This window comes from Pseudomonas sp. LM13 (genome assembly GCF_041381355.1).
Taxonomy (GTDB): Bacteria; Pseudomonadota; Gammaproteobacteria; order Pseudomonadales; family Pseudomonadaceae; genus Stutzerimonas; species Stutzerimonas frequens.
The window spans coordinates 1-57,018 of the sequence record NZ_JACBXH010000015.1 but is presented as its reverse complement, the minus strand read 5'-3'; the positions used below and the strand labels follow the sequence as shown (position 1 = coordinate 57,018).

Here is a 57,018-nt window from a genome sequence, read left to right as displayed (position 1 = left end):
AGGAGTGCGCGCTGGCGATCGCCTATAACGGGCTCAATCAGGCCGTGATGATGATTTCCCCGGCGGACCTCGAGGATTTCGTCGTCGGCTTCAGCCTGGCGAACGGCATCGTCGAGTCGCCGAACGACATCTACGACATTCATCTGCACGGCCAGGGCAGTGCCCGGCGGGCGGAAGTCGAGATATCCAGCCGCAGCTTCTGGCAACTCAAGCGGCAGCGCCGCCAGCTCCCCGGCAACAGCAGTTGCGGCCTGTGTGGCGTCGAAGCGCTGGAACAGGCCCTGCCGCAGCTGCCGATCATGCCTCCAGCAGCGCTGCCGCCGGCACACTGGCTGCACGACCTGCGCGAGCGCATCTCCGCTTATCAGCCGCTGGGACGCGACTGCGGCGCGGTACATGCTGCCCTGTTCATGGACAACCAGGGGACGATACGTCTGGGGCGTGAAGATATCGGTCGGCACAACGCGCTGGACAAGCTGATCGGTGCCATGGCGCGCGACGGATTGGAGGTTGCCGGCGGCCTGGCTATCGTCACCAGTCGCTGCAGCCTGGAGCTGGTGCACAAGGTTCAGCGCGCAGGCATCCCGACCCTGGTCAGCCTGTCCTCCCCCACCGGTCTCGCGACACGCTGGGCGCAGCGACACAACCTGAACCTGATTCATCTGCCGCATCGCAGCCGGCCGCGCGTCTACAGCCCGGTGGCAAGCGCCGCCCGCGACTGAGTTGCGGACGCCGCACAAGCGGCTTAAGACCTCCGCCCGCAAAGCAAGTTCCGACCGAAAATCAAAGAGTTAGCAAACAGGAACTGCTTCACGCATTTCATCGGGAAGCCCTTGCCGGAAGCGAAGCGGCACGTGAGGATCACGCCGCAATTCCTCATACGGGATCACACCATGAAGTACGCCTCGATTTTCCTGTTGTCCACCAGCCTGCTCAGCGCAGCCGCCTTTGCCGGCAGCAACACCGAAGCCGCCGTTGGCGGTGCCCTCGGTGGCGCGCTCGGTTCCGTGGTGGGTGAGCATCTGGGTGGCTCGACTGGCGCGACCATCGGCGCCGGCGTCGGCGGTGCGGCAGGTGGCATGGTCGGTGCCGACAAGCGCAGCCGCACCGAAGCGGCCATCGGCGGTGGCCTTGGTGCGGCCGGCGGCAACGTCATCGGCCAGCAGGTCGGCGGCAGCACCGGCGGTCTGATCGGTGCAGCCGTCGGCGGCGGTGCCGGTGGCGCAATCGGCAACGCCTATGGCGACGATGATGACGACCGCTACCGAGATGATCGCCGTTACCGCGACCGTCACTACTATGGCCCGCCCGGCAAGGCCAAGGGGCATTACAAGCATCGTCACAAACACCATTGATGCCTGAGCAGGTCGCCGGCCTGCTGCAGCATCCCTCGAGAACGCCCGGATTCGCCCTGCCGCGTCCGGGCGCTCTCGTTTCTCTGGCTCGATGAATCCAGCCGCTACGCCAGAGCCTCCAGCGCCGCGCGCAGGCACGGCGGGATCGCCGTCGGCCGGTTGCTCGCCCGCGCGACGAAGACATGCACGAAGCGGCCCGCCGCGCAGGCCTCCTGCTCGCCCTCGCGGAAGATCGCCAGCTCGTACCGCACCGACGAGTTGCCCAGTTTGGCCACCCGCAGGCCGACCTCGATCAGGTCCGGATAGGCGATCGAGGCGAAGTAGTCGCAAGCCGAACTGACCACGAAGCCGACGATGTCGCCATCCTGGATATCCAGCCCGCCCTGCTGGATCAGATAGTTGTTCACCGCCGTGTCGAAAAACCCGTAATAGACGACGTTGTTCACATGACCGTAGATGTCATTGTCGTGCCAGCGCGTGGTGATGGGCTGAAAGTGCTTGTAGTCGCGGCGCAGGTGTTTGGGTTGCTCGGGCATGGTCGTTCTCGCGGTACGAAATGAAGAGGAACTGGCTCAGTAGGCAGCCTGATAGATCGCCAGCGCATCGGCCTCGCTGACCTCGCGCGGATTGTTGACCAGCAGCCGCTGCTGCAGCATCGCCTCCTTCGCCAGCTGCGGCAGCATCTCTTCCGGCACGCCGGCGTCGCGCAGGCGGGTCGGCAGGCCGACGCGGGCGCTCATCTGCTCGAACTCCTCAATCAGCTGCTCGGCGTAGGTGGACGGATCACCCGTGCGCAGGCGCTCGCCGAGAATGATCGGTGCCAGTTCGCCGTAGTGCGTGGCCGCCGCGCTGACGTTGAAACGCAGCACCTGCGGCAGCACCAGGGCGTTGGACAGGCCGTGGGGAATGTGGAAATTGCCACCCAGCGGATAGGCCAGCGCGTGCACGGCGGCGACCGGCGCATTGGCGAACGCCTGGCCGGCCAGGCAGGCGCCCAGCAGCATGGCCTGGCGTGCCTCGCGGTTGCTGCCGTTGTGCACAGCCTCGTCCAGATTGGCCGCCAAGAGGCGCAGCGCCTCGCGGGCCAGCAGGTCGGACATGGGGTTCTTCTTCAGCGCGCTGGTGTAGGCCTCGATGGCATGCACCATGGCGTCGATGCCGGTGGCCGCGGTCACCGCCGGTGGCAGGCCGAGGGTGAGATCGGCGTCGAGCAACGCCAGGTCCGGCAGCAACAGGGGCGAGACCACGCCCATCTTGGTCGTCTCACCGGTGGTGATGATGGCGATCTGCGTGACTTCCGAGCCGGTGCCGGCGGTGGTCGGCACCTGGATCAGCGGCAGGCGCAGGCCGCGGGCGTTGCCGACACCATAGATATCCTGCAGCGACTGCGCGCAATCAGGATGTGCCAGCAGCGCAACCAGCTTGGCCACGTCCATGGAGCTGCCGCCGCCGAAGCCGATGATCAGATCGACCCGGGACGCCTTGGCCTGCGCCACCGCCGCCAGGACGATGTGCTCGGGCGGGTCGGCAACGACCTGATCGTAAACGGCGACCTTCAACCCTTCCGTCTCGAACCCCGGCAGGACCTCGTTGAGCAGGCCAAAACGGGTGATGCCCGGGTCGGTCACCACCAGCACCGAGCGCGCCCCACGCTCCTTGCAGAGGCTGGCCAGCCGGCGCGACGAGCCGGGCTCGCAGATCAATTGAGCGGTTGTGGCAAAGCTGAACGGATGCATCGGTGCCTCCTGTGATCGATTAGCTCAAAACGCGAAGTCGCTTTCCGGCAACGCCATCAGACAATCCGCGCCACCCTGAATCGCTTCTCGATGCGCACTCGCCCGCGGTAACACACGGCGCAGATAGAAATCCGCACTGGCCAGCTTGGCCTGATAGAAAGCCTCCTCGCCGGCGCCCTGCTCCAGCGCATCCTGCGAACGCGCCGCGGCCTGCAGCCAGAGGCCGGCCAACAAGACATAGGCCGAGTACTGCAGGAAATCCACCGACACCGCGCCGATCTCCTGGGGATCGCGACCGGTGGCGGCGATGATCTCGGCCGTCAGCTCGCGCCATTCGCCGAGACGCATCTGCACCTTGCTGGCCAGAGCGTGCAGCGCCGGGCGATCGATCTGCCGGTCGCAAATCTCGCTGAATTCCGCCTGCAGCGCCGACAGTTCCGCGCCGCCGTCGCCGAGCAGCTTGCGACGGATGTAATCCAGCGCCTGAATGCCGTTGGTGCCTTCGTAGAGCTGGGTGATGCGGCTGTCGCGCATCAGCTGTTCCATGCCCCATTCGCGGATATAGCCGTGGCCGCCGTAGACCTGCACGCCGAGGCTCGCCACCTCCTGACCCATGTCGGTGAAGAATGCCTTGACGATGGGGATCAGCAACGCAGCGCGCTTGCTTGCGGCCTTGCGATAGCTCGGCTCGGGGTGGCCGTGCTCGAGGTCCAACTGACGGGCGCAGTAGGCCGCCAGCATACGGCTGCCTTCGACCAGCGTCTTTTGCGTCAGCAGCATGCGGCGCACGTCGGGGTGCACGATGATCGGGTCGGCTGGCTTGTCCGGATGCTGCGCGCCGGCCAACCCACGAGACTGCAAGCGCTCACGGGCATAGGCCAGCGAGCCCTGATAAGCCTGTTCGGCAATGCCAAGTCCCTGCAAGCCGACTTGGAAGCGCGCGTCGTTCATCATGGTGAACATGCACGCCAGGCCCTGGTTGGGCTCGCCGACGATCCAGCCGGTGGCGCCATCGAAGTTCATCACGCAGGTCGCCGCGCCCTTGATGCCCATCTTGTGCTCGATGGCACCGCAGGACAGTGCGTTGTGCGCCCCCGGCGTGCCGTCGGCATTGGCGATGAACTTGGGCACCAGCAGCAGGCTGATGCCCTTCACGCCGGCCGGGGCATCCGGCAGCCGCGCCAGCACCAGGTGCACGATGTTCTCGCTCATGTCGTGCTCGCCGCCGGAGATGAAGATCTTGCTGCCGCTGACCTTGTAGCTGCCGTCCGCCTGCGGCTCGGCCTTGGTGCGCAGCAGGGCGAGGTCGGTGCCGGCCTGCGGCTCGGTGAGGCACATGGTGCCGCTCCAACTGCCGCTGACCAGCTTCTCCAGATAGGCATTTTTCAGTTCATCGCTGCCGTGCTTGTACAGCGCCAGCACCGCGCCTTCGGTGAGGCCGGAATAGATGCGAAAGGACAGCGACGCGCCCATCAGCATCTCGTGGAAGTTGCAGGCCACCAGCTGCGGGAAGCCCTGGCCGCCGTACTCGGTCGGCCCGGTCATGCTCGCCCAGCCGTTGTCGACGTACTGCTTGTAGGCCTCGACGAAGCCCTGCGGCGTGCGCACTTCGCCGTTTTCCAGGGTCACGCCTTCTTCGTCGCTGTTGCGATTGAGCGGCGCGATCTCGCCGCCGGTGTAGCGCGCAGCTTCTTCCAGCACGCCGTCGATCAGCTCGCGGTCCAGGCCGTTGCCGAGCAGTTCGCAATGGCCGGTGGCATCGAACAGCTCGTGCAGCACGAAGCGCATGTCACGCAGGGGGGCCTTGTATTCCATGCTCAAGCCTCCTTCTTGTAGTCGGCGAAGCGCCCGCCGAGTGTGGCCAGGCTGTCGATCAGCTCGGCCGGCTGCCAGTGCTCGCCGTGCTGCTCGGCCAGAGCGTTGAGGCGGTCACGAATGGCCGGCAGACCCTGACGGTCGGCCCAGGTCATCGGCCCGCCGACTTCCGCCGGGAAGCCGTAACCGTAGAGGTAGACGGTGTCGATATCGGCGCTGGACTCGGCCATGCCTTCCTCGAGAATCTTGGCGCCCTCATTGACCAGCGCCAGCAGGCAGCGCTCGAGAATCTCCTCCGGGCCGATCTCGCGGCGCTCATAGCCGAGGCGCTCGGACTCGCGCTGCACCAGGGCGTCCACTTCCGGATCGTGCTCGGCCTGGCGGCTGCCTTCGGCGTAGCGGTAGTAGCCCATGCGCGACTTCTGGCCGAAGCGGCCCAGTTCGCAGAGACGGTTATCCACCTGCACCTCGGGCTCGTCCTGGCCCTTGCCGGCCAGCTCGCGGGCGCGCCATTCCAGGTCGATACCGACCACGTCATACATGCGGAACGGGCCCATGGCGAAGCCGAAGCCTTGCAGCGCGGCGTCCACCTGATGGGGATAGGCACCTTCGAGCAGCATTATCCGCGCCTCGCGCACGTAGGTGGCGAGCATGCGATTGCCGATGAACCCCGGGCAGTTGCCGGCGACCACGCTGACCTTGCCCATGCGCTTGCCGAGGGCCGTGGCAGCCTCGAGCACTGCTGGCGCCGTCTTCGCTCCGCGGACGATTTCCAGCAGCTTCATGATGTGCGCCGGGCTGAAGAAGTGCAGGCCTACCACCTGCTCCGGGCGCTTGGTGACAGCGGCGATGGCATCGATATCCAGCGCCGAGGTGTTGCTGGCCAGGATGCCGGCCGCCTTCACGATGCCGTCCAGCTCGCGGAAGATCTTCTGCTTGAGTTCGAGGTTTTCGTAGACCGCCTCGATCACCAGGTCCACGTCGGCCAGCGCCGGGTAATCCGCCGCCTTGGCGATGCGGGCCCGGCGCGCCGCCGCTTCGGCCTCGTCGATCCGCCCCTGACGCACGTTGTGCGCGTAGGTGTCGGCCACCACGCCCAGCGCCTGCTCGAGCATCTCGGGATTGTTGTCCAGCCACAGCACCTGCACACCGGCATTGGCCAGGCTCATGACGATGCCGCGGCCCATGGTGCCCGCGCCGATCACGGCGGCGGTCTGGATATCGAAGCGGGGTTGGCTCATGTGAACGGTCCTCGTCGCAGGCTGGAAAAAGTGGAGACCAACCATAGACGAAGACGCTACTATTTTTGAAATTTAGTCTTGTGATGTTTCGGATTCACCAAGTGAATATCTACAACTTCGACCTCAACCTGCTCCGCGTGCTCGACGCCCTGCTGCGTGAGCGCAACGTCTCGCGTGCCGCCGAGCGCCTGTCGCTCAGCCAGCCGGCGGTGAGCAATGCCCTGGGTCGCCTGCGCGAGCTGCTCGATGACCCGCTGCTGGTGCGCGTCGGCCGGGCCATGCAACCGACGCCGCGAGCCCTGGCGCTGGAGGCTCCTATCCGTCATGCGCTGCAGCAGATCGAACACAGCCTGATCGCCGGCGAGGCCTTCGATCCGGCGCGCAGCCATCAGCGTTTTCGCATCGCCGTGACCGATTATGTGGAGCTGATCTGCATGCCGGCGCTGATGCGGCGCCTGGCCGAGCGGGCGCCGGGCATTCGGCTGGCGATCCAGCACCTGACACCCAGCCTGCCCACCGAGGCGCTGGACAATGGCGAAGTCGACTTGGTGCTGGGACGCTTCCTCGACGTGCCATCGCGCTTCCATGTGCGCCACTGGGCCAGCGAAACGCTGCAGGTGGCGGTGCGCCGGGATCATCCACTGGTGACGGACGGCCTCGACCTGCAAGCCTTCCTGCGCCTGCGCCATCTCTGGGTGCACGGCGGTCAGACCCGCGGCATGGTCGACCAGTGGCTGGAGGGCCAGGGGCTGGAGCGCGAGGTTGTCTACACCACGCCAAACTATCTGCAGGCCGCGCACATCGTCGCCAGCAGCGACCTCGCCGCGGTATTGCCGACGCAGCTGGCGCGCCATTTCGCCGACCTGCTGCCGCTGCGACTGTTCGACCTGCCGTTCGAACTCGGCCCCTTCGAGCTGGATATCGTCAGCGTGGCGCAACGGCAGAATGATGCGGCGCTGCAATGGCTGATCGAACAGATCATGGCTTCACGCCGAATCTAGCCAGGCCGCTCAGGTATAGCGGCACTTCAATATGTTCACAGGCGAATAATCTTTTAAAGCGCAGCGAACTAATATCAAGCTGCATCACCGTTCGTCTCAAGTCTTACCAAAGCTTGAACTACACCTTCCCGACAACCCTCAGAGTTAATGAGGCGTCACTGGCTGTTCTTAAGGTAAGCCAAGCGCTATTAAACCGAAACCAAACAACTCCGCGGAGGCAATTATGGCTGACAATAAAGACAGCATGAGCGTGAACGAAGCCGGGCGAAAAGGCGGCGAAGCAACCGCAGCAAGCCACGACAAGGAGTTCTATCAGGATATCGGCAGCAAGGGTGGCCAGAACAGCGGTGGCAACTTCAAGAACGACCGAGAGAAGGCATCCGAAGCAGGCCGTAAGGGTGGCCAGAATAGCCACGGCGGCGGCCGCAACAGCTGATAGTCAGCGCAATGAAAAACGAGGCGGGAAGTTCATACTTTCCGCCTCGTTTTTCTTAAGGGATAACTACAAATACGAAACTCGATAATTAAATCATCAGCACACAGCACTTACGATTGTTATTCCCCATACTAAGCTCGCAACAAAGCGCTCACCCGATCTGTCGAAGCAAGAGCAGGGTTAGTCTACGCGCGTCCGCAATATGCAATCAGTCGGGGCATTCCGAATCGTATATGCAATTGACAAGTTTCCACGCAGCAGGCAGATGCTCTCATGACCACTCATATCATCCATTTCACTGCGCCAATCAACGCCGTGAATACGGCTCAGCTGATCAGCCACTGTACCCAGGCCGTGCAACAGGGCGCGTCCGAGCTGGTGGTCAAGATCGCCACCATGGGCGGAGAATGCAGCTATGGCTTCTCGCTTTACAATTTCCTGCGCACTCTACCGGTTCCCGTCCACACCCATAACCTTGGAACGGTCGAGTCGATGGGCAACATCGTGTTCCTTGCCGGGCAGCGCCGAACGGCCTGCCAACATAGCAAGTTCCTGTTTCATCCGTTCCACTGGACACTGAACGGCTCGGTGGATCACGCGCGGATATCGGAATACGCGATGAGCCTGGACCGGGATCTGGAGCTATACGCCCGTATTGTCGCCGAACGCACTCGCGGCGCCGACGAGCAGCTGGACATTCGTGCCTATCTTTGCGGCGCACCCAGGATCCTCGAACCCGACGACGCGCTGCGCTGCGGTCTCATCGATGCGGTGGACGAGCTGGCCCAGCCGATCGACGCTCGATGCTGGTGCGTTCCCTGCTGAGCAGTTAGAACGGAGTCAGCGGCGTGTGCTTGTTTCATCGTCTGACAGGCAACAAAAAACCCGCCGTAGCGGGTTTTTTCTGACCATTCCGAATCCTTCCGGTTGCCGTCCTGGCGATGGTCGATCCTCCTTGATCCTGAGCGCGTCCTGCACTTCAGAGACGGGCAAAGATTAAGCTGCGCGGTGGCGCAGACAAAGCGCCAATGGCTGAGCTGCGTGTAAGCCTTTCGCTATGGCGAGCGCTGCAGTCGATGCAGCGCGGAAAAGCAAAAACCCGCCGAGGCGGGTTTTTTCTGACCGTTCCGAATTCCCTTCGAGTGCCGTCCTGGCGGTGGTCGATCATCCTGATCCTGAGCGCTTCCTGCGCTTCAGAGTGGGTGTAGATTAATTACACGCCGTGGACGGCAAAAGGGTCGAACGCCGCCGCCTCTTGTAAGCCTTTTGCTATAGCGGCAGAAAGCGGAAACTTTCAGACCCCAGCCGCGCCTCGCAGTCGCCCTGCAAGGCCCGATATAGAGCCTTCCAGCGCAGATGATGCAGCGTATCGAGGGCGCATCGTGGCGACGAGCTGCAGCACTCGCAACACGTCGCCAGCAAGCCGTACTTAGTCCCTGGCCAGGTCAACCAGCGGCTCGTCACGAATTTCAGTCTCGCGACCGGCCTGTACCGCTTCGATCCGTTTGCGCGCGGCGTCGACCGCGGCGCTATCGGCCAGCAGCTCATAACTCACGCGAAAGTGCTTCTGCTCGCCCGGCTCGATCTTCGGCACCAGCCCCAACGGCCGTTGATAGCGGCGGTTGTAGGAGAAGCTGGTACCCGGCTCGAGGCCGGTCACGTAGCCCTGCTTCTCGGTATCGGTGTTCTTCCACAGCGAGAACACCGGCAGCTCGGCGGTATTGAAGCCGACACTGACGCCAAGATTGCCGGCGCGGTTGTGCAGCATGGTCAGGGTCCGGCCCTGTTCGTCCGCATAGGGCACCACGTTGAACACCGTCTCGTCGTAGCCCCTGGTCGGACCACGGTAGCGCTGCCAATCGCCCAGCTCCTTCGCCGCGCGGGGGTTGAACGGTGAGACCTGCTTGACCGGCGCCACGAAGCGCGCGCCCTCCTCCAGCAGCGGCGTGCCGAAATTGGTGTGGTACAGCACCTGGTATTCCTTGGCATAGTCGCCCTGATTGGTCAGCGTGTCGTGCAACGAGAATCCGCTGCGACCGGGCTCGGTGCTGAGCTCGGTGAGGATCGCGAAGTCGAGTTTCTTGAAGGCCTTTTCCTGTAGCTCGCCACGCAGGCGAATGACATAGGGCGGCTTCTCGTCGATCTGCAGCACCACCTGCGAGGCCGGAATGTTCGCCGCACGGCCATGCAGCGTGAGCAGTTCGCCGTTGTCTTCGCCGGGGTGGCCGACCCACTCGAAGCCGCAACGGGTGACCAGTTCGTTGAAACCTTCGAGCCACCCTAGACCGCCGCGCCCGTTGAGCTCGATAAAGGCCGGGTTGACTACTTCATCCACCGGCGAATCCCAGCCCAGGCGGACCTCGCCGGCCACCGCTTCCAGCACGTTCATGCCGCGTGTGGGTACAACGGTCATGCGCATATTGCCGTTGTCGATCTCGATCAGGCTGACGCCTTCCTGCCGGTCGCCATGCAAGGTACGCATGCTGACCGTGAATGGCTTCGGCGCGTCGATGCCTAGCTCTTCGCTGGTGATGCGCCAGTTCTTCGCCGGTTTGTCGGGTCGATCAGCACCTGTTCCCAGGCCATGGCAGGGGTGGCCAGGCAGATGCCCAGGCCGAGGAGAAGCTGCAAACGGGTCATGGGGGTTCCCTTTGTTGTTATGACTCCCGCTCAAGGTAGCTGAAACGTTTCATCTAGCAAACCAAAGCGGTTGCCGAATGACCGAAGGCAGGTGGAACACGTGTGCGGTAAGGTGTGATCGGAGCAGGCTTTAGCCTTTGCTGTAGCGACTCGGCTGCCAGTAGCCGCTGAGCAGCGGCAGCGCGGGACCACGCCAGCCGCGCTGACGAAGTTGACGGGCGATCAGCGTATTCATGATCTTGTGCCCCATCAGGAGCACGCTTTCATTGGCCTCGGCCAGTTCGATCAAACGCTCTGCCGCTGCGCTGGCACGCCTGGTGGACTCGCGGATGTGCTCGGTATGGCTGGCAAAGCCGAGAACCAGGCGGTGCGAAACACCAGGCGCCAGAAGCGCGACGGCAACAGCGGCAGGCCCCAGTCCGGATAAGGCAGGTGCGCCTCGGCGAACAGCGGATCGGGCCGTTCACAGCAGTCGCATCCCAGATGCGAGCGCGATTCGATGCAACGATGCAGGGAGCTGCAGACCACGATGCCAACCGAGCCTGCCAGCGCGACCAGACTGTCCGGGCGCTCGGCAGCGACGACCTCAGCCGCGTTGTAGCGCTCGACCCAGGTCTTCATGCCGACCGGCGTGCTCCAGCGCGCTGCACCGTGATCGGGTCTACCGTGCCGCACGAGGATGATCTGCATCTGACTACCGGATACACGGGGCCGGCCGCCAAGGCGCAGGCCTGGCAGCAGAGAAACAGGAAGAGAATGCAGCTTGTGGAAGCGCCCCGGCGCGCAGCCGGGGCGACAGGATCACTTGTCGAGTTCGTCCTGCTTTTCCAGGAATTCCTCTTCGAGCATCGCATCCTTGACGGCCTGTGGCGACTCGTCACGCAGGGGGTCATTCAGTTCACCGCCAGACAGGACCCGGCTGTCCAGCTTGCCCATCAGATGCTCGAGGGCGTGGTGCATCTTCTCGGCGGCACCATCAACGGCCAGCTGCATCGACTCGGCTTTGTGCGTGACGGAAACCGCCTGATGGCCTTTCGGCCGCGCCTCGATCTGGCAGCGCTTGTCGTCGGCGCCGGCCTTCTGCGCGTTCTCGTCGCTGATATGCACCTCGATGCGGGTGAGGAAATCGTCAAACCGTTCCAGGCGATCCTCCACGGTCGTGCCGACCCACTCGTGCAGCTCTACGCTGCCGGGAATGTGGTTGCTATTGACCTGAACATGCATACGACTGCTCCTGATAATTGACGGGTCTACGAAGATTCGAGGGGCCGGCCTCTTCGAAGGTTCAGGTGCTTCGTCCGGTTACCCGGCGCAATCGCGCCGGCGAACCGGTTTGCCGATCGCCGCCGTCTCTATCGGCACGCCCACCGAGCAGCCAACCCAGCACACCCCAGACAGCCGCACACATGGCGCCCACCAGCCCCACCAGCCAGACGCCCTGACCGACACTGTCGAGCAGGCTCTTGGCCCAGCCGCTCAAGGCATCACCGCCGCGATAGACCACGGTGTCGATGAAGTTCTTCGCCTTGTATTTGCTCTCGGCATCCAGCGGCGCGAAGAGCATCTCGCGGCCCGGGCGGACGAAGGCGTATTCGCCGACGCGGCGGACGATCATCACGGCAGCCAGCACGGCAAAGGTCGGAGCCAGCGTCAGGCCGATGAACCCGAGGCAGACGAGCGCCGGCACCGCGGCCAGCAGAATCCGCACGCCGAGCCGCTGCGCGATGCGCCCGGTGATGAACAGCTGCGACAGCAAGGCACCCGCCTGCACCACGAAATCGATCGCACCGAACACCCGCACCTGCTCGGCACGATCCGGAAACAGCTCGGCGACCAACCTTGCCTGTTCGAAGTAGAGAAAGGTGCTGGCGGTCGTCAGCAGCAGCACGAACGCCGCGATGCCGAGCAGATAGCCCGAGCCCAGCACCCGCGTCAGGCCACTGAATGGATTGCCCGCTACCGGTCGCCGTGGACTTTCGGCGTGTTCGGCTCCGGGGCGGCCGGCACCACGCAGTTCACGCCAAGCCATCAGGTAATGCTTGATGGCCACCGCGGCGGCCAGCAGCAGCGCTGCCAACAGCATCAAACCAAACTGTCCTAACACGCCCACCAGCAATGCACTGAGCGCCGGTCCGACCAGCCCGCCCACGCTGGCCCCGGCAGCGATGAAGGCGAACAGCCGGCGCGCCTGCGGCGCATCGAACACATCGGCCATCAGGCTCCAGGCGACCGAGACCACGAACAGGTTGTAGACCGAGATCCATACGTAGAACACCCGCGCCAGCCAGACGCTGTCACGCAGCGCGAAGAACAGCGCGGCAAACAGCAGCAGGTTGACGCAGAAGAAGCCGTACACCCAATCGATGTAATGGACGCGCGCCACCCGCGAGTTGAGCCAGGCGAACAGTGGCACCGCCACCAGCATGGCGATGAAGGTCGCGGTGAACAGCCACTGCAGGTTCTCGACGCCGCCCTGGATGCCCATGGACTCGCGGATCGGGCGCAGCATGAAATAGCCGGCGAACAGGCAAAAGAACAGGCCGAAGCCGGCCAGCGCCGCGCGGAGTTCGCCGGGGCGGGCATTGATCAGCGCGGCGAGGCGCGCAGCCGGAGCGACGGGCATTTGGCCCGGCTCAGCGGAAGGCGTCGACGATCATCTGCCGCTGTCGCGCATCGGGCAGACGGCCCTGGCCGGCAAGCAGGTTGTCGGCCATGTAGCGCGGGTTAGAAGTCGCCGGTATGACCGCGGTCACCGCCGGCTCGGCGAGGATGAACTTGAGCAGCAGCTGCGCCCAGGAGCTGGCGTCGATCTCCGCGGCCCAGTCCGGCAGCGGCTTGCCCTTGACCCTGGACAGCAGGTTGCCACGGGTAAACGGCCGGTTGATCAGCGTGGCGATGCCGTGGTCGGCGCAGTACGGCAGCAGCTGCTTCTCGGCGTTGCGCTCGCCCACCGAATAGTTGAATTGGACGAAGTCCACCTGCTCCTGCTTCAGGGTGTCCAGCAGGCGATCGTGGGCCGATTCCAGATAGTGCGTCACGCCGATGTAGCGCACCCGCCCCTCCTGCTTGAGTTCACGCAGCAGGCCGAGCTGGGTGCGGGTGTCCTGCAGGTTGTGCACCTGGATCAGGTCGATGACCTCGGTCTGCAGGGCCTCGAAGCTCGCCTCGATCTGCGCCAGGCCGCGCTCGCGACCGGTCGAAGACACCTTGCTGGCGAGAAACACCTGGCCGCGCTGGCCCAGGCGCTCGACCAGCTCACCGACGACGCGCTCGGCATTGCCATAGCTCGGCGCGGTGTCGATCAGCGAGCCACCGCCCGCGACCAGCACCCGCAGCACCTCGAGCAGGCGGTCCATGCGCGGATCGTCGAGGCTGACATTGTGCGTGATCGAGGTGCCGAGGCCGATGACGGGCAGCATCTCGCCGGTGGAAGGAATCTCGCGTCGACGCAGCCCCGCGGCTGCCCGCACCAGCGACGGTAGCAGCGGACCGAGCGCCAGCAGCGCTGCGGCCACTGCTGAACGTTGGATGATCTGGCGGCGCGTCGGCATGGGCGGAGTCTCCGATCAGTTGCGGTATCGACCTCTGAGTATGGTCGAGCCATCCCGCGATACCGGTCCAGCGACGTACGGAGCTTTTCCTGATGTTTCAGAGCGACGCGAAGCGTACGGAAGCGATGCCACAGTAGTGGCGATACGCCTCCATTTGCGCTTTACTGCGCCGCTTCCGATGCCTGCTGCGTTGACGGCGGGCTGATAACTGTCGAGACGAGCATGTCCTGCAACATACCCCAGTCGCGCCAGCCGAGCCCAGACGGCAAGCCACCTGCCGCGTCGCGCCCGCCCCGCGCACGCTCCCGGCTGAGCAGCCTCTGCTATGCCGCCGGACTGCTGCTGGTGTTCATTCTCAGCCTGCTTTTGCTGCCGAACGACAGCGGTCTGGGTCGGCTGCTTTGGGGCTCGCTGTAACGGCAGCGCGCCCGGCCTCAGGTGCGGAAACGGCCAACCAGTTCCGCCAGCGTCTTCGACAGCCCGGACAGCTTTTGACTGGCGAGCATGCTCTGCGAGGAGTAAGTGGCCGCCTCGTTGGACAGGTCACGGATATCTGTGATGTTGCGAGCGATTTCCTCGGTGACGCAGCTCTGCTCCTCGCACGCGGTGGCGATCTGGGCGGCCATATCGTTGATGCGCTGCACCGACACGGAGGTTTCCGCCAGCACCTGATCGACACCGGATGCCCGCTCGACACTGTCTCGCGCCTTGTCACTGCCGGTCTGCATGGCCTGTACGGCCTTGCCGACGCCACTCTGCAGGCGCTCGATGCGCGACTGGATATCCTTGGTCGAATCCTGCGTGCGCGCGGCCAGTGCCCTTACCTCGTCGGCCACCACGGCGAAGCCACGGCCCTGCTCACCGGCGCGCGCCGCCTCGATGGCGGCGTTGAGCGCGAGGAGATTGGTCTGCTCGGCGATGCCGCGAATCACTTCGAGCACCGCGCCGATGCTGGCGGTTTCCTCGGCCAGCGCACCGATGGTCTGCGATGCGCCTTCGACCTCCCCGGCCAGCTGACGGATCGACTGGATGGTGCTGCTGACGACCGACGCGCCCTGGCGTGACTGGGTTTCCGCCGCACGCGCGGCGTCCGATGCATTCTGCGCATTGAGCGCAACTTCGTGCACCGCCGCGCTCATCTCGGTCGCCGCGGTGGTCACCTGATCGACCGCGGCGTGTTCGCTGCTGATCAACTGATCGTTGGTTTCAGCCATCGCCGCCATGCCACGCGCGGCTGTCTCAACCTCAGCGGTAACCCGTCCGACCTCGGCGATCAGCGGCTGCAGCTTGTCGAGAAAACGGTTGAAGGCATTGCCGAGCTGGCCCAGCTCGTCAGCCGAATGCACCTCCAGGCGAGCACGCAGGTCGCCATCGCCATCGGCGATCTGCTTCAGCCGATCGAGCAAACGGCGCATCGGGCGCAACACCACCAGCGGCAGACCGAGGATGAGCAGTGCGCAGCCCAGCAGGCCGATGATCAGCACCACGGTCTGCTGACTGGATGTGGCGGCGCCCTCGGCGATCGCCGCCGCGCCCTCGGCCTCGGCGGCTGCGCCTTCGAGTTCACCGAGTTTGTCGATGGCATCGCGCATGGCATCGAAGCGCGCCTCACTGTCACCGAAGCTCAGCGCGCTGGCGGCCTGAGGATCGAGATCGACCTGCTCGATGACCCGCTGCGATACCGCGGACCATTGCTGAAAGCCGCCATTGAATTGCTCGACCAGCGCCAGTGCCTCGGCGCCCGGTTGCATGGCTGCGTACTTCTGCACACGGTCGTAGGCCTGCCTGAGGTTTTCCGCATGGCTGGCCTTGAGTGCCTGCACATGCTCGCCAGCATCGCTGTCGAGCAGGCTACGCTCGGCGACGAAGGCCTGATACAGGTCGCGATCGGCATTGAGCAGCAGACCGATGGCCGGCAGATGGCGTGTGGCCAAGACCTCGCTGGAGTCGCTGACGCGCTCGATGCCGCGCATCCCGAAAACGCCCATCAGCACCAGCAACAGGGCCAGCGCCGCAATGGGCAAGGTGATCTTCCAGCGGAATCCGAGATCGGTGAACAGGCGGGGCATGGCGTCGCTCCTCGAGAGGCTTTCCTTGATATCGGCTACAACAACTGCGGCAACAGGCCACCGGTCGACAATTGCACAGCCGCACGCGACTTCCGTTGCGCCACATCAAGAGCAATCGCCACGTCACCCACTACTTCCGGATGAAGACCATGGTTGCATGGCGATCTTCGACTCGGCGGTCGATAACGTGGCTGACGGTGACGGCGCCGAACGGGCGTACAGCTCGCGGCCTGAGCGCCGATAACAAAAAAGTAGCCTCTGATCGACGGCTGATCAGTGCGGGAGCGGCCGAGTTTCCCGCTTCCTATCCTCAAGCGCGAGTAACGCCCATGATTTCGCTCTCCCGATTCAAGCCAGGCCATACGCAATCCACCGGCACGACGAGCCTGCTCTGCTCGGCTCAGCAGCTCTCACAACAGCTAGCCACCCTGCGCTTCAACCCGACCTACATCGCCGGCTTCGTCTCGCCGCATGTGGATCTGGACGCAGTCGCCAGGCAGATAGCGCAGCGCTTTCCGCAGGCGACGATTAGCCTGTGCACCACTGCGGGTGAGCTGTCCAGCGAGGGCCAGCGGCTTTACTGTGCGACCGGCGCGCAGTGGGATCGGGTGGTGTTGCAGCTGTTCGACGCCAGCGTCATCGCCGCCGCTGAGATCGTCCGCGTGCCGCTGGAGTGCGAAGACATCCGCAGCGGCGGCCAGCGCCTGCCGATGGCCGAACGTATCGCCCGCCTGACTGCCTCGATCAAGCGTTTGCAGGTGACGATGAAGATCGACTACCGCGACACCCTGGCCAACATCTTCTTCGACGGCCTGTCCGCCTCGGAGTCGTTCTTCATGGAGGCCCTGTACGAGTCCGGGCGCTTTCCCTGCCTGTTCGTCGGTGGCTCGGCGGGCGGCAAGCTGGATTTCCAGCGCACCCAACTCCACGACGGCCAGCGCAGCTACCAGAACCATGCGCTGATCGTCTTCCTCAAGTGCGCCCGCGACGTCCGCTTCGGCGTCTTCAAGAGCCAGAACTTCGAGCCGACGCCGCTCAGCCTGAGCGTACTCAGCGCCTCCCTGGAGGATCGCTACATCAGCCAGGTGGTCGACGCTCGCGGCAACATCCGCACGATGGTCCAGGCGCTCTGTGAGGCGCTCAAATGCGCGCCGCAGGAGTTGGAGCAACGGCTCTCGGACTACTCCTTCGCCATCCGCGTCGGCGAGGAAGTGTTTGTCCGCTCGATCTCGCAGATCGACTTCGCCAACGAGCGCGTGCATCTGTTCTGCGACGTAGCGCCCGGCGAAGAGCTGATCATGGTCAAGCGCACGCCGCTGGCCGAAACCACCCGCCGCGATTATCAGCAATTCATGCGCAACAAACCCGGCAAGCCGATCGTGGGCATCCTCAACGACTGCATCCTGCGCCGGCTGAACAACGAACGAGCGCTCGGCAGCATGGACCCGGTGTTCGATGACGTGCCGGTGGCCGGTTATTCGACCTTCGGCGAGATCCTCGGCCTCAATCTCAACCAGACACTGACGGCGGTGTTCTTCTTCCGCACCAACGGCAAGGACGAGTTCCACGATGAGTACACCGACAACTTCATCGCCTACCACGGTGAATTCAAGGCGTTCTTCCTGCGCCGGCAGATCAAGAAACTCACCGGCCTGAGCCAGGTGGTGGTCAAGCAGATCGAGCAGTTCAAGCGCCAGGACTACAGTAGCGCGGTGGACATCAACGGGCTCGACGAGCATATCCGGCCGGTGTTCCGCGGCCTCGCCGACCTCGGTCAGGTGCTCTCGCAGGCCGACGAGGAACGCCGCTCGATGTCCGAACAGCTGAGTCAGTGCGCCACTGAACTGCACGGGTCGATGGACGACCTGACCCTGAACATCAACCAGCAGGGTACCGTCATCGAACAGGCCGGCAGCTCGGTCAAGCAGATGGTTCACCAGGCCGACGAGGTGGTCAGCAGCGCCCGCGACCTGGCGCAGTCGAGCCAGCGAATCCAATCGGTGGTGCAGACCATCCAGCAGATCGCCGGGCAGACCAACCTGCTAGCGCTCAATGCGGCGATCGAGGCAGCGCGTGCCGGCGACATGGGCCGCGGTTTCGCAGTGGTGGCCGACGAGGTGCGCAAGCTGGCCGAGATCACCGGCAAGAACGCGGAGGAGATCGGCACCGACATCGACCGCCTGGCCAGCGAGATTCGCGCAGTGGCACAGCACATCGAAACCCAGTCGGCTGGCGTCGGCTCGCTGACCGGACTGCTCGATGCGCTGGAAAATTCGAGCAACCTCACCGCCGGCACCTCACGCCAGACCAAGGGCGTCGCCGACCGGCTGATCGGCCTGACCGCGCGCTAACCAGCCAGGCGCGCGCGAACCTCGGCGTAGGGATAGGCCTCCAGCGAGGCGAAGCCGGGGAGCTGGCGCGCCTTGAGCTTGGCGAACACCGGTACGCTGATACCGCAGAGAAAGCGCGTCAGGCACTCGGCGCTCGGCACACCGCCCTTGAGCTGCGTGTAACGCTGACTGAATTCGGCGCAGCGGGCGGCCAGGTCGATCTGCTCCAGCGGCGCCAGTGTCGGCGGTTCCGGCAGCTTCGCGACCTGCCCGTTGCAAACCGAACAATGCCCGCAGCGCTGCGGCGCCTGGCGATCACCGAAGTAGGCGGCCAGCCGTTGACTCAGGCATTCGCGGGACTCGAACAAGGCCAGCATGTTGTCGATGCGAGCGATCTCGCTGGCTTCGTGCTCCTTGAAGTAGGCGTGCAGCTCGCCGCTCAGAGCCTCGGCATCGAAGTGCGGATCGAGCAGCGCGTAGACCTCGGTCATCTGCTTGCTCTCCAGCTCGATCCAGCCCTTTTCCTGGAAATACTCCAGCGCCTTGACCACCCGCGCGCGGTCGGCGCCGTGCTGCCCATAAAGCGCGTCGAAATCCAGCGTGCACCAGGTCCGCGCCCGCGCCGAGGTGTGCACGATGGCTTCGACGAACAGTCGCCGCTCGCCTTCGAACTTCGCCACCAGCGCCTCGGGCTCGAGCAGGTACTTGAAGCGGTATTCGGCGAAATAGGCAAAACGCGGGGCGATGATGCCGCGTAGCTCCAGCTGCACCAGCAGGGTTTTCAGCGGCAGCTGGCGGATGTTGCTCTGCTCGGACAGCTGGTTGAGCATCAACTCCCATTGCCCGCCGGCGCCAGCCTGCAGCAGCTCGTCGAGCACGCAGCGGATGCCCTCGCGTTCCGGCGTATCGCCGTAGACGAAGTTCTGTAGCACGCTGAGGCTGTCGCGATTGGCCAGCACCAGGCAATCGGACGGCCGCCCGTCGCGCCCGGCCCGGCCGATCTCCTGGCTGTAGTTCTCCACCGACTTGGGCAGGTCGTAGTGCACCACGTTGCGGATGTCCGCCTTGTCGACGCCCATGCCGAACGCGATGGTGGCGACGATGCAGTTCAGCTCGCCGGCCATGAAGCGGCGCTGGATCGACTCACGCACCTCGTGCGCCATGCCGGCGTGATAAGCGCTGGCAGGAAAACCGCGCTGCGCCAGGTGCTCGGCAACCTGCTCGGCGGTCTTCTGCTGGGTGACGTAGACGATGGTGGGCTGCCCGGCCCTGTCCGACAGCCATTCCACCAGCCGGCGCTGCTTGTGCAAGCCGCTGACCGGCTCCACCAGCAGATTGAGATTGGGCCGGTAGAAGCCGGTGGTCACCACGTAGTCCGTGGCGATCGAGAACTTGGCCTGCATGTCGGCGATCACCGGCGGCGTCGCCGTGGCAGTCAGCAGCAGTACCTGGGGAATGTTGAACTGGCGCTGGTAGTCGGGGAGCTTGAGGTAATCCGGGCGGAAGTTGTGCCCCCACTCGGAGATGCAGTGCGCCTCGTCCACTACCAGCAGTGAGATCGGCACCTGACTGATGAAGTGGCGAAAGCGCTCGTTCTTCAGTCGCTCCACCGAGATCATCAGGATCTTCAGTTCGCAGGACTTGGCCCGCGCCATGGTTTCGCTGGCCTGCTCGCGGCTCTGCGCCGAGTCGATGCTGCCGGCAGCGATGCCATGCCGCTGCAGAAAGGCCAGCTGATCCTGCATCAACGCCAGCAACGGCGAGACCACCAGGGTGAGATGCGGCAGCAGCAACGCCGGTAGCTGATAGCACAGCGACTTGCCCGACCCCGTGGGAAAGATCGCCGCCGCCGAGCGGCCGGCCACCACGGCGCGAACGGCCCGTTCCTGGCCGGGACGAAAGCCGTTGTAGCCGAATGTCTGTTCGAGCGTCTGTTCGATCATGCTGAGTCACTCCCTTGACTGGAGGCCGGAGGGTAGCAAAAGGAGGGAGACGGTACTGCAAAGCGGCTGATATGTGCGTCCGGTCGTCGGAGCGCGTGGCCATCAGCCCAGCGATGGCCCTGGGCGGGCCGGATGAGGCTTTGAGGAGGGCAAAGCGGGCCCAGCGGAAGGACGCATTGCGCGCCCTTCGCCAGAAGACTCAGAAGCGATCGCGGATGACCACCTCATCGAACGGCAACTTGCCGACGCGCGGCTTCGGCTCGGCGGCGCGCTTGCCCACCGCGACCATCAGCGCGATGACATGGTTGTCCGGCAGGTTGATCAGCTTGCCGACCGCGTCGTAATCGAAGCCATCCATGGGGCAGGAATCCAGGCCCTTGGCGCGAGCGGCGAGCATTAGCGTCTGCGCCATCAGACCGCAGCTGCGCATGGCCTCGTCACGCTGCACCTGCGGCTTGCCACGGTAATAGGCATCGATGGCGCCGGCCATGTAGTCCTGCACCTCGCTCGGTGCGCCGTCCCAGACGCGGCGGACATTCTTTTCCCAGCTGTCGACCTGGGCGCAGATCACCACCAGCATCGAGGCGTCGGTCATCTGTGCCTGATTCCAACCCACCTCGCGGATCTGCGCGCGCAGCGCTGGGTCGCTGACCTCGACGAAGCGCACATGCTGCAGATTGAAGGCAGAGGGCGCCAGCAGCGCCAGCTGCAGCAGCTCGTCCTTTTCTTCACGGCTCAGCTGAAAGCTCGGGTCGTACGCCTTGACGGCGCGACGGGTGCGGATGGCTTCTTCGGTATTCATGGCGCGCGGTTCCTCGTAATGAACAGTCGCGCCATGCTAAGGGCGCCGACCAATCGAATCCATGCGTCTTGACCGATAAGAATCATCGACACCTTTGATCTAACTCACCGCCCGGCGCAAACGAAAAAGCCGCCCGAAGGCGGCTTTCGATCACGCGGCAGGCAGCTTAGAGCTGCGGGCCGGCGTTGCGGATGGCATCGGAGACGTCGAACTTCTTGAAGTTTTCGATGAACTTGCCAGCCAGCTCCTTCGCAGCCTGGTCGTAGGCGCCCTTGTCGGCCCAGGTATTGCGCGGGTTGAGCAGCTGGGTGTCGACACCGGCGACCGCCTTCGGCACGTCCAGGTTGATGATCGGCAGGTGCTCGGTCTCGGCACCTACCAGCGCACCGCTCTGGATCGCAGCGATCACCGCACGGGTGGTCGGGATATTGAAGCGCTTGCCAACGCCGTAGCCGCCGCCGGTCCAGCCGGTGTTGACCAGGTAGACCTTGGAGCCGAAGCCGTTGATGCGCTTGATCAGCAGTTCGGCGTACTCGCCGGCCGGGCGCGGGAAGAACGGCGCACCGAAGCAGGTGGAGAAGGTCGACTTGATGCCGCTGCCCGAACCCATCTCGGTGGAACCGACCAGCGCGGTGTAGCCGGACAGGAAGTGGTAGGCAGCCTGCTCGTTGTTCAGGATCGACACGGGCGGCAGTACGCCGGTCAGGTCGCAGGTCAGGAAGATCACCGCGTTCGGCTCGCCACCAAGATTCTTCTCGGAACGCTTCTCGACATGCTGCAGCGGGTAGGCGGCGCGGCTGTTCTGGGTCAGGCTGGCGTCGGCGTAGTCAGGCAGGCGGGTACGTTCGTCGAGGACCACGTTCTCCAGCACGGCGCCGAACTTGATGGCCTTCCAGATTACCGGCTCGTTCTTCTCGGACAGGTCGATGCACTTGGCGTAGCAGCCACCCTCGATGTTGAACACGCGACCAACGCCCCAGCCGTGCTCGTCGTCACCGATCAGGTAGCGGCTCTCGTCGGCCGACAGGGTGGTCTTGCCGGTGCCGGACAGACCGAAGAACAGGGTGGTGTCGCCGTCTTCGCCAATGTTGGCGGCGCAGTGCATCGGCAGCACGTCGACGTCCGGCAGCAGGAAGTTCTGCACGGAGAACATGGCCTTCTTCATCTCACCGGCGTACTGCATGCCAGCGATCAGGACCTTTTTCTCGGCGAAGTTGATGATCACGCAGCCGTCGGAATTGGTGCCATCACGCTCGGGTACGCACTGGAAGAAAGGTGCGTTGAGGATGCGCCATTCGCTCAGACCGGCCTGGTTGAACTGCTCGGGAGTGATGAACAGGCAACGGCCGAACAGGTTGTGCCAGGCGGTTTCGGTGGTCATCTTGACCGGCAGGTAGTGCTCGGGATCGGCACCAACATGGACATGGGAAACGAAGCTGTCACGCTCGCCGAGGTAGGCTTCGACGCGGTTCCACAACGCCTCGAAGTTGCCGGCCGGGAACGGACGGTTGATCGGGCCCCAGGCGATCTTCTGCTGGGTGCTAGGCTCTTCGACGATGAAGCGGTCAGCCGGAGAACGACCCGTGCGGTGCCCGGTCTTCACCACCAGAGAGCCATTGGCGGACAGTTCGCCCTCTCCGCGCTTGACGGCTTCTTCAATCAGTTGAGCGGTGCTGATGTCGGTGTACACGGCGTTGGTGGCTTGCGTCATGAGTGTTCCCGTCGGCCCTGGGCCGATTCCTCCATGCTGTTGTAGCCCGCCGAACAGCGAACTACATCGAAAAAAGTGCGCGCGATTATGCCAGATAATGCGCCGCGCTGGGTATGAGGCCGTGATGGCCAAATAGTTCACTGTCGGCGCGAGGCCGCCGGCATCACCGGGCAGCCCCGCGGAACCTTGATGCAGACGCGTTGCGCGTCAGGCTGATTCAGTGGCGGGTATCAGACGGCGCCTCGCTGCCGCCGCCGGCGAACAGCTGGGCCACGTCCGCGGCGTCGTAGGTGTATTTCTCGTTGCAGAACTGACAATCGATGCTGACCGTTCCGCCCTGCTCAGCCACCAGCTGCAGGGCGTCTTCCTCACCCAAGCTGACCAGAGCACGGGCGGAGCGCTCGCGCGAGCAGCTGCAGCGAAAGCGGATCGGCAGCGCATCGAACAGGCGCAGCTGCTCCTGGTGGTAAAGCCGATGCAGCAGCGTCTCGCTGTCCAGGCCCAGTAGCTCCTCGGCGGTCAGCGTGTCGGCCAGAGTGCGCAGGTGCTCCCAGCTGGCGTCACGCTCCTCCGGATCCTTGAGTCGATCGGCCGGCAATTGCTGCAGCAGCAGACCGCAGGCGCGACGACTGTCGGCATTGAGCCAGAAACGCGTCGGCAGCTGCTCGGAAGCGGCGAAGTAGTCGGTCAGGCAGGCTGCCAGGTTGACCCCCTCCAGCCCGACGATGCCTTGATAACGCTGGCCGTTGGCCGGGTCGATGGTGATCGCCAGCATGCCTTCGGGCATCAGCTCGCCCAGCGTTGCACCTGGCTGAATCTGCTCGGCGTGATAGCGGGCGATGCCACGCACTTCGCGCGCGCTGGAACACTCGACCATCAACAGCGGCACGGCACCGCTGGAGCGGGCCTGGAGGATCAGCAGCCCGTCAAACTTGAGCGTGCCGACCAGCAGCGCGGCCGCGGCCAGCAGCTCGCCGAGCAATTGGGCCACAGGTTCTGGATAGGCGTGCTTGGCGAGCACGTGCTGGTAGCTTTCCTCGAGCGTGGCGATCTCGCCGCGAACATCGGAATCATCGAAGAGAAAACGCTGGGTTTGATCGGGCATAGCCGGAAAGCTCGCAGGTACGGCGGAGGAGGCGGGCAATTTTAGGCGCAAAGCCGGCCCGGACCAAGGGCAAGCGCCGGACGGCCTCGCACGTGATGCGGTCCGCCGGCGTTGCGCAGCCTAATCCGGCTTGAAGTCACGCAGCAGCTGAATCTGCCGCCGCTGCTTTTTGCTCGGCCGGCCGTCGGTCTGCATGCCGAGAGCACCTACCTTGCGCTGGGCTGCCGCTTCCTCGCGAGCGGCCAGACTCTGCGGCGTCTCTTCATAGAGCGTCTGCGCCTCGGGTGCGCCGCGGCGCACCGCCGACAGCGCGCGGATAACCACCGTTCGCGCGTCGAAGCCAACGCGAATCACCAGTTCATCGCCGATCTTCGGTTCCTTGCTCGGCTTGCAACGCTCGCCGCGACAGTGCACCTTGCCACCTTCGATGGCCGCCTTGGCCAACGCGCGGGTCTTGAAGAAGCGCGCGGCCCACAGCCACTTGTCCAGGCGCACCTTGTCGTCGTCTTTTTCAGCCATCGTCCAGCTCTAACTCCTACACATCGTTCTAGGGTGTTACAGACGGATGCAGTTGTCATGCACCCCAACTAGAATGCCGCCAAATTCTTCGGACACGCCCATTGAAGAGACTCGACCCCCACACCGTGATCGGACTGCGTGAATGGATCGCCCTGCCGGATCTCGGCGTGGTGGGCCTGCGTGCCAAGGTCGATACCGGGGCCAGCACCTCGGCGCTGCACGCCACCGACATCAGCGAATTCGAACGCGATGGGCAGCGCTGGGTTCGCTTCACCGCGCACCTGGGCACGCTGGTGCAGCGTCGCCATCGCTGCGAGGCGCCGCTGGTCACCCGCAAGCTGATCAAGAGCTCCAACGGCCAGGTGCAGACGCGTTACGTGGTGCGCACCCTGCTCGCGCTGGGCAGCCACGTCTGGCCGGTGGAGTTCACCCTGACCTGCCGCAAGACCATGCGCTACCGCCTGCTGCTCGGCTCTAAGGCACTGGTCGACGGTCAATGGCTGATCGATCCGTCGCGAACCTATATCCAGGACAAACCCCAGATCCTCACTTCTTCCGGTGCGCAATGAAAATCGCCGTGCTGTCGCGCAATCCGCGTCTTTATTCCACCCGTCGTCTGGTCGAAGCCGGCGAGCAGCGTGGCCATGAAGTGGTGGTGATCGATACGCTGCGCGCGTACATGAACATCGCCAGCCACAAGCCGCAGATCCACTACCGCGGCAAGCCGCTGGAGGGCTTCGACGCGGTGATCCCGCGCATCGGCGCCTCGGTGACCTTTTATGGCTGCGCCGTGCTGCGCCAGTTCGAGATGCAGGGGGTGTTCCCGCTCAACGAGTCGGTGGCCATCGCCCGCTCGCGCGACAAGCTGCGCGCCCTGCAGCTGCTCTCACGTCGCGGCGTCGGTCTGCCGGTAACAGGCTTCGCCCACTCGCCGGACGACATTCCCGATCTGATCCAGATGGTCAATGGCGCCCCGCTGGTGATCAAGGTGCTGGAAGGCACCCAGGGCATCGGCGTGGTGCTCTGCGAAACCGAGAAGGCGGCCGAATCGGTGATCGAGGCCTTCATGGGGCTCAAGCAGGACATCATGGTGCAGGAGTACATCAAGGAAGCCGGCGGCGCCGATATCCGCTGCTTCGTGGTCGGCGACAAGGTCATCGCCGCGATGAAGCGTCAGGCCAAGCCAGGGGAATTCCGCTCCAACCTGCACCGCGGCGGCTCCGCCAGCCTGATCAAGATCACCCCGGAAGAGCGCATGACCGCCATCCGCGCCGCCAAGGTGATGGGCCTCAACGTCGCCGGCGTCGACATCCTGCGTTCCAACCATGGTCCGCTGGTGATGGAGGTCAACTCCTCGCCGGGCCTGGCCGGGATCGAGGAAACCACCGGCAAGGACGTCGCCGGGCTGATCATTCAGTACCTGGAAAAGAACGGCGGCCCGCACCTGACCCGCACCAAGGGCAAGGGCTGATCCCACCGAGCTGCGAGCCGGCTTATTCGGCCGGCTTGCCCTGCACCGCATCGCGCGGCAGCAGCAGCCCCAGCGGCAGGCTGACCCGCGCTTCCAGACCACCGCCCTCGCGATTGCGCAGCTCGACGATGCCACCGTGCTGCGAGGCGATACGCTTGACGATGGCCAGGCCCAGTCCGGCGCCCTGTCCACCACGGGCGCGATCGCCGCGGATGAAGGGGTTGAACAGGCCTTCCAGCTCGGCCGGATCGATTCCCGGCCCGCGGTCGAGCACGCTGAGCACCACATAGGGCGCATGCTGGTCGCCGGAGACATAGGCCGCCACCTCGACCCCGTCACCGCCATAACGCAGCGCATTCTCGATCAGGTTGACCAAGAGCCGCTTGACCGACACGCGGCGCAGGGCAAACGGCGGCATCGGTTCGACGCACAGACGCACGATCTCCTGCTGCTGGTTGTAGGGCGCCACCACTTCGCGGATCAGCTCGCCGAGGTCGGTGGTCTCCACCGGCTCGTCGCTGCCGTCGCGGACGAAGGCGAGGAACTGATCGAGGATCGCATTCATGTCCTCGACATCACGAATCATGTCGTCGGTCAGCTCGTCATCGCTGCTCATCAGCTCCAGCGACAGACGCAGGCGCGTCAATGGCGTGCGCAGATCGTGGGAAACCCCGGCCAGCATCAGTTCGCGCTCACGGCCAGCCTGCTCGACGTCCTCGGCCATCTGGTTGAAAGCGCGATACACCTCGGTCATCTCGCTCGGTGTGTCGCCGATCGGCAGGCGCACGCGCCGGCCCTTGCCGATCTGCCGCGCGGCGAAGACCAGCCGCTTGAGCGGCAGGTTGAGCTGACTGACGAAGATCCACGCCGCACCGGTGGACAACAGGCCGATACCGAGGAACCAGCCGAGCACGCTCCAGATGCGCTGACCACGCAGCGGATAGGCATACAGCGGCACCTGCACCCAGTCCGGCCCCAACGCAGGCGCGCGCACCCAGATCGCCGTGGACGGCTGGATACGCACGCGCACCTCGGTATCGTCGCCCAGCTCGTCGCGCATCTGCCGCTGGAAGATCTCGGTGTAGGGCCAGTGGTATTCGCTGCGCGGCACGTTCTGCTCGGCCACCAGTTGCAGACCGGCGGCTCGGCCGATGCGGTCGCGGTCCTCCAGGTCGGCAGCCCAGTAGGCGCGCAGGGTCAGCGCCGCGCCGTGGCTGTACTGGCGGTCCACCAGCACGTCCTCGTTGGTCATCAGATAGACCAGGGTGAGGACCTTGGAGAACAGCACTACGATCAGCACCATCCATAGGGTGCGGGCGAAGAAGCTTTGCGGGAACCAGAGCGGGGTCTTCATGAAAAAGCGGCGGCACGCCTCGGGCTGCGGGTAACGAGGCTATCGCGCCCGCAGCCGGTGGCACGCCGTGGTCGACTCACTTGTTGCCGTCCGGCACGAATACGTAACCCACACCCCAGACGGTCTGGATGTAGCGCGGCTTGGACGGGTCCGGCTCGATCAGCCGGCGCAGGCGGGAAATCTGCACGTCGATGGAGCGCTCCAGCGCATCCCACTCGCGGCCGCGGGCGAGGTTCATCAGCTTGTCCCGGGTCAGCGGCTCGCGGGCGTGCTGCACCAGCGCCTTGAGCACGGCGAACTCACCGGTGGTGAGCATGTGCACTTCGTTGCCTTTCTTCAGCTCACGCGTGGCCAGCGACAGCTCGTACTCGCCGAAGGTGACGGTCTCGTCCTCACTGGCCGGAGCGCCCGGCACCTGTGGCGCCTGCCGGCGCAGCACCGCACGGATGCGCGCGAGCAGCTCGCGAGGGTTGAACGGCTTGGCCAGGTAGTCGTCGGCGCCCTGCTCCAGGCCCTGGATGCGGCTGGCCTCGTCGCCCTTGGCGGTGAGCATGATGATCGGGATCTGGTTGTTCGCCTCACGCAGCCGGCGGCAGGCGGACAGCCCGTCCTCGCCCGGCATCATCAGATCGAGCACCACCAGCTGAAACAGCTCGCGACTGAGCAGGCGGTCCATCTGCTCGGTGTTTTCCACGGTACGGACGCGGTAGCCCTGCTCGTCGAGAAAGCGCTCGAGCAGACGCCGCAGACGGGCATCGTCATCGACGATAAGGATCTTTTCGCCTTCGTTGGCTTGCGCAGTGCTGCTCATGGAAACTCCCAGATGGTCGACGGCGCATTATTGCGCAGTGTGGATCGGCCCTACTGACAGCCATTGTTAGCAGATTTTTCGCCCAGCGGCAGTCACCACGCGCAAACCGTCATGCCGCACGCCATGTGCCGGGATTAGCTTGAGGCCAATCGCCGCACTTCCCCTATAATCGCCGGCTTTCGCGCAGGCCCGGCCTGCATGCCTTGACTGACCCAGGTAGGTTCATGGACAGCATCAATTCCCGTATCGCCAACGAGCTGGGCGTACGCCCGCAACAGGTCGCCGCCGCCGTGGCGCTGCTCGACGAAGGCTCCACCGTTCCCTTCATCGCCCGCTATCGCAAGGAAGTCACCGGCAGCCTCGACGATACCCAGCTGCGTAACCTGGAAGAGCGCCTGCGCTACCTGCGCGAGCTGGACGAGCGCCGCATCTCGATCCTTGCCAGCATCGAGGAACAGGGCAAGCTGACCCCCGAGCTCAAGCGCGAGATCGACCTCGCCGACACCAAGACCCGTCTCGAAGACCTCTACCTGCCCTACAAGCAGAAGCGCCGCACCAAGGGCCAGATCGCCCTGGAAGCCGGCCTCGGCGAACTGGCCGATGCACTGTTCGGCAATCCGGACCTTACGCCAGAACAGGAAGCCGAGCGCTTCATCGACGCCGAGAAGGGCTTCGCCGATGTGAAAGCCGTGCTCGAAGGCGCCAAGTACATCCTCATGGAGCGCTTCGCCGAAGACGCCGACCTGCTGGCCAAGCTGCGCGAGTTCCTCAAGCACAACGCCACCCTCAGTGCCCGCGTCGTGCCGGGCAAGGAAACCGAAGGCGCCAAGTTCAGCGACTACTTCGAACACGACGAAGTGCTGAAGAACACCCCCTCGCACCGCGCGCTGGCGATCTTCCGCGGCCGCAACGAGGGCATCCTCAGCGTCAGCCTCAAGGTCGGTGACGAAACGCCCGGCAACATGCACCCGGGCGAAGGCATGATCGCCGAGCGCTTCGGCATCGCCAACCGCGGCCGTGCTGCCGACAAGTGGCTGGCCGAGGTGGTGCGCTGGACCTGGAAGGTCAAGCTCTACACCAGCCTGGAAACCGACCTGCTCGGTGAGCTGCGCGACAAGGCCGAGGACGAGGCCATCTCGGTGTTCGCCCGCAACCTGCACGACCTGCTGCTGGCCGCCCCGGCCGGTCCGCGCGCGACCCTGGCGCTGGACCCGGGCCTGCGCACCGGCTGCAAGGTCGCGGTGGTCGACGCCACCGGCAAGCTGCTGGAAACCGCCACCGTCTACCCGCACGCACCGCGCAACGACTGGGACGGCACCCTGGCGATCCTCGCCAAGCTGTGCGCCAAGCATGCAGTGGACCTGATCGCCATCGGCAACGGCACCGCCAGCCGCGAGTCGGACAAGCTGGCCGGCGAGCTGATCAAGAAAGTGCCCGGTCTCAAGCTCACCAAGATCATGGTCAGCGAAGCCGGCGCCTCTGTGTATTCGGCCTCGGAACTGGCGGCCAAGGAATTCCCGGACCTGGACGTCTCCCTGCGCGGCGCCGTGTCCATCGCGCGCCGCCTGCAGGATCCGCTGGCCGAGCTGGTGAAGATCGACCCGAAATCCATCGGCGTCGGCCAGTATCAGCACGACGTGTCCCAGCTCAAACTGGCGCGCTCGCTGGATGCCGTGGTCGAGGACTGCGTGAACGCCGTCGGCGTCGACGTCAACACCGCTTCCGCCGCGCTGCTGGCACGCATCTCCGGCCTCAACGCGACGCTGGCGCAGAACATCGTGCAGTTCCGCGATGCCAACGGTGCGTTCAAGTCCCGCAGCGAGCTGAAAAAGGTCCCGCGCCTGGGCGAGAAGACCTTCGAACAGGCCGCCGGCTTCCTCCGCGTGATGAACGGCGACAACCCGCTGGACGCCTCCGCCGTACACCCGGAAACCTATCCGCTGGTCAAGCGCATCGCTGCCGACACCGGTCGCGACATCCGCTCGCTGATCGGCGACTCGGCGTTTCTCAAGCGCCTGGACCCCAAGCAGTTCACCGACGAGACCTTCGGCCTGCCGACCGTCACCGACATCCTCAGCGAACTGGACAAGCCGGGTCGCGACCCGCGCCCCGAGTTCAAGACCGCCGAATTCCAGGACGGCGTGGAGAAGCTCAGCGATCTGGAGCCGGGCATGGTGCTCGAAGGCGTTGTGACCAACGTCACCAACTTCGGTGCCTTCGTCGACATCGGCGTGCACCAGGACGGTCTGGTGCACATCAGCGCGCTGTCGGAGAAGTTCGTCAAGGACCCGTACGAGGTGGTCAAGGCCGGCGACATCGTCAAGGTCAAGGTCATGGAAGTGGACATCCCGCGCAACCGTGTCGGCCTGTCCATGCGCATGAGCGACACGCCCGGCGAGAAGACCGACGGCCCGCGCGGCGGCAAGCCACGCGGCAACGCGCCGCGTAGCGAGCGTCATGCCAGGGAAGACAAGCCGGCACCGGCCAATGCCGCCATGGCCGCGCTGTTCGCCAACGCCAAGCAGCTGAGGAAGTAGGCATGAGCATTCAAGTCGAGGCGGTGGGTAACTCCAGCGCCTTCGGCCGCCTGCTCGGCCTGGAGATTCACCAGGTCGGCAATGGCGAGGCCGTGCTCAGCCTGTCCATGCACGACGGCCTGCGCAATCTGCACGGCAAGCTGCACGGCGGCGCGCTGTTTTCGCTGATCGACACCGCCATGGGCCAGGCCAGCCACAGCCTGGGCGATGGCTCGCCGAACAGCGTCACGCTCGAATGCAAGGTCAACTACATCCGCCCGGTGACCGATGGTGAGCTGCGTTGTCGCGCCTGGGTGGTGCACGGTGGCCGGCGGACCCAGGTGCTGGAAGCCGAAGTGCATCAGGGCGACAAGCTGATCGCCAAGGCCCAGGCGACCTTCGCCTGCCTCTAACGGCCTGTGCCGCCAGCCGCTCGCGGAGTCGGCACGCCTGGCCTGTGGTCGAAGCAACGCTGCCTCTTGTGAAGCGGCGTTTCCATCCCCATATTGGGGCGACTGTCGCGTGAAGGAATCCACAAGTTGAGCGCTCTTCTCACCCACCGCCTGGCATTGCTGGCCAAGGCTCCACACCTGCCGCTGCTCAACCAATGCCTGCACGGAATCGAGCGCGAATGCCTGCGCGTCGATGCCCACGGCCATCTGGCCATGACGCCGCACCCCATTGCGCTGGGCTCGGCGCTGACCCACCCGCAGATCACCACCGATTATTCCGAGGCGCTGCTGGAGTTCATCACCGGCACCGACCAGGACCCTCGCAATACCCTGGCCGAGCTTGAAGCGATCCATCGCTTCACCTACGCCAAGCTGGGTGATGAATACCTGTGGAGCCCGTCGATGCCCTGTCCGCTGCCGAGCGAAGCGGACATCCCCATCGCCGAATACGGCAGCTCCAACATCGGGCGGCTCAAGCATGTCTATCGCCAGGGCCTGGCGCTGCGCTACGGCAAGACCATGCAGTGCATCGCCGGCATCCACTACAACTTCTCGCTGCCGGAGGCGCTGTGGCCGGTGCTGCAGGCCGATGATGGCGATACCCGCACCGAGCGGGACTACCGCTCCGCGCGCTACATCGGGCTGATCCGCAACTTCCGCCGCTACAGCTGGCTGCTGATGTACCTGTTCGGCGCCTCGCCGGCACTGGACGCCGGCTTCCTGCGCGGGCGCCCGCATCAGCTCGAAGCGCTCGACGCCGACACCCTGTACCTGCCCTACGCCACCAGCCTGCGCATGAGCGACCTGGGCTACCAGAACAATGCCCAGGCCGGCCTCACGCCCTGCTACGACGACCTGTCGAGCTACACCGAAAGCCTGTTCCGCGCAGTTTCCACGCCGTATGCCCCCTACGAGGCGATGGGCATCAAGGACGCCGCCGGCAACTGGCAGCAGCTCAACACCAACGCGCTGCAGATCGAGAACGAGTACTACTCGAACATCCGCCCCAAGCGCGTCACCGCCACCGGCGAGCGCCCCCTGCAGGCTCTGCGCGCCCGCGGCATTCAGTACATCGAAGTGCGCTGCCTGGACATCAACCCGTTCCTGCCGCTGGGAATCGACCTCGCCGAATCACGCTTCCTCGACGCCTTCCTGCTGTTCTGCGCACTGGCCGACAGCCCTTGCCTGGCCGATGGCGAGTGCGGCGCGGCCACCGACAACTTCCTCAAGGTGGTCAAGGAAGGCCGGCGTCCGGGACTTGAGCTGCAGCGTTGTGGCGAGCATGTCCTGCTCAGTGACTGGGCCAACCAATTGCTCGACGAGATCGCCGAAGTGGCCGCCCTGCTCGACCGCAGCCATGACGACAGCCGGCATGCCGAGGCACTGGCCGAACAGCGCGCCAAGGTCGCCGACAGCAGCCTGACGCCCTCAGCGCGCGTGCTCGAGCAGTTGCGCATGAACGGCGAGAGTTTCAGCCAGTTCGCCATGCGCCAGACGCTTGCCCATGCCGACTACTTCCGCAGCCAGGTGCCGAGCGCCGATGAACTGCAGCAGTTCGAAACGGCGGCGCGGCAGTCGCTGGAGCGCCAGGCGGCGATGGAAGCCGCCGACACGCTGGACTTCGACAGCTTCGTCGCCGATTACCAGCGCAGCCTAAGCCTCTAAGCAACCTGGCGGGTGCTGCGCCCGCCAGCGGGCTTCAGAGCGGCTTTTCGAAAATCTTCGAATTCCGCTGGAAGTTGTACAGCGAGGCCCGCGCGGCCGGCAGACGATCGACGCTGATGGGCTCGAAGCCGCGCTCCTGGAACCAGTGCGCGGTACGCGTGGTGAGCACGATCAGCTTCTTCAGCCCCAGCGCCCGGGCACGTTCTTCGATGCGTTCGAGCAACTCGTCGCCGCGCCCGCCATGACGGTACTCCGGATTGACCGCCAGGCAGGCCAGCTCGCCGGCATCCGAGTCGGCGATCGGATAGAGCGCTGCGCAGGCGATGATCAACCCGTCGCGCTCGACGATGCTGAACTGCTCGACCTCGCGTTCCAGCACCTCGCGTGAGCGCCGCACCAGAATGCCCTGCTCTTCCAACGGGGTGATCAGGTCGATCAGCCCGCCGACATCCTCGATGGTCGCCTCGCGCAGTTGCTCGAACTGCTCCTGGGTCACCAGCGTGCCCGCACCGTCGCGGGTGAACAGTTCGTTGAGCAGCGCACCGTCGTCGACATAGCTGACCACGTGGCTACGCCGCACGCCGCCGCGGCAGGCCTGTGCCGCGGCATCCAGCAGCTCGGCCTGGTACTGGCTGCCGAGGCGCTCGACGTAGGCCGGGATCTGCTGCGGACGCAGCTCACGCACCAGCTTGCCGCTTTCGTCGAGCAGGCCGGTCTCGGCGCCGTAGAGCACCAGTTTGTCGGCCTGCAGATCGATGGCGGCGCGGGTGGCGACGTCCTCGCAGGCCAGGTTGAAGATTTCCCCGGTGGGCGAATAGCCCAGCGGCGAGAGCAACACGATGGTGCGCTCGTCCAGCAGCCGGCCGATGCCCTTGCGATCGATGCGCCGCACCTCGCCGGTGTGGTGCAGGTCGACGCCGTCGAGCACGCCGATCGGTCGCGCGGTGACGAAGTTGCCGCTGGCCACCCGCAGGCGTGCGCCCTGCATCGGCGAAGCGGCCTTGTCCATGGACAGCCGCGCCTCCATGGCGATGCGCAGCTGGCCGACCGCATCGATCACGCACTCCATGGTCGGACCATCGGTGACGCGCAGGTCGCGATGGAAACGCGGCGTGATACCGCGCGCCGCCAGCCGCGCCTCGATCTGCGGACGCGAACCGAACACCAGCACCAGGCGCACGCCAAGGCTGTGCAGCAGCACCAGGTCGTGGACGATATTGGCGAAGTTGGCATGCTCCACGCCGTCGCCCGGCAGCATGACGACGAAGGTGCGGTCACGGTGCGAGTTGATGTAGGGCGAGGAATCGCGGAGCCAGGTGACGTAGTCGTGCATGGATGAGCCTTTGTGGCAGGTCTTGTTCGTCTGGTGGGCGGCCGGTCAGGCCTGGGGTTGCAGGCAGTAGTGCTCGATCATCCGACGCAGCAGCTGCACGGTTGGTTCGATGCGCTCGAGCTGCAGGTACTCGTCGGGCTGGTGCGCGCAGGAGATGTCGCCGGGCCCCAGCACCAGCGTTTCGCAGCCGAGCTGCTGAAGATAAGGCGCTTCGGTGGCAAACGCCACCGCCTCGGCCTGGTGCCCGGTGAGGCGCTCGGCCAGGCGCACCAGCTCGCTTTCGGCCGGCTGTTCGAAGGGTGGCACCGCCGGAAACAGCGGCGCCAGGTCGATCTTCACCTGGTGCTGCTCGGCCAGCGGCTGCAGGCGCTGGCGAATGATCCCGCGCAGCTGCTGCGGGTCCATGCCCGGCAGCGGGCGCAGGTCGAACTCCAGCGCGCATTGCCCGCAGATGCGGTTGGGGTTGTCGCCGCCGTGGATGCAGCCGAAGTTGAGGGTCGGCTTGGGCACGTCGAACAGCGGATTGTCGTACTCGGCCTGCCACTGCCGACGCAGCGTCATCATCTCGCCGATCACGCCGTGCATAGCTTCCAGCGCGCTGTGGCCGTAGGCGGGGTTGGAAGAATGTCCGCTCTGCCCGAGGATGTCGATGCGCTCCATCATGATGCCCTTGTGCAGACGCACCGGCCGCAGCCCCGTGGGCTCGCCGATCAGCGCCGCGCGGCCGAGCGGCTGGCCGGCTGCAGCCAGGGCGCGGGCACCGGACATCGAGCTTTCTTCGTCGCAGGTGGCGAGGATCAGCAGCGGACGACGGAACGGCTGCTCCAGCAAAGGCTGCACCGCCTCGATGATCAGCGCGAAGAAGCCCTTCATGTCGCAACTGCCGAGCCCGTACCAGCGGTCATCAGCCTCGCGAAGGCGCAGCGGATCGGCCGTCCACAGTTCACCATCGAACGGCACGGTGTCGCTGTGTCCGGCCAGCACCAGGCCACCGGGACCGCTGCCGTAGCTGGCCAGCAGGTTGAACTTGCCGGGCGCAACCTCCGGCATCTGGCAGGCAAAGCCCAGCTCGCAGAGCCAGGCGGCCAGCAGCTCGATCACCGGACGGTTGCTCTGATCCCAGCCAGGCTGCGTGCAACTGACGGAGGGCGCGGCAATGAGCGCGGCGAACTGCTCCTTGAGCGAAGGAATGGGCACCGGTGACCTCCCGTGATGCGATCGGAACGAAGGTGCAGTGAAGCACGAAACGCGCGACGGCGGGACCCGCAAACGAAAACGCCCCGCCGAGGCGGGGCGTCGATCGCGTCGGCTCGACTCAGGTAAAGATGAACTTGAGCACGGTGAAGAAGACGATCGCGAGGAAGGCGCCGGCCGGCAGGGTGATCAGCCAGGACATGAAGATCGAACCGACCACGCCCAGGTTCAGCGCACCGATACCGCGGGCGATACCAATGCCAAGCACGGCACCCACCAGCGTATGGGTGGTGGAAACCGGCAGGCCGATGGCCGAGGCGCCGACCACGGTGGTCGCGGTGGCCAGTTCGGCGGCGAAGCCACGGCTCGGGGTCAGCTCGGTGATTTCCTTGCCGATGGTGGCGATCACCTTGTAGCCGTAGGTGGCCAGACCGATGACGATACCGAGCGCGCCCAGCAGCAGCACCCAGCCCGGCACTGCGGACTTGGCGGCGATGTCGGCAGCACCACCGGATTCGATCACACCGACGATGGCGGCCAGCGGGCCGACGGCGTTGGCGACGTCGTTGGCACCATGGGCGAAGGCCATCGAACAGGCGGTGAAGATCATCAGCACGGCGAAGACCTTCTCTACGCTGGCGAAGTGGAAGGTCTTGTCCGCCTCCACGTCCAGCTTGATACGGCTGAGCAGTGCCACGCCGAGCAGTGCTACCAGCAGGCCGATGCCGAAGGCGATGACCACGCCCTGCTGGCTGCTCAGGTGCAGGCCGACATGCTTGAGACCTTTGGTCACCGTCATCAGGGCGACCATGAAACCGGTGAGAAACATGTACAGCGGGACGAAGCGTTTGGCGTTCTCGAAGGGATGATCGGTGTTGATGATCAGTTTCTGCACGCTCATGAACAGGCCGAAGGCGACGACCCCCGAAAGCATTGGCGTGACCACCCAGCTGGCGACGATCGGCCCGATGGCCTCCCAGTGCACCGCATCGGTGGATACGCCGACGGCAGCGAAGCCGATGACGGCGCCGATGATCGAATGCGTCGTGGAAACCGGCCAGCCCTTCATCGTCGCGATCATCAGCCAGGTACCAGCCGCCAGCAGCGCCGACATCATGCCCAGCACCATCAGATCGGGCGAGATGACCTCTGCATCGACGATGCCGTTCTTGATCGTCTCGGTAACCTCGCCACCGGCCAGGTAGGCGCCGCAGAACTCGAAGATCATCGCCACGATGATCGCCTGCTTGATGGTCAACGCACGGGAACCGACCGAAGTGCCCATGGCGTTGGCGACATCGTTGGCACCGACACCCCAGGCCATGAAGAAACCGAATGCGCAGGCGAGAATCAGGAGTACGAAGCCGTAATCCGCAATAAGAGACATAAGGAAAACTACCTGTTGAACCCAGAAAGGACGCTGGCGCCTCAGCGCGCCAGCAATTGTTCCAGACGGTTGCCGACGCGCTCGGCGCGGTCGGCTACATCACCGATCCATTCGATGATCTTGTAGAGAAAGATCACGTCGACTGCTGGCAGGTCCTTTTCCAGATTGAACAGCGCACGGCGTACCGTGATCTGCATGCGGTCGGTTTCGCGCTCGATCTCCTCGAGCTCCTCGACCATCTTTTCGACGAGTGTGGCTTCGCGGCCACTGAAACCGGTTTCCAGCAACGAATCCAGTTCCTTGAGCGCCTTGAGCGCCTGAGCGCTGGCGTCGACGGTGCGTTGTACATAGGCCAGCATCTGCGGCTGCAGCGGCTGCGGGATCGTCATGCAGCGACCCAGCATCAGGCCGGCGATGTCCTTGGCGCGGTTGGCGATCTTGTCCTGTACACTCAGCAGATCAAGCAGATCGGAGCGCGGCACCGGCAGGAACAGGCTCTTGGGCAGGTGCTGGCGTACGCTCTTCTTCAGTTTGTCGGCCTCGTTCTCCAGCTGCGCCATCTGCTGCTGGATCTGCTCGACCTTTTCCCAGTCCTCGGCCATTACCGCCTGGAACAGCGGCACCAGGTTCGCTGCACATTCATGCGACTTGGCCATATGCTGCTGCATCGGGCCGATTGGCGAACGTCCGAACAAGCTGACGAAAGGATTGACTGGCATAGGGTATGGCCCCGGCTTGAAAGAGGCGGCAAGTATACGGACAGGCCATCACGCCTGCTACCGTGCGTCATCAGGCTGCAACATCAACACATCATAGGCACCCAGTCGGCACCATGCAGAAAGAAACCGAAATCAAGCTACGCGCCAGCCGCGAGACCCTGCTCGCCCTGCGCGAACATCCGCTGCTGAAGAAGCGCAACAAGAGCGGCTGGTCGCGCCATGAGCTGTTCAACCAGTATTACGACACCGCCGAGCGCGATCTGGCTCATGCCCGCGTGGCGTTGCGCCTGCGGCGCGACGGCGAGCAGTTCATCCAGACCCTGAAAAGCCGCGGCCAGAGCGTCGCCGGCCTGTCCGAACGCAACGAGTGGGACTGGTACCTGGACAAGGCCAAGCTGGACATCAAGAAGCTTGGCGATGACTGCTGGCCGGCCAGCCTCGCCGACCTGGACAAGAAGACCCTGAAACCGATCTTCACCACCGATTTCGTCCGCGAGAAGGCCGAGATCGCCTGGGGCCGCGGAAAGACCAGGGTCGTCATCGAAGCCGCACTGGACCTGGGCCAGGTCAAGGCCGGCAAGCAGTCCGAGGAAATCTGCGAGCTGGAACTGGAACTGCGCCAGGGCGAGCCCGAAGCGCTGCTGGAACTGGCCGCTGAACTGGCCGCCGACCTACCGCTGATGCCCTGCGACATCAGCAAGGCCGAGCGCGGCTATCGCCTGTACGACGCCGATGGCTACAGCTTGCAACTGCCAGCCCCGGAGCTGACGCCCGGCATGGCGCTGGACGATGCCATCGTTGCCCTCGGCTGGCAGTTGCTCGGCAACAGCCAGCGCCTGGCCGAGCAGTACCGCTTCAATGGCCGCTGGAAACTGCTGGGCGAATGGCTGCAGCAGCTCATAGAACTGCGCGCCCTGCTCGGCAGCCTCGGCCAGGCCGCCCCGCGTGCCAGCAGCCGAGAACTGCGCGAACTGCTCGATTCGCTGATCCAGGACTGGCGCCCACGAGTCGAAGCGGGCCAGGACGATGAAGGCGTGCGCAAGGCCGCACCGACGCAGTTCACCGAGGAACTGGGTCAGACCCGCTGGGGCCTGCTGTCGCTCAAGGCGTCCCTCTGGCTGCTGCAACGCCGCTGGACCCAAGGTCGCAACGCCCGTGGCGATCGCCAGGGTGCTGCCGAGCTGGGCAAATGGCTGCCGCACCTGCTGGCCGAAGAAGCCAAGGCTCTGCAATTGCCACGCTACCAGCAGCAACCTGAAGACCTGGCCGAGCAGAGCCCGCGCATGGAGCGAATGCTGGTCTGGCTGCACCTGGCCCGCGGCGTGCTGGAGCTGCCGGAAACCGACCGTCTCTACGGCGAACTGGCCAAGCTCCACGAAATGGCCCGTCAGGCGCTGGACGAAGCAGCGCGCGAGCAACGCGTCGAGCAGGCCCATCGGGTCTGGACGCTCAAGGCCTGGAAGCTGCTGGAAAAATAACGGCATAACGCTGCGCAAAGTTGAACCCCGGCGGCAGACAACGCCGGGTGTTTAACGGCAAGCTTGGATTTTTGCGCGCCACGTCGAAGGAACACCATGTCCGTGCTGAACTCGCCCACCCAGGACCGCCCTCTCGATCTTGCCGACCTGTTGCGCGAGCTGGTTGCCCAGGGGCGGGTCGCGCAGGACAGCGCCGAGCAGTGCCTGACGGTACGCCGCAGCGCGGTGGCCAACCAGCAGCATCCGCTGGAATTCCTCGCCGCCCAGCAGCTTGACGACCTGCAGCGGCCGGGCAAGAAGCTCGATCTGGAAACCCTCACCGTCTGGCTGGCCGAACGTGCCGGCCAGCCTTACCTGCGCATCGATCCGCTGAAGATCGACGTCGCCGCCGTCACTCCACTGATGTCCTACGCCTTCGCCCAGCGCCACAGCATTCTGGCCGTGGCGGTGGATGCCAGCGCCGTGACCATCGCCAGCAGCCAGCCTTTCGTGCATGGTTGGGAAGCCAACCTGACCCACGTGCTCAAGCGGCCGATCAAGCGTGTGGTGGCCAACCCGACGGACATTCAACGCTTCACCGTCGAGTTCTACCGCCTGGCCAAGTCGGTCAGCGGTGCCAGCAGCACGGATCAGAAGATCAGCGGCGTCGGCAACTTCGAGCAGCTGCTCAACCTCGGCGCCAGCGACCAGGAGCCGGACGCCAACGACTCGCACATCGTCAATATCGTCGACTGGCTGTTCCAGTACGCCTTCCAGCAGCGCGCCAGCGACATCCACATCGAACCGCGCCGCGAGCAGGGCACCGTGCGTTTTCGGATCGACGGCGTGCTGCACAACGTCTATCAGTTCCCGCCGCAGGTCACGATGGCGGTGGTCAGCCGGCTGAAATCCCTCGGCCGCATGAACGTGGCCGAGAAGCGCAAGCCGCAGGATGGCCGGGTCAAGACCAAGACGCCGGATGGCGGCGAGGTGGAGCTGCGCCTGTCGACCCTGCCGACCGCCTTCGGCGAGAAGATGGTGATGCGCATCTTCGACCCCGAGGTGCTGCTCAAGGGCTTCGACCAGCTGGGCTTTTCCGCCGATGACCTGCGTCGCTGGCAAAGCATGACGGGCCAGCCCAACGGCATCATCCTGGTTACCGGGCCGACCGGTTCGGGCAAGACCACCACGCTCTACACCACGCTCAAGCAGCTGGCGACGCCGGAAGTGAACGTCTGCACCATCGAAGACCCGATCGAGATGATCGAGGGCGCCTTCAACCAGATGCAGGTGCAGCACAACATCGACCTGACCTTCGCCAGCGGCGTACGCGCGCTGATGCGCCAGGACCCGGACATCATCATGGTCGGCGAGATTCGCGACCTGGAAACCGCGGAGATGGCCATCCAGGCCGCGTTGACCGGCCACCTGGTGCTCTCCACCCTGCACACCAACGATGCCCCCAGCGCGATCACCCGCCTGCTGGAACTGGGCGTGCCGCACTACCTGCTCAAGGCCACGCTTCTTGGCGTCATGGCCCAGCGTCTGGTGCGCACGCTGTGCCCGCATTGCAAGGCGCCGGTGCAGCTGGATGCCGATGACTGGAGCGCGCTGACCCGGCCCTGGAATGCCCCGCTACCGACCACCGCGCAACGGGCGGTCGGTTGCCTGGAATGTCGCGATACAGGCTTCCGCGGCCGGGCTGGGGTTTACGAGATCATGCTGCTGAACGACGCGATCAAACCGCTGATCACCGCCGACACCGATATCGTCGCCCTGCGCCGCCAGGCCTTCAAGGACGGCATGCGCAGCCTGCGCCTGTCTGGCGCACAGAAGATCGCCGCCGGGCTGACGACCATGGAAGAAGTGCTGCGGGTAACGCCGCAGAGCGAGCAGAAATAGCCGGCGGCTCGAGGCGTTCGTAGGGTGGATGTCGCTTTTTACATCCACCGCGACTCCGTCCGGTGGATCGGTGAAGCGTGGTCCACCCTGCGCCAGCTGTGGCAGCGGCCTGGCTGCGAATAGCTCGCGTCCAACCACCATCAACGGCCGAAGCGGCCGATGGTGCCTGCCTCAAGTACGAAGCTGAGCGACGATTCAGCCATCCGCCCTTGCAGCGAGGATGCTCGCCACCTGATTGGGCTTGCAGTTGAGGTAGGCCGAGGACTGCAACCACCGCTGGTCCGGGTACCAGGAAAACATGAACTGGCCGCCCTTGAGACTATCGACCACCATCCGTGCCACCTCCGGCCGAACCGCCGGACAGCCCTGGCTGCGGCCGATGCGACCCTGGGTGGCGATCCAGGACGGATTCACGTACGCGGCCGGGTGAATGACGATAGCGCGTTCACGGGCGCGATCATTGATACCTGGTTCCAGGCCGTCCATGCGCAGTGAGTAGCCGTGCTTGCCACTGTAGCTCTCGCCAGTGCGGAACAGGCCGATGCTGGACTGGTGGCTGCCGACCTTGTTGGAGAAGCGGGTGGCATGGTTGTCGCCAGATTTCTGCCCATGCGCGACCAGATCCTCGAGCAGCAACCGCTCCTGCTCCAGGTCGAAGATCCACAGCCGCTTTTCGCTCGACGGTCGCGAGAAGTCGATCACCGCCAGCCGCTGGGCCGCAGCGGCACCATTGTTCACGGCGCACTGCATGGCCGCGACCGCATGAGTCAGGACCTGCCGGTCCAGCTTGGGGGCCAGCCGGGCCAGGCTGTCGACCATCGGCTGATAGGTGGCGGTGGCCGCCCAGACAGGCACAGCGAAAACGAAAAGACCCGCCGCCAGGCAGGCACGTCGAAGAATGGACATCATGAACGACAAACCTCATCGGCCACGGCCTGACGACTTCCTGTCTGGCCGGTGCCTCATGCCCGCGGCACGTTGCAGCAGCGGAGCAATTAAGCCGGGCGGGACGAACGAGCCCCAACTTCCCGGCACGATATGTTCTTATGGACCGGACGGCTGAACAGCGAAGCCGGCGCCGTGGCCCCACGGGGCGCAGTCTAGCAGCCACCGCAACGGCTTGGAGCGAGACCTTGGTTAAAAAATGTGCATCCCGTCTGACCCTGTGGCTATGCCTGGCCCCCTGGCTGGCCTTTGCCGCTCCGTCCGCTCCCGCGCAGACACCCTTGTCCGCCGCCTTGCAAGCGCTGCCGCGCGGTTGCCCGACGCTGCCGGCCGAGCTGCCTGACGGCGCCCTGCAGCGCCTCCGGCAGTTCTACCAGACAACCGGCGCGCGCCCGGTCTGGACGTCCTACCCCATGCTCGACGAACTGCTGCGCCAGCTTGCGATGCTGGCCGATGACGGCCTCGATCCGGCGCAGTACCAGCCCGAGCGGGTCCGCCATGAACTGCAGCGCAGCAGCACCGATCCATGGGCTCGAGAATGCGCCGACATCCTGGCCAGCCATGCCTACCTCGAAGCGCTGCAGCATCTATCGCATGGTCGTCTGCTTCAGGCCGAGGTCGAACCCCTCTGGCGCAGCCCGCAGCTGCCCGAGCGCGACGACGGCGAACGGTTGCTGCAGATCGCTGTGCAGGGCCTGGCCGATCTGCCCGAGGCGTTCGATCGTGCCCGCCCTGAGCTGGCGCTCTATCGTGACCTGCGGGCGGCCTATGCCGATTTACGCCAGCGTCCGCTGCCGGTATGGCGAGCCGTGCCGACAGGACCGACCCTGCGCCCGGGAATGACCGACCCGCGGGTACCCCTGCTGCGCGAGCTGCTGCTGGCCGGCTCAGCCACGGAGTCGGCCCTGTACCGGCACTACGACGGCGAGCTGGTGCAGGCGGTCAAGCGCTTCCAGACCCTGCACGGCCTGGAAGACGACGGCGTGGTCGGCTCCGCGACCCTGACCGAACTGAACGTCAGTCCGGCCAGCCGTCTGGATCAGCTGCGCATCAACCTGGAGCGCCTGCGCTGGGTCAGCCGCGATCTGGAAGCGCAGTCGCTGCTGGTGGATATCGCCGGGGCCCGGCTGATCTACTTTCGCGACAGTTGCCCGTTCTGGCAGACGCGTACCCAGGTCGGCCGGCAGGCGCGGCAGACGCCGCCGCTGAAATCGCAGATCACGCGCCTGACGCTCAACCCCACCTGGACGGTTCCACCGACCATCCTCAAGCAGGATAAATTGCCCCTGATCCGTCAGGACCCGGGGTACCTGGCACGCAACCAGATGCGTGTGCTCGACGCCAAGGGCAACAGCCTGGACCCGCAGCACGTCGACTGGAACAACCCGCGCGGCATTCTGCTGCGCCAGGATGCCGGGCCGGCCAACCCGCTCGGGCAGGTGGCAATCCGTTTCGACAATCCCTACTCGGTCTACTTGCACGACACGCCAAGCCAGCCATTGTTCGACCGCGCCGCCCGCGCCTTCAGCTCCGGCTGCGTGCGCGTCGAGTCGGCCTTGCAACTGGTCGATCTGTTGCTGGAAGACCACGAGCGCCCCGAAGTCGCCACTCTGCTGCAATCGGGCAAGACTCACGAATACCGCCTGGCCCGCCCGACGCCGATCCTGATGGCCTATTGGACGGCCGACACCGATGCCGACGGTCGCCCCCGCTATCGACCGGATATCTATCATCGCGACGCCGCGCTGCTCGCCGCGCTGAACGCCGCCAGCAACCGTTGATCGGCCGCAGCCCGATCACGTCGGGAAATGCACTCCATTCGTCGGGGACTTTGTCCGTTGCAGCCTGAACCAAGCAGGCTCGGCGTAGTCTTTTGCTGACCGCTCGGCAACCGAATCGATGCCGAGTGTTTCACCATGGGATTCGCCTGAATTACTCAGTGCAATGGATAGCCGAGCAGGACATTTTGAACGCTGACCACAGTGCCCCCGCCGCGACCTGGAATGAAGCCGAGCGGTTGACCGCCTTGGCCCGCTATCGCGTATTCGACGGCACGCCCAATACGGAACTTGATGAGCTGGCAGCGCTGGCCGCAGAGCTGTTCGCCTGCCCGGCGGCAGCGATCCACCTGATCGATCAGCACCAGCAGCATTGCATAGCCGCGTTCTCCATCGAGCAACAGCCGCAGGAGCGCGCTTGTTCGGTGTCGGCGCAGGCTATCGAGCAGGCAGATCCGCTATTCGTGCGGCGAGCGGACGAGCTCCGCGCCCCTGTCCGAATGCCCCGTCTCGTCGACGGCCAGCACGCCGACTTCTGCGCCGCCGCCGTACTGCGTGACGCGGACGGACTGCCGCTGGGCACGCTGTCTATCTATGACCGCCAACCACGCGAGCTCAGCGCACGCCAGCGGGCCCAGCTACAGGCATTGGCACGCCAGGCCATGGCGTTGCTGGAACTGCGGCGCATATGCAACGAACAGGCGCGTAGCCGGCAGATCATCGATAGCGCGCAGAATTACGCCATCATCGCCACCGACCTGCGCGGCCTCGTCACCAGCTGGAACAGCGGCGCGCAACAGCTGCTCGGCTGGTCGGAGGACGAGGTTTGCGGCCGTCATGTCGAACTCATGTTTACCGAGCAGGATCGCGCCGCCGATGCCCCCGAGCAGGAAATGCGCACCGCTCTGGAGCAGGGCCGTGCGCTCGACGAGCGCTGGCACCAGCGCAAGGATGGCGCACAGTTCTGGGCCAGCGGCATCCTCACGCCGTTGCTGGAGGATGGACAGCCACTGGGTTTCGTCAAGATCCTGCGCGACCTGACCGAGTCGCGGATGCGACAGGCTGCTGCCCGCGAAACCGAAGAACGCTATCGCACCCTCGTCGACCTCAGCCCGCAGGTGATCTGGCAGTGCGATGCAGATGGCAGCCTGAGTTTCTGCAACAGCTACTGGACCGACTTCACCGGCCTCGCAATCGAGCAATCGCGCGGTGACGGCTGGCTGCAGGCGGTCACCGAACCCGATCGCCAGCGTGTCGCCGAGCAATGGCGGGCCGCGCTGCGTCGGGAGCTGCCGTTCAAGCTTGAGCTGCCGCTGCGCGATGGCGACGGCAGTCAGCGCTGGTTCCAGGCGAGCGCAGCGCCGGTCTACGACGCCGGCGGCAAACTGCTGCACTGGGTTTGCGTCGCCCAGGATGTCGATGCCCGGCGGCGGCTGGAGATGCAGCGCCTAGAAAGCGAAGCCTTCACCCGGCTGCTGCTGGACTCGGCCAACGAAGGCTTCTACTCCATCGATCGCAGCGGCGCGGTCACGCTGTGCAATGATGCCTTCCTCAACATGCTCGGCTTCACCAGCCGCGAAGAAGTGCTCGGCAGGCAGCTGCACCAGCTGATTCATCACAGCCACCCGGACGGTACCCCTTATCCGGTGCAGGACTGCCCCATCCAGCACACCGCCACGACCGGCGAGCCACGGCATGTCGAACACGAGCTGTTCTTCCGTGTCGATGGCAGCAGCCTGCCGGTGGAATACCGCGTCGCACCGATCTACCGCGACGGCGAGCTGCAGGGCGCCATCTGCACCTTCAGCGACATCAGCGAACGCACCCAGCACCAGGCCTTGCAGGCGTTCCTGCTGGAGCTGAGCGACTGCCTGCAGGCCAGCAGCGAGCGCGTCGACGTCTGCTGCGTGCTTGACGAACGCCTGGCGAAACTCATGCGTTGCGACTGCATCGCCTGGGGCTGGCTGGAAAACGCACGGCTCTCCGTGCAGGCGCAATGGCCGGCCCCTGGCGCAACGAGCAGCACCAGCCAGCATGACCTGGCTGCCGTTGCCACCGACCTGAGCGAGCGGCTGGCTCGAGACAGCATCGTTGTGTTCGACCCGGACCACGCGCCGAGCGAGCCCTTGCGCCGCAGCCTGGCCGCCGACGCCCTGCTGCTGACCGAATTGCCAGGAGCCGAGCCCGGTAACCAGCAGGCAGTGCTGCTGTTCATTCGCAGCCAGCCGAACCACTGGAGCGCAGACGATATCGCGCTCACTCGTGAGGTGCTCGAGCGCATTCGTCGCGCCGCCGAGCGCGCCTGTGCGAACAAGGCGCTGCGCGAAGCCGAACAGCGCATCAGCCTGGCCAACGAGATCGCATCGACCGGCGTCTGGGAATACCGCGACAGCCAGCACTCGCTGCACTGGGATGCGCAGCTCAAGGCGATGGCCGGACTGTCCCCCGATGAACCGGGACTGGACGTGCACGAGATCCTCGCCCGGGTCCATCCGGATGATCGCGGCAAGCTGTTCAAGGCATTGGGCGATACGTTGAAGGGTGAGGGCGACGGCGAGTTCCAGCTCGACTACCGGATGTTCGACACCCGTATCAACAGCTTCATCTGGCTGGCCAACCGTGGACGTCGGCTGGTCGATGGCAACGGCGAAGTGCGCATTCTCGGCACGGCTCGCAACATCACCGCCGAGCGCAGCGCCGCCGAGCGCATGCAGCGCATGAACGAGATGCTCGAGCAGCAGATCCGCGACCGCCAGCAGGCCGAACAGCGGCAGACGGCGCTGATCGAACTGGGCGACTTGCTGCGCGAACAGCACGACAGCCAGACCATCGCGCATGCGGCGGTCAGCGTGATCGGCAGGACCATCGGCATATCCCGCGTGCTGTTCGCCAGCGTCGAGCTCTCCAGCCAGAGCGCCACCATCGAGCGCTACTGGAGCGACGGCAGCTCCGACAGCAGCAGCGAGACGGTCTATTTCGCCGATTACGGCGACTTCTTCTACGACCTGCAGGAAAACGAGCTGGTGGTGATCGAGGATGTGCTGCACGACGCCCGCACCGCCAGTCACGCGGAGAATTTCGCCGAAAGCCTGATCCGCAGCATCGTCTGCGTGCCACTGTTCGAGCAGGGCTGTCTGGCTGCTGTGATGATGCTGCTCGAAGACCAACCGCGAGCCTGGCTGGACGACGACATCTCGTTCATTCGCGAGGTCGCCGACCGCGCCTGGTCCGCCGACGAACGCATGCGCGCCGAGCGTGCCCTGCGCGAGAGCGAGGAGCAGTTCCGCACGCTGGCTGACAACATGAGCCAGTTCGCCTGGATGGCCGACCCGAACGGCCGCATCTACTGGTACAACAAGCGCTGGTACGACTATACCGGCACCACCCAGGAAGCCATGCGCGCCCTGGGCTGGCGTGCGGTGAATCACCCGGACCATCACGAGCGGGTCAGCGCCTCGATGAAGCGTGCCTTCGCCATCGGCTCGATCTGGGAGGAAACCTTTCCGCTGCGCGGCAAGGATGGCAAGTATCGCTGGTTTCTCTCGCGCGCCCTGCCCATTCGCGACGACTTCGGCCAGGTTACCCACTGGTTCGGCACCAATACCGACGTTACCGCACAGGTCGCCGCCGAGGAGGCACTACGCGAGCTCAACGACAGCCTGGAACGACGCGTGGCCGAGCGCACCCGTGAACTGGCGGCGATCAACAGCCGGCTGCATATCGAGATGGCCGAGCGCGAACGCGCCGAGGAAGCACTGCGGCATGCACAGAAAATGGAAGCCATCGGCCAGCTCACCGGTGGCCTGGCCCACGACTTCAACAACATGCTCACCGGCGTGCTTGGCGCCCTGGACCTGATTCAGCGCCGCGTCGCCAACGGCAGCACCAGCGATCTGGACCGCTATATCGATGCCGCCACCACCTCCGCCAACCGTGCCGCGGCGCTCACCCATCGCCTGCTCGCCTTCGCCAGGCGCCAGTCGCTGGATCCCAAGCCCGTCGACGTGAACCTGCTGGTGGTGTCGATGGAGGATATGCTGCGCCGTACGATGGGCGAGCACATTCAGCTGGAGGTCGAGCTGCAGGCCGACGCCTGGCAGGCCTACACCGACGGCCATCAGCTGGAAAACGCCCTGCTCAACCTGGTGATCAATGCGCGCGACGCCATGCCCAACGGCGGTCGGCTCGGCGTGCACACGCAGAACCTGCATATCCAACAACGCCAGCCAGATGCCCCCGAACCGGGCGACTACGTCGTGCTGAGCGTCACCGACAACGGCGCCGGCATGTCTGCCAAGACCATTGCCAAGGCGTTCGACCCGTTCTTCACCACCAAGCCGATCGGCCAGGGCACGGGGCTGGGGCTGTCGATGGTCTACGGCTTCGCCAAGCAGACCGGGGGCCATGTCAGCATCGACAGTACGCTGGGCCAGGGCACCCGGGTCACGCTTTACCTGCCGCGCAATCAGGCCGCACGGAACCCCCAGCACCAGCCGGAACAGCCTGCCGAGACGCCCAGTGCGCAGCACGGCGAAACGGTACTGGTCGTCGAGGACGAGGCCGCGGTGCGCATGCTGGTGGTCGAAGTGCTGCAGGAGCTGGGCTATCGGGTGCTGGAGGCGTTCGACTCGGCCAGTGCACTGCCTTACCTGGACGGCGACCAGCGTCTCGACCTGCTGGTCAGCGACTTCGGCCTGCCGGGCCTCAACGGTCGACAACTGGTGGAACGCGCGCGCCAGGGCCGCCCCGATCTGAAGGTCCTGTTCATCACCGGCTACGTGCCGGACGATGAAATGCGCAACGACTTCCTCGGGCCCGGCATGGACATCCTCACCAAGCCGTTCAGCATCGACATCCTCGCCGCGCGCATCCGGCGCCTGATCGACGGTCGCGACTGAGCGCAACCGGAACTCCGATCGGCGTCGCGCACTCTCAGGAAGGACGACAGCACAGAGGTTTCCGCTCATGCGCAAGATACGACTCGCGGCGCTTACCCTCGCCCTGGCACCCCTGGGCACGGCCATGGCCGATGGCCTGGTGCGCGACATCCTTTCCTCCGGCGCGACCACCGCGTCCACCTACCTGACCTTCAAGGACAACAAGCTCGTCGTTCCAGCGCGCGAGGATGCCGGCAGCTTCGTCGCCAGCAATGGCGAGATCCGCGGCCCGTACCTGGAGGCCGCACTGCAGCAGATGCGTCGCGAGCAGCCCGAGCTGCAAGCCAGCGACATGGAGCTGGCAACTGCCATCCTGGCGGCCGAACAGCCGCGCTGAGCGGCGTGCCAAACCCGCAACCCATATCCGGAGGACAGTTCATGAAGAAGAGCGCTTCGGCCGTCTGGCAAGGCGGCCTGAAAGACGGCAAGGGCACCATCAGCACCCAGAGTGGCGCGCTGAAGGACAACCCCTACGGCTTCAATACCCGCTTCGAGGACACGCCCGGGACCAATCCGGAGGAGCTGATCGGCGCGGCCCACGCCGGCTGCTTCTCAATGGCCTTGTCGATGATGCTCGGCCAGGCCGGCCTCACCGCCGAACGCATCGAGACCCGCGCCGAGGTGACCCTGGACAAGGACGGCGAGGGCTTCAGCATCACGGCGATCGACCTGACCCTCAAGGCCCGCATTCCGGGTGCGAACGACGCTCAGTTCCAGCAGATCGCCAACCAGGCCAAGGAAGGTTGCCCGGTGTCCAAGGTGCTCAACGCACGCATCAGCCTGAACGCGACGCTGGAAGGCTGATCGCTCCTCCAACGCGCGGAGCTCGGGCGAAAAAAAAACGCCACACCGTTGCCGGTGTGGCGTTTTCGCATCCGGGGTATCTATCAGCCGCGGATGTTGTAGATGTCCTTCTCGTTCAGCTCGGCGTACTCGTACAACCGCTTGAGATAGGCACTCTGCTGTTCCCACACCTTGGCGGCCACCGGGTCGGCGTTGGCGGACGCATCGACCACCTCGGCGGCGACTTCCTTCAGGCGGGCCAGCACATCGTCCGGCAGGCGTCGGACTTCCACGCCCTGCTCGCGCAGCTGCTCCATGGCTTCCATGTTCTTGGCGTTGTAGTCGTCGAGCATGTCGCCGTTAACCGCACGGGCAGCGGCCCGGACGATGGCCTTGAGGTCATCCGGCAGGGTTTCCCAAGCCTTCAGGTTGACGTCCAGCTCGAAGGTGACGTTCGGCTCCTGCCAACCCGGGGTGTAGTAGTACTTGGATGCCTTGTGCAGACCCAGCGCCAGGTCGTTGTACGGGCCGATCCACTCGGTGGCGTCGATGGCACCGGTCTGCAGAGCGGTGAAGATCTCGCCGGCCGGCATGTTCACCACCGTTCCGCCCATCTTGGTCAGCACTTCGCCGCCCAGGCCCGGGGTGCGCATCTTCAGACCCTTGAAGTCGTCGACCGAGTTGATTTCCTTGTTGAACCAGCCGGCAGTCTGTACGCCGGTGGCGCCGCAAGCCATCGGCAGCACGCCGAACGGCTTGTAGACTTCTTCCCACAGTTCCATGCCGCCGCCGCGATGCAGCCAGGCGTTCATTTCCTGCGCGTTCGGGCCAAACGGCAGCGCACAGAAGAACTGTGCCGCCGGCACCTTGCCTTTCCAGTAATAGGGAGCGCCATGGCCCATCTCGGCCGTGCCGCGCGACACCGCGTCGAAGACTTCCAGAGCCGGAACCAGCTCGCCCGCGGCATACACTTTGACGGTCAGCCGACCGTTGCTCATCTCGTTGACCAGCTTGGCGAAGTTCTCCGCCCCGACGCCTACGCCCGGGAAGTTCTTCGGCCAGGAGGTGACCATCTTCCAGTTGAATGTCTGCTGCTCGCTGGCCTGCGTGCTTTCGCCTGCGGCCGGCTTTTCACTCTTGTCGTTGCAGCCGGCCAGTGCGGTGGCCGCCAGGCCTACGCCAGCGGCGGCGAGAATGTCACGACGTTTCATGAGGTTACTCCTTGTTATTTGTTCTTATTGCGCAACGGCAAGGCTACGCTTTTTTGCCGGATCGCCTTGCGCCTTTCGTTCCGTTTCGAGCGCCTGAGTCAGGCTGAGCGCTGGCTCGCACGGCGAAACCTGCGCCGGAAATGCATACGCCACTTCGGGCTCGACTAACATTAGAGCCTCCGGCGCCTCAAGCCTAGCGCATAAGCTAAAAGTCGTAGGCCGATTGCTGCAACGCGCCAGTGCTGCAAGAATCGACGCCTCCCGCCAACCTTGCGTCTACTAAGAAGGACTACCAATGTCCCAGAGCCCCCCGCCCCTGCTGCGCGTGGCTGGCCTCATCGATGCGTTCAACATGCGCCTCGGCCAGCTATGTGCCTGGATCACCCTGTTTCTCGTCATTGGCACCGCCATCGTGGTGGTACTGCGCTATGGCTTCGGCATCGGCGCAATCGCCCTGCAGGAAGCGGTGATGTACGGCCATGCGCTCGTTTTCATGGGCGCCGCCGCCTGGACCCTGCAACGCAACGGCCACGTCCGCGTCGACATCTTCTATCAGAAGTTCAGCAGCCGCCGGCAGACCGCCGTCGATGGCCTCGGCCATCTGCTGTTCCTGCTGCCGGTGTGCCTGTTTCTCGGCTGGAACAGCTGGGATTACGTCAGCAGTTCCTGGGCGACGTACGAGGGCTCCAACGAGTCCGGCGGGCTCAAGTTCGTCTACCTGCAGAAGAGCATCATTCTGCTTCTGGTCGCCAGCCTCGCCCTGCAGGGCATCTCCGATCTGATCAAGGCCGGCTACCGCCTGGCCGGTCGCCTGCCTGAAGCAGAGCAGGAGGTGAAGCATGGGTGAGATCATGGCCATTCTGCTGTTCATCAGCATCTGCTTCGCCCTGATGTCGGGTTACCCGGTCGCCTTCACCCTTGGTGGCATGGCACTGCTGTTCGCCGGCATCGGCGTGGTCACCGGCTCGTTCGACGTGGGTTACCTGCACGCGTTACCGAACCGCATCTTCGGCATCATGAACAACCAGACGATGCTGGCCGTGCCGCTGTTCGTCTTCATGGGCGTGATGCTGGAGAAATCGCGCGTTGCCGAAGACCTGCTGGAATCGATGTCGCGACTGTTCGGCACCCTGCGTGGCGGCCTGGCGATTTCGGTCTGCGTGGTCGGCGCGCTGCTCGCGGCCAGCACCGGCATCGTCGGTGCCACCGTGGTCACCATGGGCCTGCTGGCGCTGCCGACCATGCTGCGTCGCGGCTACGACCCGGCCATCGCTACCGGCACTCTGGCCGCCACCGGCACCCTCGGCCAGATCATTCCGCCCTCGATCATCCTGGTTCTGCTCGGCGACGTGATGTCCAGCGCCTTCCAGCAGGCACAGCTGAAGATGGGCATCTTCTCGCCGAAGACCGTTTCGGTCGGTGACCTCTTCGTCGGCGCGCTGATTCCAGGCCTGGTGTTGGTCGGGCTGTACATCCTCTACCTCATCGCCGTGGCGATATTCCAACCGAAGAAGCTGCCGGCGCTGCCGCAGGAAGAACTGGGTCCGATCGAATGGGGCAAGCTGATCAGTGCGCTGCTGCCACCGCTGGCGCTGATCACCGCGGTGCTCGGCTCGATCCTCGCCGGTTACGCCACCCCAACCGAGGCTGCGGCGATCGGTGCACTTGGCGCGACCGTGCTGTCGATCGCCAAGGGCCAGCTGAATTTCGCCCAGCTCAAGCAGGTCGCCTTCGGCACCACCGAGATCACCTCGATGGTGTTCCTGATCCTCATCGGTGCTTCGCTGTTCTCCCTGGTATTCCGCGGCTTCGGTGGTGAAGCGCTGATCGAGGATGCCCTGCACTCGCTGCCTGGCGGCGTGCTCGGCGCCTTCCTGGTGGTGATGCTGGTCATCTTCCTGCTGGGCTTCATCCTCGACTTCATCGAGATCATCTTCGTGGTGGTGCCCATCGTCGGCCCGATCCTGCTCGCCATGGGCCTGGACCCGGTGTGGCTCGGTGTGATGTTTGCGATCAACCTGCAGACGTCATTCCTCACCCCGCCGTTCGGCTTCTCGCTGTTCTACCTGCGCGGCGTCACGCCACGCAGCGTACCTACCAGCGTGATGTACAAAGGCGTGCTGCCGTTCATCATGATCCAGATCGGCATGCTGGTGGTGGCGTACATGTGGCCGGGCCTGGTGACCTGGCTGCCGGAACAGGTCTACGGCAAGTAATAGCCAGCAACGCCCGTCCACGACGGGCGTTGTGCTTTCTGCAGTAACGTCCCGCTACAATCGGCTCCCAGTCGAACGCCTGCCCCGACAATGTCCACAGCCCCCAGCCTGCACGAGCGCTTCCATGCGCTGGACCGTTTCCTCACCGAGCATCAGTCGCTGTGGCGGCCACGTCCGTTCGTCTGCCGAACACTGCCCTGGGAAGCCGACTACCCCGAACTCGCCGGCTGGCTCCGTGCCCGCTCGCTCGCCGATGCCGAGGCTGCGCACAATCAACCGGCCGCTCTGGCGGCACCCGCACCCTTCCCGCAACTGGCCGCCATTGCCCAGCGCCTGAGCCAGACCGACGAGCTACCGGCCGACGACTGGCGACCCGCCGATCACCGGCAAAGCGTCGATGTGCCAGGACGCAAGTCGCTGCAGATCCACGCATTCGGCGCGCGCCTGCGGTTTCGCGAAAAGCCGCTTCACTGGCTGGACTGGTGTGCGGGCAAAGGGCACCTCGGTCGTCATCTGGCTCGCGACGGAGCCGCTCTGACGTGTCTGGAATGGGACGAACCCCTGGTCGAAGCGGGCGCGCAACTCAGCCAGCGCCTCGGCATCGCGGCGAGTCATCACTGCCAGGACGTGCTGGCCGCCAGCGCTGCCGAGCGGCTGCACGCCAGCCACACGGCGGTCGCCCTGCATGCCTGTGGCGACCTGCATGTCCGGCTGCTGCAGCTGGCCATCGACAAACAGTGTCGCCAGCTCGCGGTGGCGCCCTGCTGCTACAACCGCACCGCCGACGAGCGCTACACCCCGCTGTCGCAGGCCGGCAGGACGTCATCGCTGCTGCTGAGCCGCGACGATCTGGGTCTGCCACTGAGCGAAACCGTCACCGCTGGCGCCCGCGAGCGGCGCAACCGCGATCAGTCTATGGCCTGGCGACTGGCGTTCGACATGCTGCAACGGCGCCTGCGCCAGCAGGACGACTATCTACCGACGCCGTCGCTACCCAGCGCCTGGCTGAAAAAAGACTTCGCCGAGTACTGCCGCGACCTCGCCATGCTCAAGCAACTACCGGCACCCGGCGAAGAGAACTGGGCGGCGCTGGAACGCGCCGGCTGGCAGCGCCTGGCCGAAGTTCGCAACCTGGAACTGGTGCGCGGCCTGTTCCGCCGGCCGCTGGAGCTTTGGCTGCTGCTCGACCGCGCCCTGCTGCTGGAAGAGCAGGGCTTCCGTGTTCGCCTGGGCACATTCTGCGCAAGCGAACTGACCCCGCGGAACCTGCTGCTGCTCGCCGAGCGCGATTAGGCCTCGACGAATGTGAACCGGCCTGAATAAGGGCCTGCAAGTCACCGTAATCAAACGGTTTACTCGCCGCGCGCAATGGATATAATGGCGACCCTCACTTGCCGGTATAGCTCAGCTGGTAGAGCAACTGACTTGTAATCAGTAGGTCCCGGGTTCGACTCCTGGTGCCGGCACCACGATTTAAAGGCTCGCAGAAATGCGGGCCTTTTTCGTTACTGCGCCGCGTACTGGCATGGGCGCCCAGCTGTAAGTTTCGCCCGCCGCGTTGCCTCCTGGACATGAGCGTGTAGAATCCCGCGCCCCAAAATCAGGAGACAGAACGTTGGTGATTCATTACTCCGCCTCCAATGGCAATGTCGCATGTGGGCGCACGGGATCGAGCCTGAACAGTTCGGCGGACGCCACTCAGGTTTCCTGCAAGCTGTGCCTGCGCAGCGTGGAAAAGGCGGTAAGCGAGCCTGTACGCAAGACACCGAGCCTTGCCGAACTGCGGGCTGCCGCAAAGGCGGCGAAGACAGTGGCGGTTGCACCCGCGGCGGTCGCGATGACTGCAACCACTGCTCCCACTGCGGCGGTGAAGCCGGCGAGCACGCGAACACCCGCAGCGGCGATCAAGGCCGCTCCGACTGCGCCCGACGCGGCAGCGAAGCCGGTTGCCGTTCAGTCCGTGCGTGCCGAATGGCACAAGCGCCTCGAGCAGCTGCCGGGACGCAACCGCCAGCCACGTGGCGTCGCGCGACAGGCCTTCATCTAGAACGCCAAGCGTCGCGGCGCTCAGCCTTGCACGATGCGCAGGGCCGGCCAGGTTTCGGACCAGCGCTTCGCGGCCAGACGATCGAGATAGACCTGCCGTTTACGGCCACGAAAGGCCGCGGTGGGACGGACGATCAGAGCGAAAAGGTCGTCCAGACCCAGGGGGGCGGCGACCTCGATCTCGCCTTCCTCGCTCAGCCTGACCCCGATGGCCGTGGCCGTTTCCGGCCAATGGCACATCGCGTCTGCCGCAGCCCTATAGGGCCGATCGCCGTTGTGCAGATGCATGCGCGCCTGGTTCTTCACGGACCATTCGAGCGAGGCGTCGGCACGGCGCAATCTCGCTTCGATCTCGGCGTCCACCGCTGCATCGCAGCGAGCCTGGTCGAACCAGATGACGTCGATGTCCGCCGGCAAGGCGCTGCGGCCACGCCGATGTAGGTGATCCCATACCGCGCTGCGCACGAATCCGGCGGCCACCCAGCAATCCGGCAAGGCGAGCGCCCTGACGTGGGCAAGGCAGCGCATGCGCAGCGGATCGGCGGCGATGATGGCGCGCAACTGGGCGTGTGTGGGCATGAGCTCGGTCCTGGAGGCTGGAAGCGGCCAGGCTAGCAGTTGGCGCACGACGGCGCTGCCGGTGCCCCGTCTTAGCGAACCCCTGTTCTGTCCAGCACTCTAAACCGCAACCCACAGCGGAGGACTCATGCATGGACAACTACCACATCAATGTCACCGACTCGGGCTGGGAACTGCGCAAGCAAGGGGCGACCCGCGCCTCGAAGACCGCTGCCACCAAGGACGAGATGCTGCAGGTCACCGCGGCCTTTCTCGAAGGCAGGACGGCTTCGGTAAAGATCCACAAGAAGGACGGCACCATCCAGGAAGAGCGCACCTATCCGCGCAGTGCCGATCCGCGTCGCAGCGAGGGCTGACCAAGACTTAACCGCCCAGCCGGGATCCTGTCTCAGCGATTGGGCTGCGGCGTCAGGCGCAGGTACGGCTTGACCGCCCGATAGCCCTTGGGAAAGCGCTGCTTGATCTCCTCCTCGTCCTTGAGCGAGGGCACGATCACCACCTCGTCGCCGTCCTGCCAGTTGGCTGGGGTGGCGACCTTGTGGTTGTCAGTCAGCTGCAGCGAATCGATCACCCGCAGGATCTCGTGGAAGTTGCGCCCGGTGCTCGCCGGGTAGGTGATGGTCAGACGCACCTTCTTGTTCGGGTCGATGACGAACAATGAGCGCACCGTCAGGGTGTCGTTGGCGTTGGGATGAATCAGGTCGTACAGCTCGGAGACCTTGCGGTCGGCATCAGCCAGGATCGGGAAGTTGACGCGGGTGTTCTGGGTCTCGTTGATGTCGTCGATCCACTTGATGTGCGAATCCACCGGGTCCACGGACAGGGCGATGGCCTTGACGTTGCGCTTGGCGAACTCGTCCTTCAGCTTGGCGGTGAAGCCCAGTTCGGTGGTGCACACCGGGGTGAAGTCGGCCGGGTGCGAGAACAGCACACCCCAGCTGTCACCCAGCCACTCGTGGAAGCGGATGCGGCCTTCGCTGGAATCCTGTTCGAAATCGGGGGCGATGTCGCCGAGGCGGATGCTCATCTTCGTTCTCCTTTCTTGTGTGGGTTGCGGCATTGGTTGATAGCGGTTCAGGCGCGCCGTTGCGCCTGTCGCTCGATCCGGCTCTGCAAGCGGTACAGGCTGGCGAAGCCCTGCTCCCAGCGCCAATGTCCGGAGGCCACGTTGATATGCCCGGCGCCGGCCAGGATCGTGGTCTCGCTGCCCCAGGCGTGGCCCATCTCGACGGCACGTGCGGCACTGGCGGCAGTGTCGTTGTCCGAGCCGATCAGCAGGCTGGCGAATGGCAAGGGCTGGCGAGGGATCGGGGCGAAGTTGCGCAAGGGTTCCGGGCAGCCGCTGCGTTCGACATCCGCGGGGGCCACCAGCAGGGCGCCGCGCACCCGTTGCAGCAGCTGCGCAGGCGCCTGAGCCGCCCAGTGCGCAACCGTGATGCAGCCCAGGCTGTGCGCCACCAGAATGACCGGTTCGGCATGGGCGGCAATGCTGCGCTGCAGCTCGGCGACCCAGTCTTCACGACGCGGAAGGAGCCAGTCCTGCTGCTCCACTCGGGCGCTGCCCGGCAGGGTGCGTTGCCAATGGCTCTGCCAGTGCTCATCGGGCGAGCCGTGCCAGCCCGGCACGATCAGATATCGGATGCTGCGCATATCGGCGCCTCCTGTGATTCATGGCGGCCAGTCTAGACAGCAGATCAACTCACTTAAAAAGAATAAAGAATTCTTTATTTATTCTTTTTAAGCCTATCTGGCGCCTGATAAAGAGTCGTCCTGTTATTCCATAACGGTCTATAAATGTTCTTAAACAATATTTTTAAGAATATTTCGGCCGAACCTATGATCCGCTCCACGCCTTGCTGGCTACGGCCGTTCCGGTCGTCACGAAAGGCTTCACGGAGAACAGCAATGACCGCGACCATTCGCAACCTCGAGGGGCAGGACGAAGCCAGCATCCTGCGCGAGATCCACAGTGCCCTGAGCGGCCTCAAGTTCGGCTCGGTTGAAATCA

Annotated in this window: 45 protein-coding genes, 1 tRNA gene and 7 pseudogenes (1 of these 53 only partly in view); 26 read left to right on the top strand and 27 right to left on the bottom strand. The window is 64.8% G+C overall.

All coding sequences use genetic code 11. The features are described 5' to 3' along the window. Positions 1–722, top strand: the 3' portion of a protein-coding gene (gene fdhD / locus HZR81_RS11630; RefSeq protein WP_500128170.1) for a formate dehydrogenase accessory sulfurtransferase FdhD. Its footprint begins 124 nt before the window's first position; only the last 722 of its 846 coding nucleotides appear in the window; its start codon lies off the left edge, out of view; its stop codon occupies positions 720–722. A 171-nt stretch (positions 723–893) separates the two neighbouring features. Continuing rightward, positions 894–1,355, top strand: a complete 462-nt coding sequence (locus HZR81_RS11625; protein WP_063541614.1) for a YMGG-like glycine zipper-containing protein — start codon at positions 894–896, stop codon at positions 1,353–1,355. Between the two features lie 104 nt (positions 1,356–1,459). Here HZR81_RS11625 and HZR81_RS11620 read toward each other — a convergent pair whose 3' ends face one another. Genes HZR81_RS11620 through HZR81_RS11605 form a run of 4 tightly spaced genes read right to left on the bottom strand, consistent with a single transcriptional unit; the run spans position 1,460 to position 6,147 of the window. Next, positions 1,460–1,891 carry an acyl-CoA thioesterase gene (locus HZR81_RS11620; protein WP_500128169.1) on the bottom strand — a complete coding sequence of 144 codons (432 nt, stop codon included), beginning with the start codon at positions 1,889–1,891 and terminating at the stop codon, positions 1,460–1,462. 36 nt (positions 1,892–1,927) lie between these two features. After that, positions 1,928–3,091: an iron-containing alcohol dehydrogenase gene (locus HZR81_RS11615; protein WP_500128168.1), complete on the bottom strand. Its 1,164-nt coding sequence runs from the start codon at positions 3,089–3,091 to the stop codon at positions 1,928–1,930. 24 nt (positions 3,092–3,115) lie between these two features. Continuing rightward, complete coding sequence (locus tag HZR81_RS11610) at positions 3,116–4,906, bottom strand: acyl-CoA dehydrogenase C-terminal domain-containing protein (RefSeq protein ID WP_500128167.1); 1,791 nt, start codon at positions 4,904–4,906, stop codon at positions 3,116–3,118. A gap of 2 nt (positions 4,907–4,908) precedes the next feature. Further along, complete coding sequence (locus tag HZR81_RS11605) at positions 4,909–6,147, bottom strand: 3-hydroxyacyl-CoA dehydrogenase (RefSeq protein ID WP_500128166.1); 1,239 nt, start codon at positions 6,145–6,147, stop codon at positions 4,909–4,911. 101 nt (positions 6,148–6,248) lie between these two features. On the opposite strand from HZR81_RS11605, the gene HZR81_RS11600 reads away from it, so the two are divergent. From HZR81_RS11600 to HZR81_RS11590, 3 genes and pseudogenes are all read left to right on the top strand, one after another. Continuing rightward, positions 6,249–7,148 (top strand): LysR family transcriptional regulator, encoded by a 900-nt coding sequence (locus HZR81_RS11600; RefSeq protein WP_500128165.1) that lies wholly within the window; start codon positions 6,249–6,251, stop codon positions 7,146–7,148. A 223-nt stretch (positions 7,149–7,371) separates the two neighbouring features. After that, positions 7,372–7,584 (top strand): con-10 family general stress protein, encoded by a 213-nt coding sequence (locus HZR81_RS11595; protein WP_500128164.1) that lies wholly within the window; start codon positions 7,372–7,374, stop codon positions 7,582–7,584. A 264-nt stretch (positions 7,585–7,848) separates the two neighbouring features. Continuing rightward, a pseudogene (locus HZR81_RS11590) lies at positions 7,849–8,409 on the top strand (ATP-dependent Clp protease proteolytic subunit); the annotation flags it as partial. Between the two features lie 604 nt (positions 8,410–9,013). Here HZR81_RS11590 and HZR81_RS11585 read toward each other — a convergent pair. From HZR81_RS11585 to HZR81_RS11565, 5 genes and pseudogenes are all read right to left on the bottom strand, one after another. Next, positions 9,014–10,224 (bottom strand): annotated as a pseudogene (locus HZR81_RS11585) (aldose 1-epimerase family protein). Positions 10,225–10,354: 130 nt separating this feature from the next. Continuing rightward, positions 10,355–10,914: pseudogene (locus HZR81_RS11580) on the bottom strand (histidine phosphatase family protein). 111 nt (positions 10,915–11,025) lie between these two features. Beyond that, positions 11,026–11,448, bottom strand: coding sequence for an HPF/RaiA family ribosome-associated protein (locus HZR81_RS11575; protein WP_017244747.1), 423 nt, complete (start codon positions 11,446–11,448; stop codon positions 11,026–11,028). Positions 11,449–11,509: 61 nt separating this feature from the next. Beyond that, positions 11,510–12,847, bottom strand: coding sequence for an NTP/NDP exchange transporter (locus HZR81_RS11570; RefSeq protein ID WP_500128163.1), 1,338 nt, complete (start codon positions 12,845–12,847; stop codon positions 11,510–11,512). Between the two features lie 10 nt (positions 12,848–12,857). Further along, positions 12,858–13,775, bottom strand: a complete 918-nt coding sequence (locus tag HZR81_RS11565) for an aldo/keto reductase (RefSeq protein ID WP_500128162.1) — start codon at positions 13,773–13,775, stop codon at positions 12,858–12,860. Positions 13,776–13,997: 222 nt separating this feature from the next. Between HZR81_RS11565 and HZR81_RS11560 the strand changes: the two genes are divergently transcribed. Beyond that, positions 13,998–14,192: a hypothetical protein gene (locus HZR81_RS11560; protein ID WP_102839411.1), complete on the top strand. Its 195-nt coding sequence runs from the start codon at positions 13,998–14,000 to the stop codon at positions 14,190–14,192. 17 nt (positions 14,193–14,209) lie between these two features. Here the strand turns inward: HZR81_RS11560 and HZR81_RS11555 are convergent, their stop codons facing one another. Together HZR81_RS11555 and HZR81_RS11550 are read right to left on the bottom strand one after the other, a co-directional pair. After that, the gene (locus HZR81_RS11555; RefSeq protein WP_500128185.1) at positions 14,210–14,989 is read right to left on the bottom strand and encodes a methyl-accepting chemotaxis protein; all 780 of its coding nucleotides are present in this window, start codon (positions 14,987–14,989) and stop codon (positions 14,210–14,212) included. Positions 14,990–15,067: 78 nt separating this feature from the next. Further along, positions 15,068–15,844, bottom strand: a pseudogene (locus HZR81_RS11550) (MCP four helix bundle domain-containing protein); the annotation flags it as partial. Positions 15,845–15,984: 140 nt separating this feature from the next. Here HZR81_RS11550 and HZR81_RS11545 point away from each other — a divergent pair. Both HZR81_RS11545 and HZR81_RS11540 read left to right on the top strand, forming a co-directional pair. Further along, positions 15,985–17,328: pseudogene (locus HZR81_RS11545) on the top strand (FIST signal transduction protein); the annotation flags it as partial. Positions 17,329–17,820: 492 nt separating this feature from the next. Next, a pseudogene (locus tag HZR81_RS11540) lies at positions 17,821–18,195 on the top strand (methyl-accepting chemotaxis protein); the annotation flags it as partial. On the opposite strand, the gene HZR81_RS11535 reads toward HZR81_RS11540, so the two are convergent. The 5 genes from HZR81_RS11535 to HZR81_RS11515 form a co-directional block, all read right to left on the bottom strand. Continuing rightward, complete coding sequence (locus HZR81_RS11535) at positions 18,192–20,117, bottom strand: RecQ family ATP-dependent DNA helicase (RefSeq protein WP_500128161.1); 1,926 nt, start codon at positions 20,115–20,117, stop codon at positions 18,192–18,194. The pseudogene HZR81_RS11540 and the gene HZR81_RS11535 overlap by 4 nt on opposite strands. Positions 20,118–20,316: 199 nt before the next feature. Further along, positions 20,317–20,919 carry a nitroreductase family protein gene (locus tag HZR81_RS11530; RefSeq protein WP_500128160.1) on the bottom strand — a complete coding sequence of 201 codons (603 nt, stop codon included), beginning with the start codon at positions 20,917–20,919 and terminating at the stop codon, positions 20,317–20,319. Between the two features lie 166 nt (positions 20,920–21,085). After that, positions 21,086–22,630 (bottom strand): phosphoenolpyruvate carboxykinase, encoded by a 1,545-nt coding sequence (locus HZR81_RS11525; RefSeq protein ID WP_110778375.1) that lies wholly within the window; start codon positions 22,628–22,630, stop codon positions 21,086–21,088. A gap of 217 nt (positions 22,631–22,847) precedes the next feature. Then, positions 22,848–23,735: an Hsp33 family molecular chaperone HslO gene (gene hslO, locus HZR81_RS11520; RefSeq protein WP_017244738.1), complete on the bottom strand. Its 888-nt coding sequence runs from the start codon at positions 23,733–23,735 to the stop codon at positions 22,848–22,850. A gap of 120 nt (positions 23,736–23,855) precedes the next feature. Beyond that, positions 23,856–24,254, bottom strand: coding sequence for an RNA-binding S4 domain-containing protein (locus tag HZR81_RS11515; RefSeq protein ID WP_500128159.1), 399 nt, complete (start codon positions 24,252–24,254; stop codon positions 23,856–23,858). 101 nt (positions 24,255–24,355) lie between these two features. Here HZR81_RS11515 and rimB point away from each other — a divergent pair, with 101 nt between their 5' ends. After that, complete coding sequence (gene rimB / locus HZR81_RS11510) at positions 24,356–24,823, top strand: retropepsin-like aspartic endopeptidase RimB (protein ID WP_014821964.1); 468 nt, start codon at positions 24,356–24,358, stop codon at positions 24,821–24,823. Continuing rightward, complete coding sequence (gene rimK / locus HZR81_RS11505) at positions 24,820–25,725, top strand: 30S ribosomal protein S6--L-glutamate ligase (protein WP_014821965.1); 906 nt, start codon at positions 24,820–24,822, stop codon at positions 25,723–25,725. Before rimB ends, rimK begins: the two co-directional genes overlap by 4 nt. A 22-nt stretch (positions 25,726–25,747) precedes the next feature. Here the strand turns inward: rimK and HZR81_RS11500 are convergent, their stop codons facing one another. Both HZR81_RS11500 and ompR read right to left on the bottom strand, forming a co-directional pair. Next, a complete protein-coding gene (locus HZR81_RS11500) occupies positions 25,748–27,079 on the bottom strand; it encodes an ATP-binding protein (protein WP_110778378.1) in 1,332 nt (443 codons plus the stop codon). A 76-nt stretch (positions 27,080–27,155) separates the two neighbouring features. Beyond that, positions 27,156–27,890, bottom strand: coding sequence for an osmolarity response regulator transcription factor OmpR (gene ompR, locus HZR81_RS11495; protein ID WP_011911524.1), 735 nt, complete (start codon positions 27,888–27,890; stop codon positions 27,156–27,158). A 224-nt stretch (positions 27,891–28,114) separates the two neighbouring features. On the opposite strand from ompR, the gene HZR81_RS11490 reads away from it, so the two are divergent. The 3 genes from HZR81_RS11490 (at position 28,115) to gshA (ending at position 32,523) form a co-directional block, all read left to right on the top strand. After that, a complete protein-coding gene (locus HZR81_RS11490; RefSeq protein WP_500128158.1) occupies positions 28,115–30,427 on the top strand; it encodes a Tex family protein in 2,313 nt (770 codons plus the stop codon). A gap of 2 nt (positions 30,428–30,429) precedes the next feature. Beyond that, entirely contained in the window at positions 30,430–30,819 is a 390-nt protein-coding gene (locus HZR81_RS11485) for a PaaI family thioesterase (protein WP_020306864.1), read from the top strand. Between the two features lie 126 nt (positions 30,820–30,945). Then, positions 30,946–32,523: a glutamate--cysteine ligase gene (gene gshA / locus HZR81_RS11480; RefSeq protein ID WP_500128157.1), complete on the top strand. Its 1,578-nt coding sequence runs from the start codon at positions 30,946–30,948 to the stop codon at positions 32,521–32,523. A gap of 34 nt (positions 32,524–32,557) precedes the next feature. On the opposite strand, the gene argA is transcribed toward gshA, so the two are convergent. The 4 genes from argA to HZR81_RS11460 form a co-directional block, all read right to left on the bottom strand. Next, complete coding sequence (gene argA, locus HZR81_RS11475; RefSeq protein WP_208217262.1) at positions 32,558–33,856, bottom strand: amino-acid N-acetyltransferase; 1,299 nt, start codon at positions 33,854–33,856, stop codon at positions 32,558–32,560. A gap of 45 nt (positions 33,857–33,901) precedes the next feature. Next, the gene (gene argE / locus HZR81_RS11470; RefSeq protein ID WP_500128156.1) at positions 33,902–35,053 is read right to left on the bottom strand and encodes an acetylornithine deacetylase; all 1,152 of its coding nucleotides are present in this window, start codon (positions 35,051–35,053) and stop codon (positions 33,902–33,904) included. Between the two features lie 118 nt (positions 35,054–35,171). Further along, positions 35,172–36,437, bottom strand: a complete 1,266-nt coding sequence (locus tag HZR81_RS11465) for an inorganic phosphate transporter (RefSeq protein WP_014595539.1) — start codon at positions 36,435–36,437, stop codon at positions 35,172–35,174. Positions 36,438–36,478: 41 nt separating this feature from the next. Continuing rightward, positions 36,479–37,156, bottom strand: coding sequence for a TIGR00153 family protein (locus tag HZR81_RS11460; protein ID WP_015278654.1), 678 nt, complete (start codon positions 37,154–37,156; stop codon positions 36,479–36,481). A gap of 113 nt (positions 37,157–37,269) precedes the next feature. Here HZR81_RS11460 and HZR81_RS11455 point away from each other — a divergent pair, with 113 nt between their 5' ends. Both HZR81_RS11455 and tfpB read left to right on the top strand, forming a co-directional pair. Further along, a complete protein-coding gene (locus HZR81_RS11455; RefSeq protein WP_500128155.1) occupies positions 37,270–38,634 on the top strand; it encodes a CYTH domain-containing protein in 1,365 nt (454 codons plus the stop codon). Positions 38,635–38,730: 96 nt separating this feature from the next. After that, entirely contained in the window at positions 38,731–40,515 is a 1,785-nt protein-coding gene (gene tfpB, locus HZR81_RS11450) for a type IV pilus assembly ATPase TfpB (RefSeq protein ID WP_500128154.1), read from the top strand. Positions 40,516–40,710: 195 nt separating this feature from the next. Here tfpB and HZR81_RS11445 read toward each other — a convergent pair whose 3' ends face one another. Continuing rightward, positions 40,711–41,424 (bottom strand): murein L,D-transpeptidase catalytic domain family protein, encoded by a 714-nt coding sequence (locus HZR81_RS11445; protein ID WP_500128153.1) that lies wholly within the window; start codon positions 41,422–41,424, stop codon positions 40,711–40,713. Between the two features lie 224 nt (positions 41,425–41,648). Here HZR81_RS11445 and HZR81_RS11440 point away from each other — a divergent pair, with 224 nt between their 5' ends. From HZR81_RS11440 to HZR81_RS11425, 4 genes are all read left to right on the top strand, one after another. Next, the gene (locus tag HZR81_RS11440) at positions 41,649–43,241 is read left to right on the top strand and encodes a L,D-transpeptidase family protein (RefSeq protein ID WP_500128152.1); all 1,593 of its coding nucleotides are present in this window, start codon (positions 41,649–41,651) and stop codon (positions 43,239–43,241) included. A 185-nt stretch (positions 43,242–43,426) separates the two neighbouring features. Next, on the top strand, positions 43,427–48,136 hold the full coding sequence (locus tag HZR81_RS11435; RefSeq protein WP_500128151.1) for a PAS domain S-box protein: 4,710 nt from the start codon (positions 43,427–43,429) through the stop codon (positions 48,134–48,136). Between the two features lie 67 nt (positions 48,137–48,203). After that, on the top strand, positions 48,204–48,512 hold the full coding sequence (locus HZR81_RS11430; protein WP_500128150.1) for a DUF2388 domain-containing protein: 309 nt from the start codon (positions 48,204–48,206) through the stop codon (positions 48,510–48,512). A gap of 41 nt (positions 48,513–48,553) precedes the next feature. After that, positions 48,554–48,979 carry an OsmC family protein gene (locus tag HZR81_RS11425; RefSeq protein WP_500128149.1) on the top strand — a complete coding sequence of 142 codons (426 nt, stop codon included), beginning with the start codon at positions 48,554–48,556 and terminating at the stop codon, positions 48,977–48,979. 83 nt (positions 48,980–49,062) lie between these two features. Here HZR81_RS11425 and HZR81_RS11420 read toward each other — a convergent pair whose 3' ends face one another. Beyond that, positions 49,063–50,169 carry a TRAP transporter substrate-binding protein gene (locus HZR81_RS11420; RefSeq protein WP_500128148.1) on the bottom strand — a complete coding sequence of 369 codons (1,107 nt, stop codon included), beginning with the start codon at positions 50,167–50,169 and terminating at the stop codon, positions 49,063–49,065. 295 nt (positions 50,170–50,464) lie between these two features. On the opposite strand from HZR81_RS11420, the gene HZR81_RS11415 reads away from it, so the two are divergent. The 5 genes from HZR81_RS11415 to HZR81_RS11395 all read left to right on the top strand — a co-directional run bounded on the left by HZR81_RS11415 (position 50,465) and on the right by HZR81_RS11395 (position 54,432). Continuing rightward, positions 50,465–51,016 carry a TRAP transporter small permease subunit gene (locus HZR81_RS11415; RefSeq protein ID WP_102839392.1) on the top strand — a complete coding sequence of 184 codons (552 nt, stop codon included), beginning with the start codon at positions 50,465–50,467 and terminating at the stop codon, positions 51,014–51,016. Continuing rightward, the gene (locus tag HZR81_RS11410) at positions 51,009–52,385 is read left to right on the top strand and encodes a TRAP transporter large permease (protein ID WP_500128147.1); all 1,377 of its coding nucleotides are present in this window, start codon (positions 51,009–51,011) and stop codon (positions 52,383–52,385) included. Before HZR81_RS11415 ends, HZR81_RS11410 begins: the two co-directional genes overlap by 8 nt. A 90-nt stretch (positions 52,386–52,475) precedes the next feature. Next, positions 52,476–53,678 carry a methyltransferase gene (locus HZR81_RS11405; protein ID WP_011911499.1) on the top strand — a complete coding sequence of 401 codons (1,203 nt, stop codon included), beginning with the start codon at positions 52,476–52,478 and terminating at the stop codon, positions 53,676–53,678. 100 nt (positions 53,679–53,778) lie between these two features. Next, positions 53,779–53,854, top strand: a tRNA-Thr gene (locus HZR81_RS11400). Between the two features lie 146 nt (positions 53,855–54,000). Then, positions 54,001–54,432, top strand: coding sequence for a hypothetical protein (locus HZR81_RS11395; protein ID WP_500128146.1), 432 nt, complete (start codon positions 54,001–54,003; stop codon positions 54,430–54,432). A 20-nt stretch (positions 54,433–54,452) separates the two neighbouring features. On the opposite strand, the gene HZR81_RS11390 is transcribed toward HZR81_RS11395, so the two are convergent. Continuing rightward, entirely contained in the window at positions 54,453–55,010 is a 558-nt protein-coding gene (locus HZR81_RS11390) for a nucleotidyltransferase family protein (RefSeq protein ID WP_444815419.1), read from the bottom strand. A 131-nt stretch (positions 55,011–55,141) separates the two neighbouring features. On the opposite strand from HZR81_RS11390, the gene HZR81_RS11385 reads away from it, so the two are divergent. Next, complete coding sequence (locus tag HZR81_RS11385; RefSeq protein ID WP_003284021.1) at positions 55,142–55,366, top strand: DUF2188 domain-containing protein; 225 nt, start codon at positions 55,142–55,144, stop codon at positions 55,364–55,366. Positions 55,367–55,398: 32 nt separating this feature from the next. Here HZR81_RS11385 and HZR81_RS11380 read toward each other — a convergent pair whose 3' ends face one another. Further along, a complete protein-coding gene (locus tag HZR81_RS11380) occupies positions 55,399–56,037 on the bottom strand; it encodes a peroxiredoxin (protein WP_003284022.1) in 639 nt (212 codons plus the stop codon). A gap of 47 nt (positions 56,038–56,084) precedes the next feature. Then, positions 56,085–56,660, bottom strand: a complete 576-nt coding sequence (locus HZR81_RS11375) for an RBBP9/YdeN family alpha/beta hydrolase (protein WP_500128145.1) — start codon at positions 56,658–56,660, stop codon at positions 56,085–56,087. Positions 56,661–56,915: 255 nt separating this feature from the next. On the opposite strand from HZR81_RS11375, the pseudogene HZR81_RS11370 reads away from it, so the two are divergent. Beyond that, positions 56,916–57,018, top strand: a pseudogene (locus HZR81_RS11370) (sulfur starvation response protein OscA); the annotation flags it as partial.

Excerpts from the sequence above, each read along its gene's own strand:
- HZR81_RS11625 (WP_063541614.1), top strand. The coding sequence starts at position 894 with ATGAAGTACGCCTCGATTTTCCTGTTGTCCACCAGCCTGCTCAGCGCA.
- HZR81_RS11620 (WP_500128169.1), bottom strand. The coding sequence starts at position 1,891 with ATGCCCGAGCAACCCAAACACCTGCGCCGCGACTACAAGCACTTTCAG.
- HZR81_RS11615 (WP_500128168.1), bottom strand. The coding sequence starts at position 3,091 with ATGCATCCGTTCAGCTTTGCCACAACCGCTCAATTGATCTGCGAGCCC.
- HZR81_RS11610 (WP_500128167.1), bottom strand. The coding sequence starts at position 4,906 with ATGGAATACAAGGCCCCCCTGCGTGACATGCGCTTCGTGCTGCACGAG.
- HZR81_RS11605 (WP_500128166.1), bottom strand. The coding sequence starts at position 6,147 with ATGAGCCAACCCCGCTTCGATATCCAGACCGCCGCCGTGATCGGCGCG.
- HZR81_RS11595 (WP_500128164.1), top strand. The coding sequence starts at position 7,372 with ATGGCTGACAATAAAGACAGCATGAGCGTGAACGAAGCCGGGCGAAAA.
- HZR81_RS11575 (WP_017244747.1), bottom strand. The coding sequence starts at position 11,448 with ATGCATGTTCAGGTCAATAGCAACCACATTCCCGGCAGCGTAGAGCTG.
- HZR81_RS11570 (WP_500128163.1), bottom strand. The coding sequence starts at position 12,847 with ATGCCCGTCGCTCCGGCTGCGCGCCTCGCCGCGCTGATCAATGCCCGC.
- HZR81_RS11565 (WP_500128162.1), bottom strand. The coding sequence starts at position 13,775 with ATGCCGACGCGCCGCCAGATCATCCAACGTTCAGCAGTGGCCGCAGCG.
- HZR81_RS11560 (WP_102839411.1), top strand. The coding sequence starts at position 13,998 with ATGTCCTGCAACATACCCCAGTCGCGCCAGCCGAGCCCAGACGGCAAG.
- HZR81_RS11555 (WP_500128185.1), bottom strand. The coding sequence starts at position 14,989 with ATGGCTGAAACCAACGATCAGTTGATCAGCAGCGAACACGCCGCGGTC.
- HZR81_RS11535 (WP_500128161.1), bottom strand. The coding sequence starts at position 20,117 with ATGATCGAACAGACGCTCGAACAGACATTCGGCTACAACGGCTTTCGT.
- HZR81_RS11530 (WP_500128160.1), bottom strand. The coding sequence starts at position 20,919 with ATGAATACCGAAGAAGCCATCCGCACCCGTCGCGCCGTCAAGGCGTAC.
- HZR81_RS11525 (WP_110778375.1), bottom strand. The coding sequence starts at position 22,630 with ATGACGCAAGCCACCAACGCCGTGTACACCGACATCAGCACCGCTCAA.
- hslO (WP_017244738.1), bottom strand. The coding sequence starts at position 23,735 with ATGCCCGATCAAACCCAGCGTTTTCTCTTCGATGATTCCGATGTTCGC.
- HZR81_RS11515 (WP_500128159.1), bottom strand. The coding sequence starts at position 24,254 with ATGGCTGAAAAAGACGACGACAAGGTGCGCCTGGACAAGTGGCTGTGG.
- rimK (WP_014821965.1), top strand. The coding sequence starts at position 24,820 with ATGAAAATCGCCGTGCTGTCGCGCAATCCGCGTCTTTATTCCACCCGT.
- HZR81_RS11500 (WP_110778378.1), bottom strand. The coding sequence starts at position 27,079 with ATGAAGACCCCGCTCTGGTTCCCGCAAAGCTTCTTCGCCCGCACCCTA.
- ompR (WP_011911524.1), bottom strand. The coding sequence starts at position 27,890 with ATGAGCAGCACTGCGCAAGCCAACGAAGGCGAAAAGATCCTTATCGTC.
- HZR81_RS11490 (WP_500128158.1), top strand. The coding sequence starts at position 28,115 with ATGGACAGCATCAATTCCCGTATCGCCAACGAGCTGGGCGTACGCCCG.
- HZR81_RS11485 (WP_020306864.1), top strand. The coding sequence starts at position 30,430 with ATGAGCATTCAAGTCGAGGCGGTGGGTAACTCCAGCGCCTTCGGCCGC.
- argA (WP_208217262.1), bottom strand. The coding sequence starts at position 33,856 with ATGCACGACTACGTCACCTGGCTCCGCGATTCCTCGCCCTACATCAAC.
- HZR81_RS11465 (WP_014595539.1), bottom strand. The coding sequence starts at position 36,437 with ATGTCTCTTATTGCGGATTACGGCTTCGTACTCCTGATTCTCGCCTGC.
- HZR81_RS11460 (WP_015278654.1), bottom strand. The coding sequence starts at position 37,156 with ATGCCAGTCAATCCTTTCGTCAGCTTGTTCGGACGTTCGCCAATCGGC.
- HZR81_RS11455 (WP_500128155.1), top strand. The coding sequence starts at position 37,270 with ATGCAGAAAGAAACCGAAATCAAGCTACGCGCCAGCCGCGAGACCCTG.
- tfpB (WP_500128154.1), top strand. The coding sequence starts at position 38,731 with ATGTCCGTGCTGAACTCGCCCACCCAGGACCGCCCTCTCGATCTTGCC.
- HZR81_RS11445 (WP_500128153.1), bottom strand. The coding sequence starts at position 41,424 with ATGATGTCCATTCTTCGACGTGCCTGCCTGGCGGCGGGTCTTTTCGTT.
- HZR81_RS11430 (WP_500128150.1), top strand. The coding sequence starts at position 48,204 with ATGCGCAAGATACGACTCGCGGCGCTTACCCTCGCCCTGGCACCCCTG.
- HZR81_RS11425 (WP_500128149.1), top strand. The coding sequence starts at position 48,554 with ATGAAGAAGAGCGCTTCGGCCGTCTGGCAAGGCGGCCTGAAAGACGGC.
- HZR81_RS11420 (WP_500128148.1), bottom strand. The coding sequence starts at position 50,169 with ATGAAACGTCGTGACATTCTCGCCGCCGCTGGCGTAGGCCTGGCGGCC.
- HZR81_RS11415 (WP_102839392.1), top strand. The coding sequence starts at position 50,465 with ATGTCCCAGAGCCCCCCGCCCCTGCTGCGCGTGGCTGGCCTCATCGAT.
- HZR81_RS11410 (WP_500128147.1), top strand. The coding sequence starts at position 51,009 with ATGGGTGAGATCATGGCCATTCTGCTGTTCATCAGCATCTGCTTCGCC.
- HZR81_RS11405 (WP_011911499.1), top strand. The coding sequence starts at position 52,476 with ATGTCCACAGCCCCCAGCCTGCACGAGCGCTTCCATGCGCTGGACCGT.
- HZR81_RS11390 (WP_444815419.1), bottom strand. The coding sequence starts at position 55,010 with ATGCCCACACACGCCCAGTTGCGCGCCATCATCGCCGCCGATCCGCTG.
- HZR81_RS11385 (WP_003284021.1), top strand. The coding sequence starts at position 55,142 with ATGGACAACTACCACATCAATGTCACCGACTCGGGCTGGGAACTGCGC.
- HZR81_RS11380 (WP_003284022.1), bottom strand. The coding sequence starts at position 56,037 with ATGAGCATCCGCCTCGGCGACATCGCCCCCGATTTCGAACAGGATTCC.
- HZR81_RS11375 (WP_500128145.1), bottom strand. The coding sequence starts at position 56,660 with ATGCGCAGCATCCGATATCTGATCGTGCCGGGCTGGCACGGCTCGCCC.